Here is a 56581-nt window from a genome sequence, read left to right as displayed (position 1 = left end):
AGAGCAACGTCAAGACGACCTGGATCAGGTCATCTCGGCTCTGCGTTCATATTTGAAATGAACCCAAAGGGAGCCCGAGCATACGGCGCTCTTACCTTCGGAAGGAATCTGCGCTCTCAAGCGCTGATTTGGGAAGGAAAACCTAACGCCTCGACAGCTTTACGAATCTGCTCTGGGCTTTCGCTGCTTTCAACTCTCACCTTACCGGCTGACCGATCCACGGAAACCGTAGCTTCGTTGTCCAGTGACTGAATCGCTTTGGTGATTTTGCTGACGCAACTGCCGCAACCAATGCCTGATACATCTAAGACGAACATGGTTATTCCTCTCGTGCTGAGCGGTCTCTTTTCACCGCACCGACAGCATCAACGTTGACACAATGGCAAGGTCAACAGTTATCTGTTTTGGGTTGTGAGCGTCATTGACGCTCAGTCAATTCGGGTATTCCTCAGTCTCAACGCATTGAAAACTACAGATGCAGAACTGACGCTCATGGCTATGGCAGCGATCATTGGCGACAGGAGGTGTCCCGTCAGTGGATAGAGCAAGCCTGCGGCAAGGGGAATACCCATCGAGTTGTAAAGAAAGGCGAAACCCAAGTTTTGCCGCATGTTTTTTACTGTTGCGACCGAAAGAGCCCGTGCTCGTAGAATCCCCATCAGGTCGCCTTTTACCAGCGTGAGTTGCGCGCTATTCATCGCAACGTCAGTCCCTGTCCCCATGGCAATGCCCACATCTGCTCGCGCCAGGGCCGGAGCATCGTTGATACCGTCACCAGCCATGGCGACCTTCCGGCCGTATTGCTGGAGGTCTGCGACCAGACGCTCCTTGTCCTGAGGTTTCACTTCACCGTGGACTTCTTCAATCCCCATCTCCCTGGCGACGGCCCGAGCGGTGGTGAGCCCGTCGCCAGTAGCCATGATGATTTTGATGTCATCAGCCTTGAGCTTGGTGACTGCTTCTTTGGAGGTCGGCTTAATTGGATCTGATACTGCCAATAACCCTGCCAATACCCCGTCGACTGCGAGGTAGATGATGCTGATGCCGTCAAGTCGCAACAACTCTGCACGCTCTTGTAGGGGTTTGGTCCTCACGCCTGCGGCTTCCATCAACGCGGTGTTCCCCAGCTGGATCTTCTTGCCATCAACGATGCCACTGACCCCGATACCTGAACCAGACTCAAAGGATTCTGGCTTGGTGAGCTTAATGCTCTCGGTTCGGGCGTGATCGACGATTGCATGAGCCAAGGGATGTTCGCTGCCCTGATCAAGGCTGGCAGCCAGTTGAAGAACATCGTGGGGATTGAAACTGGGTGTGGCCTCCACACTGTGAAACACTGGCCGTCCCTCTGTCAGGGTGCCTGTCTTATCGACAATCAGCGTATCGATCTTGCAAAGGTTTTCGATGGCACTGGCATCCCTGAACAGCACACCCATGCTGGCTGCTTTACCTGTCGAAACCATGATCGACATGGGCGTAGCAAGACCCAACGCACAGGGGCAAGCGATGATCAGCACGGCGACAGCGTTGATCAGACCAAAAACCCAACTGGGCTCAGGGCCAAAAAGCCCCCAACCGACAAATGTCAGTATCGCAATCGCGATAACACCCATGACAAAGTAGCCAGCAATAGAGTCGGCCATTCGTTGCATTGGTGCTTTGGAGCGCTGAGCCCGAGCGACCATCTGTACGATTTGTGACAGCATGGTCTCGGCGCCGACCTTCTGCGCCTCCATTACCAAGCTGCCATGTGTATTCAGCGTGGCGCCGATCAGGCTATCTCCAGTTCTCTTCATTACCGGCACTGGCTCGCCAGTGAGCATGGACTCATCCACCGCACTTTCACCCTCCAGTACTGAGCCATCAACTGGTACCTTTTCACCAGGCCTGACCCGCAGATGGTCTCCAAGGTGGACATGGGTGAGAGGAATGTCTTCTTCCTGTCCATCGGCATTGATCCGGCGTGCGGTCTTGGGCGATAGACCGAGAAGGGACTTAATGGCGGCGGAGGTTTGCGATCGGGCTTTGAGCTCAAGAATCTGCCCAAGCAAGGTGAGCGAGATGATGACCGCGGCGGCTTCGAAGTAGACGCCGATGCGTCCATCTTGCATGAAGGTGGCGGGAAAGCTTTGGGGTAAGAGCGTTGCCATGACGCTGTAAAGGTAGGCTGCGGCGGTACCCAAACCAATCAGGGTCCACATGTTTGGACTGCGATTTTTAATAGAGGCTATGCCCCTTACGAAAAAGGGCCAACCTGCCCATAAGGTCACCGGTGTCGCCAGAGCGAGCTCGATCCAGTTTTGGATCGAGCCATGGAGGAGTTGTAACGAATGTCCCGTCATGGCGAGCACGGTCACTATCACGGTTAATGGCAGAGACCACCAAAAGCGGCGGGCGAAATCCCGAAGTTCAGGATTTTCTTCTTCATCGAGCGCGGGCATGACCGGCTCTAATGTCATGCCACATTTAGGGCAGTTGCCGGGCCCGGGCTGGCGTATTTCCGGGTGCATCGGACAGGTAAATTCAGTGCCAGCTTGTACCACAGGCTCTGGAGCGGTGACGTGGGGTTTTGCGCTCGGATGAGTACCGTTGTAGCGCTCAGGATCTGCTCGAAACTTCTCTTGGCATTTCAGGCTACAAAATTGAAAAGTCTGTCCGTTATAAAGCTCGCCATACTTGCTTGGGAGCGTAACCGCCATTCCGCACACCGGGTCGCGTAGATCACCGTCATGAGGCGGGGCAGCATGGGCGTGACTGTGGTCGTGGTGGCTCGGTATGGTAGACATCGCTATTTCCCTTTTTCGTCCTTGTGGGTTGCTGCCTGATCGCCATGGCTATGTCCGCCATGCCCATGTCCAAAAAAATGCATCATTGGACAGATCAACAGAATCAGATAAGGCCAAAACGGATAAACGTGGCTGAAATGCTCCCGCAACACGTAGAAGGCACCAATCGCAATGAGCATGATCAGTACGACGCCTGTTTTGCGCCTCCAAAATGGTGCGGTGGTGTTTCCATCCGGATGCTGATGGTTATTCATGATCTAAACCCCACAGTGTGAGCGTTGCTGTGATCTCTGCGACAGAGCGTAGCCAACTCTTGCGTCGAAGCGGTGTTAGCAGCCAGCTCCGGCTTACTTCAGGTCAAACTGACCAACCATCCCTGTCTGATAATGCCCCGGCACGTTGCAGGCAAACTGAAGGCCTGTGCTGTTGTTGAAGGTCCAGATCAGCTCTTGGGTTGCGCCAGGCTCAATCAGGACGCTGTTCGGGTCGTTGTGCTCCATTCCGACCATCTTCATTCCACCCATGCTGTGGCTCATACCGCTCATCGTTTTCCCAGTACCGGTGGGGTTAAGCGTCCCGTTCTGGAACATGTTCGCCATTTCTTTTTGGTGTGCTGCATGAGCAGCGGCTTTGCCGATGTTGAACTCGTGCAGCAGCGAACCCTCATTGCGAAGGACAAATCGAATAGTTTCACCAGGTTTTACGTCGATGCTTTCAGGTTTGAAGAAAATATCGCCCATCTCGACCTCCACCGTACGGGTAACCTCAGAGGCGACTCCAGGCTGGCCGATGTCCTCTTTCCCATGCCCTGCGCTGGCCATAGCCGTAGCACCGAAGAGTAGAGTGATTGCTGCGATGACAGGGGAAACGAGCTTAGCTTTCATAGTGACCTCGAGAGTAAGAGTGGGAGCACTGGCTATGCTAAAGACACGGAGCTGCCAGTTAACTGACCTGAACACTACATTTCTGTCAGTTTTCAAAATAAACACGGCGTCCAAAGACGCCGTAGTCAACGGTACTGTTCAAAAAGCCCTTTGGAAGCCGGTTTTCACTGATGATTCTCTGAAAGCATCAATTTGTGCTCGCGCTGCATTTGGCTCAAAACGTCATCGACGATTTTGTCGTGCTTTTCCATCCAGGCCAGGTGCTGCTGGGGTGACATTGAGGTGTCTGGATGTTCTTTATGGAGTTGGCTCATGATGTCGCCGAGCATCTTCATATGCTCGGTCATGTGGACATGACGCTGTCCTTCAGGGGCTTTTTCAGCTTGAGTCAGCACGGCTTCAGCCTTGTCGCGCAGGCCTTCCATACGCTCTATCACCCGGTCTCCGCCACTTTCAGCCCATGCAGAAGCTGAGACGAGTATCGAGCTCACAAAAAACAGCATTTTCAGGCGATTCATGGGGCAACTCCTTATGGAATTGTTTTCCGGCTCCCAAACGTTTCATGCTGAAGAGTCGGTCGAGCACCAGGAAGTACTCATGCTTGAACCCTAGACAGCGCTCGCTGACATTTACCTGAAGCCAATATTACTTTTCTGTCAGTTGCTGGTTGGCTGGCGTGTTTCGTTGCAGACTGCGCTTCATCATTATCCGAGAGCCACCCTCATGAGACTTCTGGTTGCTGAAGACGAACCCAAAATAGGTATCTATTTGGAGCAAGGACTCACGGAGGCGGGGTTCAATGTGGATCGCTTTACCAATGGCAAAGTGGCACTTCAGCACGCTTTGAGCGAGGCCTATGACCTGCTGATTCTAGACGTCATGATGCCTGGGCTGGATGGCTGGGAAGTACTTCAGAAGGTTCGTGCATCCGGAAAAGATGTTCCCGTGCTCTTCCTCACGGCGCGAGACCGCGTTGAAGATCGAGTGAAAGGACTTGAACTCGGGGCAGATGATTACCTGATCAAACCCTTCGCATTTTCTGAACTGTTGGCTCGTGTCAGAACGTTGCTGCGTCGGGGTAACGGCGCTCCCTCTCAAACCTATATGAAATTGGCTGATCTGGAGGTGGACCTGCTCAAGCGTCGGGCCATTCGTGGAGGTAAGCGCATAGACCTTACGGCCAAAGAGTTTGCGCTGCTTGAGCTGTTGCTACGTCGTCGAGGGGAGGTGCTGCCAAAATCACTTATCGCCTCCCAGGTTTGGGACATGAACTTCGACAGCGATACCAATGTTATTGAGGTCGCAGTAAGGAGACTGAGAGCAAAAATCGATGATGATTTTGAGGTCAAGCTGATTCACACCTCGCGGGGTATGGGCTACATGCTCGACGCACCTGATTCGGAGTCGGAATGACGCGAATGTCCCTGACAGCTCGCATGAGCCTTATGTTCATGCTCGCGGTAACGGCCGTTCTCACCGTTGCCGGACTCAGTTTCAATAACCTCAGCCGGCATCATTTCAAGATGCTGGATCAGCAGGCGCTGAACGAAAAACTCCATTCGACTCAAAGAATTCTGACGGGGTTGAACAGCATTGATCAATTCAGTGATGTTAAGCCTGAGCTAGAGGCGCTGCTTGGCGCTCACCGTGATTTGACTGCACTAATAATCGATGGTGGCGGCAAACTACTATTTGCTGATCCCGGTCCCGTCGATGTTCCTGAGGAATTCCGCACCATCCCAAACAACAACGTCTGGGAGTGGAGAGATCAAGAGCAGATGTTCCGTGGAGTGACGGCACAAGCCATAGTGACGGGACAAGACAAGCCATTGACCGTCATGTTGATTTTTGACGTTACTCAGCATATGTCCTTTTTCGAGACGCTTGAGCGATGGTTTTGGATAGGGCTGGTGATCAGCGCGCTGGTCAGTGCAGCGTTGGGCTGGATGGTCGCGAGCAGTGGCCTGCGGCCTATTCGCCAAGTCACCCAGGTCGCGGCCTCAATGTCAGCTAAATCACTCAAAGAGCGTATTCCATTAGCACCAGTTCCCAAAGAGCTTCAGCAAATGGTGCTGTCATTCAACGCAATGTTATCTAGGTTGGACGATGCATTTATTCGCTTATCGAATTTCTCTGCGGACATTGCTCACGAGTTACGGACCCCCGTCAGCAACTTGATGACCCACACGGAAGTGGTGCTTTCTAGAAAAAGAAATATCGAGGACTACGAAGACAATCTGTACTCAAATCTTGATGATTTGAAGCGTATGGGGCGAATGATCGATGACATGCTTTTTCTAGCGAAGTCTGACAATGGTCTGATCACGCACGAGAACAAACCGATAGACCTGGTGGAAGTCGTAGAGAAATTGCTCGAATACTATCGCCTGTTGGCTGATGAGCGAGGCATTGAGCTCACGGTTTCAGGAAGGGGCAGTGTTCGAGGCGATATTCTTATGCTCCACAGAGCCATTTCTAACCTGCTCTCAAATGCGCTGCGCTACACCTATGAAGGGAAGTCCATCAGTGTCGATATTCAGCAGAAGGAGATGTCGGTATTGGTCGTTGTGGAGAACCTTGGAGAGCCAATTGCTCCCGAACATCTTGAAAAGCTGTTCGATCGCTTTTACCGGGTGGACCCAGCTCGGCGAGAAGGGAGTCCCAGCAACGCGGGGCTAGGTCTGTCAATTACCCGATCAATAATTGAAGCGCATGATGGCAAGATATGGTGTACGTCATGTGACGGGAGAACGGCCTTTCATCTAGAGTTTCCTAGTGTTGACTTGAAGGTCAGCTGAACAACGGCGCATTTGCGATCAACGGTGATCTCTCAGCCTACGCCCAGCGTCCACTTTCGTTATTTTTGAATGAGTGAAAACCCTAGTATCGCGGGCACGCGGTCTCGTCTTTAAGTCTCGCTACGCCCGCCAATTCGAGGCCAAACACCGCGTCAAGCTGACTGAAATGTAATCGAACAGTTTGCGTTCGTGTGGCATCGTGTTCTTGCACTGTGACGTTGGGGCCTAGTGAGTTTCTCGTGTTCAACCTACCCTAGAACACGGAGGCTACTAGCTAATCATCAGTGGTTTTAACAAGAATCGAAAAGTAAAAACTAGATATTCCCAAACAAACCTCGAATCAACAGCTCTTGCTGTGAGGAGTCTTGCATGTCATTCCTTAAAACTACGACCGTAGCTGTTGCACTTACCGCTGGTTTGCTTCTGAGTGCAGTTGCTCAAGCACATCCAAAGCTCCTTTCTTCCACTCCGGCAGAAGGCTCGAATGCGGCGGCCCCTTCGAAAATTGAACTGCACTTTTCTGAGAATCTCACCACTCAGTTTTCCGGTGCAAAACTGATCATGACCGATATGCCTGGCATGCCGAACTCCCCAATGGGTGTTAAGGCCGCCGTCGCTGGTGGCGGTGATCCGAAAACGATGGTGATTACACCGGCAGCACCTTTGACCACCGGTACCTACAAAGTCGAATGGCGTGCTGTCTCCTCGGACACTCACCCGATCACCGGCAACTTCTCATTTAAAGTGAAATGATTTATGAGCGACTCAATAAATATTGTGGTTCGCTTTGCTCTTTATTTCGACCTGATGTTGTTATTCGGATTGGCAATTTTCGGCTTGTACAGCCTCAGGGGAAAGGAAAGAGTATCGGGCACGGTCTTGAATTTTGAGTCGCTTCTTTACGGTACTTCTGTCGCAGGTGTAGCTCTATCCCTTGTCGCCATGTTGTTGCTTGCGAAAGCAATGAGCGGTGTGTCGGAGCTTATGGAGCTACATCATCATATTTTTGAAATGGTCCTCATGGGGACCGACGTCGGGTTGACCTGGATGGTCCGAATAGCTGCCTTGGTGATGGCAATTATTGGCGTCGCGTTGAATAAGCGATTTCCAACACCCAGTCTCTGGATCGTCACCGTATGCGGAGCGATTGCGTTGGCGACGTTGGCTTGGACAGGGCACGGCGCCATGGATGAAGGCAGCCGACGCTACTGGCATTTCATCACCGATATATTCCATCTTTTAGCCGCAGGTGGCTGGTTGGGTGCTCTATTGGCATTCGCTCTACTGCTGCGGTTGAAATCGCTAAAGGGCGAACAAGAAGCTCGAATTCTTGCACGGGTGCTGACTGGTTTTGAATCGGCCGGCGCTGTAATCGTAGTGATCATAAGCATCACAGGCGTAGTGAATTACCTGTTTGTCATCGGTCCAAATCTCGATGAAGTGATGCTCAGTACGTACGGTGTACTGCTGTTTTTGAAGGTCCTGCTCTTTGCCGGGATGATCGTGTTAGCCACGCTGAACCGCTTTCACCTAAGTCCGGTGTTGGAGCGGTCAGTTCGAAATGGAGAATACTCTGCCGCGGTCAATGCCTTGCGCCGCAGCATGACACTCGAGTTTTTAATGGCAGTCATCATAATTTGTCTTGTCGCATGGTTAGGCACTTTAAGTCCGGAAATGGAAATGAGCGCGGAATAGAGGTTGGCGACAGCCGACTAAGGAGTCTAGAAGGTGAATTGTAAGGGCCATTTCCACCGGCTACACTCCAGCCCATGAAACGCTACCTGCCTGATTAGCCTGGCGCTCCCCCCTCAGCGGGATGGCGGGTGTTCAGGCGCCGACTGAGCCCTGCCCCATGAAAACCATGGGTATGGCGACCGCCCCGCACTTGATTCCTGTACCACACTGAGCCTCATTCTGCGTTAGCGGGATGGCATATCTGCGTGCATGTCTTATGACGCGCGCAGTGGATCATCACAGGAATCATGAACATGAACTCCAAGTGCTATTGCACAGGGTGGTCCCTCGTGGCCGGCCTGGCGGCAAGCGTACTGGCATTGCCGAGTCTCGCTGCCGCATTGACACTCGATGAAGCGTTGCAGCTGGCTGAAAACAATGCGCCGTCGCTGACTGCACAAGACGCGAAAATTCAAGCCGCCAGTAGTGCGGCCATCCCCGCTGGTGAACTACCCGATCCCAAGTTACTGCTAGGCGTACAGAACTACCCCGATGGGGGGCCCGGATCGCTGGAGCTAGCAGTCGAGGTTCGGACTAGGTTGGATGATGATTCCAGCCAATGGAAAGTCACCAACTCGCGTTACGACTGATTTCCTTCCCTTCGGCGAGTATCTTTCTTACTAGGCCGATGGCTGTCGCAGACCCATTTCCGTCCGATGAGCACTCGAAAGTTAAAACGGCGGGCGTGCAGTCGAGCTTTTCGCTGGCATCTTTGCCGATGCGCCGGAGGGAGCAGCCGCTCGTCGCAATACCCAACAAGAATTGCCTCTATGCACGGTTATCCAATGACGAGATCAGCTCTGCGCGCGAGCATAATGACGTGTCTTCTCTAATGACGAAATGAGAGCCGGACGATCATGAGTGAAAGCGAGCGTTGGATAGTCAAATGCCAGAATACTGAGGACGGTAGCGGCGATGTCATCGTTGATTTACCTCCAGAATTGCTTGTCAAAATGGGGGTAGGTGTTGGGGACGATCTGACGATTACGGTAGCCAATGGCACAATAGTGCTGAAGCCTACGCATGGCACAACATCAGTGCAGTCCGTGTTTGCTGGAGTCCTGCGTGATGATGCTTATCATGCCTACCGCATTCGGCTGGAGGCATCTCTTAATATCCCCTCAAACGCCTCTGATCAGGACATTCACGACATGATCGTAGCTGGCTTCTCGGCCAGGATGATGATGTCGCTTTGCGACGTTGGAACCATAAGTCCGGAAGAGCGCGACAGAATCATTCCACTCAAAACGCTCAAAACAAAATTGGTCAGCAATCAGCTCTTAACGGTGGATGAGAGCGATCGACTGTTCCGCTTTGTACACATTATCGCCGTGGCCGAGGTGATCTTCGGGGACGCAGGGAAGGCCAAGCAATGGCTTTCCAAACCCAAATCCCGTTTTTCGGGCAAAAGTCCAACTGAGATGCTCACCACAACCCACGGCGCACATCGGGTCGAAGAAATGCTGATTCAGGTAGCTGAGGGCATGTCATTTTGATCCAACCGTAGCTAAGTAGAACCATCACAAGCGGGTACCCGACTGCTACGGGCATTTTTGTCAAAATACTCATTCAGATGGCGTGCTCCGTTAAGCCGCTTACTCCTGAATTCACTGAGTCGCTGGTGTCAAAATATTTTGTTCAGCAGCAATCTCGATTTTAAAAAGGGCTCCGGCGGGTAGTGTCAAACTATGTTGTTATAAACTCATCCCGTCATTCGAATATCGCCATGGGTTGTGTCAAGTTATGTTGTCATCTGGAGAGCTCTGCTGGCCCTGTAAATGACTGATTTTATTGATGTTCGTGTGTCAAACTATGTTGTTTGGCGCCAGCTATACAAAAAGGCCGCGACAATTCTGTCGCGGCCTTTTTGTTGGTTGGTATTCAGGGTTTACTTGCGCACGTTCTGGTACAGCATCAACCTTGAGGTTTCATGCATGCCGCGGGTCAGTTGCACCAGGCGTTTGAACTCCTCCGGGTTTTTCTGAGCCACGTCGTCCAGCGGTGTCATCGAGGCCAGATCGTGAAGGGTCGGTGAACTGCCATCGTGTTGCATCTGCACCATGTAATGTTGGGTGACACCGGCGATCAGCGGGAACGTACCCTCACGCAATACCAAAGGCACGACGCGTTCACCCTCGGGCGCTGGCTGCTGAATATCACGACCCATGCCGCTGTTGCGGAACTCGAGGCCGGCCATGCCCGCCACGGTTGGCAGCAAGTCCACCAGGCCGACCGCTTCCTCGACCTTACGCGTCCCAAGCAAGCCCGGGGCGTGGATGATCATCGGCACCGCGTTGCTTTCCAGGCCCAATTGCTCGTAGGCCGGCGCCAGGAACGGGATCTGGGCGATACGGGTATTATGGTCGCCAAACAGCACGAAAATGGTGTTGTCGTACCAGCCGCCTGCTTTGGCGATTTCCATCAAGCGTCCGATGTTGAAGTCCAGCAAACGCACGGCGTTGTACTGCTCGACACTGCGCGAGCCTGCAGCCTGTACTTCTGCCAGGGTAGGGTGCTTGACCTCGAACCCGTCATTGCTCTTGGGAATCGTGAAGGGCCGGTGATTACCAGCCGTCTGGACATACGCGAAGAACGGTTTGTCCTTGGGCAGTGCTTGCAGGATCTGGTCGGTTTCCTTGAACAGATCCAGATCTGAAATCCCCCAGACATCCACCACCGGCGACTTCCAGTCCCGCTCTTCAAACAAACGCACCCCGTCGATACTTTGTCGAATCAAGGCATTCATATTGGCCCAACCGGAGTTGCCGCCGATGGTGTAGATCTTCTCGTAATCGGTGAAGGCATTGATCAGGGTGTTTTGCTTGGTGATCAGCGGATTACGCGTCGCGGTTTCCTGTCGAGTAACGTCCGGGACCCCACTAATACTGGCCCAGACGGTTTTTGCGGTCCCTGTTACCGGCACATAGAAGTGCTCGAAGAACCAGCTCTGGGTGGCCAGGCGATCAATATTGGGCGTCGGATTGATCGGGTTGCCGTAGGCCCCGACGGCGCTGGTACCCAAGGATTCCAGCATGACGAACATCACGTTCGGTGGCCGCGAACCCGCTACTTTGTAGGGTTGTGGTGCCTGATGACGGACGAAATTGAGGGTTTGCGGATCGGGCTGGTCGACCCCAAGGTAATTGGCCATCGCCGCGTAGTGTTCGCGTACCTGCGCTTCGTCATAGCGCGACTGGCCGACCTTGACTGTGTCGTAAAGGAAAATCACCGGGTTCAGGCCCAACGCGGCAACCTGGTTATTGCCCGAGAAGAATGCATCGCTCCAGCGCAACGGGACGGGGTTTTCAAGGTTCATGTTTTCGACACGACCTAAAATGCCCAGCAGCACCAACACGACCATCAACGCGCCACCCCATGTCGCGGAGAGCGGGTGAATGCGTTTGCGGGGGCGGTCCAGCGTGACGCGCTCCAGGCGCACCAGCGCCAGTACCACCAGCACGACCGTTACCAGCCAACCCAGTGAAATCCAGATAACCGGGTAGGTTTGCCAGACCATGTCGCGGGATATTTGCGCATCTTCGATGAAGCGCAGCACGGTGGCGTTGATCCTCACGCCCAAGTAGGCGTAATGACCAAAATCGATGATGTAAATCAGCAGCAGGACGCTCAGGGCTGCGACCAGGTATGTGCGTGCGATCAGGCGCAGCAGACGGCTGCCGATCAGGTTCCAGCGAGGAATCCAGGCCAGCAACGCCACCGGCAACATCACCAGGATGGCCAGGCGCAGATCGAAACGAAAGCCGATCCCCAACGTTTCCAGGACGGCTTTTTCATCGATCAGGGCTTTGGCGTCGAAACCGGAAAAGCCAAAAAAGAACACGACCCTGAGCACTGCAAACAGCACAAACGTAATCGCTGTCGCGCCCAGCCAGTAATGTAAACGTCTCGATTGCAGCCAACCCATCCATGTTCCCCTGTTAAAAAGTCGTTAAATCAAACTGATTTGGATATGTCACTCATTGCACCGCGTTTGCTTGACCGGCGGTTCGTCCAGCGCGTGGCCAGCATCAGCAGTGCGCCGCAGCAATACAGACCCAGCAGTGGATCAATCAGGTAGTCCCAATAGTTTTGCGAGGGTTTTATCCCCGCGATAAAGGCCAGTGTCGCGCTGGCCAGCATCACGACTGCCAGGCCGTTGCGTAGGTAAAACAGACCCAGCGTCAGCAGCGCGAAGACAATCAGCATGGGGCGTGGGCTGTAGCCAAGCCGATAGGGGTCCAGATCACTCAAGCCCAGGGTTGCCGGGTAGAGCACCAGGGCCATCGCGGCGAAGAGGACCAATACGCTGGTTTTACTCCGCGCAGGTGGCAGGATTTCCAGCCGACGCAAACAGCCCCACGCCATGAACACCATGGAAGTGATCGCAAGGTCATCAATGTAGCTGCGCAAATACGCAGCCAATGACAAGCCGTCCAGCGGGATGAAGCTGACTGCCAGCAACGCGGCCAACAGTGCGATTCGCGCGGTTTTTTGCAAGCCGAAAGACGGCAGCACCAGGAAGATGATCATTGCGAAGCTGACATGGGCTTGCCACAGACTGATCATTTCAGACGCTCGTTTAGCCACGCATCGTTGAACGTGACGTGCTTGATGAAGGTGTTGTTCCAGGAATAAACCAAGTGATACATACCGTCGGGACTGCGGATGAAATACGGGTATTCATATTCGAATTCACACCCTTCGCTTTTACAGACGCGGTTGTCGAGGTTATCCAGGAACTGCGCCTCCAATGGTTGGCGAAGCGCACCACTGGAACCGCGGAATTCTTTGCCGATGATTTCCTTGTAGGCCTCGGGAGAAAACGGAGCGCCCTGTGGGTCAGGTGACTTGTCCAGATCCCGCAACGAACGCCAGTCGTCCATTTTTGCGTCGGTTCCATAAAGGCTCAGCTTGAAGCGGCCCTCTTGCAGGTCGTTGAGAGCCACCAGCAACCCATGTTCGGGCGTCGCGATGGCGGCCAACGATGAGTTCGGATTCGAGGGATCGAGCGGATAAGGTTCGCTCCAGGTTTGTCCGGCATCTTCCGTGCGAGTCGCCAGAACACGGTGGTGGGTGTTGCCGGCATAACGCAGCAAGGCGATGCCGCGCTGCCCGTCGAGCGGAACCACCGTGGGTTGCAATGAATTCGTGCCGTGGCTGATGCGGAATTTGTCGATCACATCGCCGTCTGAGCTCAGGTAGAGGTACTCGGCAAACTTGCCCAGAAATTCATGGTAGACCGGCAAGCCAATGGAGCCGTCGACATGAAACACCGGTGCCGAACGGACCAGGGTGCTGATGTTCAGGAAGGGTGAAGTGATCAGTTGGCGTGGAGCGGACCAATGTTCACCAAAATCGTCTGAAACCATCACATTGACCGCACTACCGGCCCAGCCACCCATGGACACGGACACGTAGAACAACCACAGACGATTATCCGGAGCGAGTGCAACCACCGGATTACCCAGCTTGCGAATGTATTTCTTGGTGCCCTGTTGGGTCGAGCCCCGAGTGGCCAATACCTGCTCAGCACCCCACTCGCCGGTTTTCACGTCGAAACGGGCAGAGCGCACCTGCACATCGGCAGCGCCTTCGCGAGAGCCAGCGAACCAGACTGTCATCAGGCTACCGTCAGGCAACGCTGTTACCGCCGAGGAATGCACGAAGTCGACGAGCCCGGATGAGGCGAAACGACTGGTATAGATGGGCTTGGCCACTTGACCGGCCACGGCCATCACCGGACTTATCAGGGCAAAGGACGAATGCGTATTGGCAGGATTAACAAACCAGGCGGTCGCGAACAGGCAGGAAAGTGCCAGGTAAGCACCTAGGGCAGGAATACTGGATAGTTTGGTGGGCATAATGAAGGCTGAACATCTAGACCAGATCAGGCACCGTAACCTAACACCACGTAGTACAAGATCGGATTTAATGATTTGTTATTTTGTAACTAAATATTTGTAGCGCTTTTCATGTCGAAGAACTTGGATCCAATTGCTACTTTACCGCTGAACCGAGGGCGAGCCCGTTGGACCGATTCCAGGAAATGCAAGTCTTCGCGGCCGTCGCTCAAGATCAAGGCTTTTCGGCCGCTGCGCGGCGTTTGGGCATGTCGGCCGCCAGTGTCACCCGGGCGGTGGCAGCACTGGAAAAACGCATCGGGACGCTGCTGCTGACGCGCACCACCCGCAGTGTGTATTTGAGTGAGGCGGGTCAGCGTTATCTCGAAGATTGTCGGAGGATTCTCTCTGAGGTGCAGGAAGCCGAGGATTCGGCGGCAGGCAGTCACGCCCAGCCCCGTGGGCTACTGACAATGACCGCGCCAGTGCTGTTTGGTGAACTGTTCGTCACGCCGGTGATGGTGGGTTACCTGACTCAGTTCCCTGAAGTCTGCATCAATGGCTTGCTGGTCGATCGAGTGGTGAGCATGGTCGAGGAGGGCATTGATGTAGCGGTGCGCATCGGAGAGCTGCCCGATAGCAACCAACATGCGATTCGGGTTGGTGAGGTGCGGCGGGTCATCTGTGCGTCGCCGGAACTTCTGGCGACCCAGGGTCGGCCTCGACACCCGCAAGATCTGGCCCAGGCACCGATTATTGCGACGTCCGCCATCGGTCAGATGAGAACCTGGCCATTCCTCGAAGCGGGAGAGCCATTGAGCGTTCGACATGAGCCGCGTCTGGTGGTGACGTCGAATCAGGCAGCCATCACCGCGGCATGCCTGGGTCTGGGATTTACCCGAGTCCTGTCTTATCAGGTAGCGAGCAAAGTGGCGGACGGTGAGCTGGAAATCATCCTGGCAGATTTTGAACTGCCTCCATGGCCCATCCATGTGGTTTATCAGGGCGGCCGCAAAGCCTCGGCGCGGGTTCGCAGTTTTGTGGACTTTACGGTAAAGGCGCTACGCGAGCATCCGGCCTTGCAGGGCTGATGGTTTATTGCGCTGGTTGAAATAATGGATTGCGTTTGCTGGTTATTCTGTTGTTTTGGTGGCTGATGGAAGATAGCTCCTACTGGCGCTGAACATTACTTGACTGCGCCATCACCCAGCGGAGTCGACCATGCAAGCGATCAAACTCTACAACTTCCCACTTTCCGGCCACGCTCACCGTGTGGAGCTGATGCTGTCCCTGCTGCAACTGCCGACCGAGCTGATCTTTGTCGATCTGGCCAAGCGCGCGCATAAACAGCCGGACTTCCTCGCACTCAATGCTTTTGGACAGGTTCCGGTTATTGATGACCAAGGTGTGGTGTTGACCGATTCCAACGCGATTCTGGTTTATCTGGCGCACAAGTACGGTAACGGCCGCTGGTTGCCAGCCGACCCGGTCGGTGCGGCCAAGGTTCAGCGCTGGTTGTCGGTGGCTGCCGGGCCGATTGCCATTGGACCTGCCCGGGCACGGCTGATCACGGTGTTTGGCGCGTCCTACGACGCGCAAGAGGTGATCGCTTATTCCCACGAATTGCTCAAAGTGATCGATCAGGAACTGGCCGCAACGTCGTACCTGGTCGGCAGCGAGCCAACCATTGCCGACGTTTCGGCTTACAGCTACATCGCTCATGCACCCGAAGGCAACGTATCCCTTGAGGACTACGCCAACATACGGGCCTGGCTGGCGCGGATCGAAGCCTTGCCAGGGTTTGTCGGCATGCCGCGCACTGTTGCCGGTCTGCAAAAAACTGTCTGATGCTTTCGGCCCGGCACAGTCGGGCCGTTCACACTGCGCCGATGACGCAGGGGAGAAGCCGTTATGGACCGTACGCCTTGGCATGCTGGCGAGAAACAGTTGCAGGCTCACATTGGTGTTGCCGACCGAATGGAGACGCTCGGTCATAGGGTTATTCGCAATAAGATGCCGGACCAGCACCGCACGTTCTATGAGCAACTGCCGTTCATGCTGTACGGCGCGGTGGATGCCGACGGTAATCCCTGGGCCAGTATTCTTGAAGGGCAACCGGGCTTCGCTCACTCGCCCGAGCCCGGCCTGCTGCAATTCAACGGGCTGCCAGGCGCTGATGATCCTGCGCAATTGACGGAGGGCGCGGCAATCGGCCTGCTGGGGATCGAACTGCACACCCGTCGCCGCAACCGCCTCAACGGCCGGGTCGGCGAAATGTCCGCGAGCGGCTTCGGGGTGACGGTGGAGCAGTCCTTCGGCAATTGCCCGCAATACATTCAATTGCGCCAGTTTCGCTCGGTGCCGCTGGCGGACCCTGCGACTCGCATCGCGCAGCACCTCACCGGGCTGGATGATGCGGCCAAAAACATGATCGCCGGCGCCGATACCTTCTTTGTCGCCAGTTACGTGGACGTCGATGGCCAACGTTCGGTGGACGTTTCTCACCGTGGCGGCCAGGCCGGTTTCGTACAGGTGGAAGGCAATCGCCTGACCATTCCGGATTTCGCCGGCAACCTGTTTTTCAACACCTTGGGCAATCTGCTGATCAATCCCCGGGCCGGTTTGCTGTTTATCGATTTCAATTCGGGAGACCTGCTGCACCTCAGCGGTCGCACCGAAGTCATTCTCGAAGGCCCGCAGGTCGAGGCGTTTCAAGGGGCCGAGCGCTTGTGGTCATTCGAGGTGGAAAGCGTGGTGCGTAGGCCCGCTGCCCTTGGTTTGCGCTGGCGCTTCGACGGCGTGTCACCCACCAGTTTGCTGACCGGCACCTGGGAGCAAGCCAAGGCCAGACTGCAAGCCCAGGCGTTGGGCGATCGTTGGCGGCCGCTGCGGGTGGTGCGCGTCGAAGCGCAAAGCCACAACATTCGCTCGATCTATCTGGAGCCTGCCGATGGCGCCGGGTTGCCGGTGTTTCAGGCCGGGCAGCATTTGCCTCTGCGGTTCAACATTGCAGGCGAGGTGCATATCCGCACATACAGCCTGTCGAGTGCACCGTCCGATGATTTTTTCCGCATCAGCGTGAAGCGTGAAGGTGTGGTGTCCTCGCACCTGCATGAGATTCGCGTGGGTGATCTATTGGAGGCGCGCGCGCCTCAGGGGCATTTCACCGTGGCGCCGCACGAGCGTCGGCCACTGGTGCTGTTGGCCGCCGGGGTAGGCATTACGCCGCTGCTGTCGATGCTGCGGGAGGTGGTTTATCAAGGTCTGCGCACCCGCTACATTCGGCCGACCTGGTTTTTTCAGAGTTCGCGCACGTTGGCTGATCAAGCGTTTCGCCCTGAGCTGGATCGCTTGCTCGACGACGCCGGTGACGCGGTCAGGATTGTGCGCCTGCTCAGTCAGCCGGAATCCGAGGCTCGTGAGGGCGAAGACTACGACCTGACCGGGCGGATCGATACCGCGTTGCTCAAGACCATTCTTGAAGTAGAGGACTACGATCAGCTGGATTTTGTCCTCTGCGGCCCGGGAAGTTTTACCCAGGGGCTGTACGACAGCCTGCGTGCACTGGACATCCGCGATTCACGAATTCACGCCGAAACCTTTGGCCCGTCGACCTTGCGTCGGCAGCCGGACCCGGACGCTGTGGTGATTGAACAACCGCCTGCCGCGACGACTTCGGTACCGGTGGTGTTCGAGCGTTCGGCCAAGGAGGCACGCTGGAACCCCGACGGCGGCAGTTTGCTGGAGTTGGCGGAAAGCCGTGGGTTGCGCCCGGAATTCAGTTGCCGCGGTGGTTCTTGCGGTACCTGTAAGACTCGCCTGATCAGTGGCCAAGTGAATTATCCACAGCCGCCAGCGGAGGTGCCGGACGACGGACACGTGCTGATTTGCTGTGCGATTCCGGCGCAGGGGTCGCAGCCTTTGGTCCTCGACCTGTAGCATCTGCCGGACAGCCTGCGGCCGTGGCTACAAGGGATCAGATTCGTTTATGTATTTTTTAGCTCGACTGTCGGCCTTGCTGGCGGCGCTAGTGCTGCTCAGCGGTTGCGAGCGACAGGACGCGCCACCGCTCGATCAGCAACTCTATGTCTGGCAACGGCAATGGACGCCGGCTCACGAAGCGGCGCTTCAGGACAGCCGCGCCGATTTTTCGACCCTGCGGGTTCTGGCGTTACAGGCATTTCCTCAGGCGGGATGGAGCCGGGCGCGGGTTGATCCGGCGCTGCTCAAACGTGATGGTCGGCCGCTGATCGCGGTGATTCGTCTGGATGGCCAGCTCAAGTCGCTGGATCAGGACGACGTCAGCGCGCAGATCCTGCAGGTGATCGGCGATTGGCAAGGGCAAGGGCTAGTCCTTTCCGGCGTGGAAATCGACCACGATGCCGGCAACGCTCGGCTACCGGCGTATCGGAAATTTCTCACGCGTTTGCGCACAGTTCTGCCGACCTCTTTACCGCTCAGTATTACTGCGTTGCCGGCCTGGCTCGACAGCCCCGAATTGCCTGCATTGTTATCCACAGTCGACAGCAGCGTGTTGCAGGTGCACGCGGTGAGCGATCCGCGTCTTGGCTTGTTCAACGCGGATCAGGCCCGTCAATGGACCAGCGCCTGGAGCCGCATTACCTCGAAACCTTTTTATCTGGCGCTGCCGGCCTATGGTGTGGCGGTGTTGCCAGGGGATAGCGGCGCTCCGAGGGTGGAAAGTGAAGTACCCATCGAACGTGGCGGCAAACGCCGGGAATTGCTGGCCGATCCGCAGCAACTGAGCCGGCTCGCGACCGAATTGCGCAACGACCCACCGGCTCATCTGGCGGGCCTGATCTGGTTTCGCCTGCCGCTGACCAACGACCGCCGGGCCTGGAGCCTGACGACCCTGAGTGCCGTGGCTCGCGGCGATGCCTTGGCCAGTCACTTGGGATTGAAACTCTCGGTGCACGACGGCCTCTATGACATCAGCCTCAACAACCAAGGCAATCTCGACAGCGCTTGGCCCGAACGCCTGACGCTGGCGGTGCAGGGCTGTGATGGCGCTGACGCATTGGCCGGTTATGCGTTGCAACAGAGCCCGGATCTGCTTACCTTCACCCGCCTGCGCGACGGCCGATTGCCGGCCGGTGGGCAGCGCGCCATCGGTTGGGCTCGCTGCACAAAAATTGATCAAGGAGGTTCGCATGTTTACCCGTAACTGGCCTCGCCATCTGCTCTGTCTGAGCCTCAGCTTGCCGCTGGGTTCGGCGTTGGCCTGCGGGCCGGATTTCCCCATGCGCCTGCTGGACAACCGTGGCCAGTCGCTGGCGGAGCTGCCGGAAGGCAACTTCAACGTCGAGATCAACCGCCTCGGGCATGCCATCGCCGGGTTGAAAAACATCTCCGCAACCGCCTACAGCACGGATGCGCCCGATTACGCAGAACAGCGGGACAAGGCCGAACAGGCGGGTTTGACGACTGAACAGCATGCGCTGGTGAAACAGCTTCGCAGCCTGACCGATGCCCGGCAGGTCGAAGAGCAGGGCACGAACCTGCCGGCTGAGCTCAAGCTTTATCTGGCGGGTGCCGTGGCGTTTGCCGCTGGTGATCATGGGCTGGCGGCCGAGTACTTCCAGAAGGTGCTGGCGCTGCCGGCGGATCAACGTCCGTTGCGCAGTACCTGGGCCGCTTACTCGTTGGGTCGGGCGCTATTTGCCATGAATTCAGAAGCGGACGCTGGCCCTGACTGGCTGAATCAATCCCGAAAGGCCTTCGAACAGGCCCGTCAGCTCAGCATCGACGGCTTCAGCGACCCACTGGAGCTGGGCGTCGCCAGCCTCGGCGAAGAGGCTCGCGTCGCCCGCACATCCGGGGACTGGAACAGCGCCATCGAACTCTACGCCATGCAAAACCTGCATGGGTCGGCGGTGGGTTACACCTCTCTGAAGCTGTTGATGGCCGATCTGGCGGCGCTGCCGGAGGATCAACTGGCGGCGTTGCTCAAAGGTAAACCGGTGCAGCAACTGGTAACGGCGTCATTGATCAGCCGCCTGGGCTGGTCATTTGGTGATCAACCGGCGGACGAACTGAAACTGATCAAACTGTTGCAAAACAGTACCCGCGGCAGCCTCGATAACGCTGATCGTCTGGCGGCAATGAATTATCAACAGGGCGACTACGCCAGCGCCAAGGCATTCCTCGAACACGCCGGCGACGGCGGCCTGGCGTGGTGGCTGCGGGCCAAACTGGCGTTGCGCGACGGAGATAAAAACGCGGCGGCTGCGGCGTATGCCAAGGCTGCTCAGGCCTTCCCGCAGAATGAATCCTGGGGTGAGCGGCGCACGCCGGACTGGGATTACGAAACGCTCCAGCCCAAGTGCCGGGTCGAGGGTGAAAGCGCGATCCTGGCGTTGCAACGCGGGGATTACCTGCAAGCGTTTGATCAGCTTTATCGCAGTAAAGCTCTCTATTGGTTCGACGCTGCCACCGTCGCCGAGCGGGTGTTGACCCTCGATGAACTCAAGCAATACGTCGACACCCAAGTGCCGGCGCCAGCGCCGCTCAGTCAGCAGGATCGCGATAACTACGTGCCGTTGTCGGTGGCGGCGAAACTGCGCAATGTGCTCGGGCGGCGTTTGCTGCGTGAAGCGCGCTACGACGAAGCACCGCCGTACTTCGACAGCGTCGATCTGCAAAACAAAGCCAAAGCGTATGGGCAGTTGCGTCAGGAGGCTGAGTCCGCCTGGTGGCCGACTCGACGTGCTGCGGCGTTGTTCAATGCAGCCTCGACAGCACGCGAGTGGGGAATGGAGATTCTTGGCTACGAAATGGCCCCGGATTACGCCACGTTTGGTGGCAATTACAGCCTTGAAAGCAGCGAACTCAAAGTCGGGCCGCTAGTGGCCGAGGGCGAAGTCCAACGTCAGCAGGCTAGCGCTGCCCGGCCCGATCAACGCTTCCACTACCGCTATGTCGCCACGGCATTGGCCAGCCGCGCCGCCGATAACCTGCCTCATACCAGCCAGGCTTTTGCAGCGGTGCTGTGCAATGCGGCGGGCTGGGACACCAGCCTTGAAGAAGAACGCGCCTTCTATCAACGCTATGTGAAAGAAGGCCCGTACGTGGATTGGGCGGTGAATTTCGGTCATCAATGCCCGTATCCCGAGTTCCAGAAGGCCAACAAGCGCTATGTGACCCAAGTCATGGACCCTGCACGCTCGGCACTGCGGCCCTACAAGAAACCGCTGCAATACGGCGGTGTCGTCGTGATCACGGCAGCGGTGCTGTTGCTGATCAGTCGCCGCCGTCGCAAAGCGCAGTAAGGCTCAAGCCTGTTGCACAAAGGTCAGCCGCACCGCGAAGCCGATCAACAGACTGCCAAACAGCCATTGCTGCATGCGCTGAGCCGAGGGACTGCGCTGCAACCAACGGCCGAGCGCAGCACCGGCCAGTGCGTAGGCGCTGTCGAACAGTAAGCCGACGCTGACCAGCACAACGCCCAAGGTCGCGAATTGCGCGAGCACCGGCCCGGCGTGTGGATCGATGAACTGCGGCAGCAGCACCGAGCAGAACAGCAGCGCCTTGGGGTTGAGCAGGTTGGTCAGCAATCCGCGCCGGATTGCGTTACGCCAGCGGGTTTTTTCAATCGTTGCGGCGGCTCCGTTCAGGTTCGGCAGCATCGTGGTCCGCAGACATTGAATGCCGATCCACAGTAAATACGCGGCCCCGGCCAGACGTACCACGTCGAAGGTCCAGGGGGCGGCCTTGAACAATGCGGCCAGCCCCAGCGCCGCCAAGGCCACATGGCAACCTCGGGCGATGCCCAGACCCACGGCGGTGGCCAGCGCCGCGCCTTTGCCTTGGCGGGCACCGGTCTGCAACAGCAGAATCATGTCCGGGCCGGGCAACAGATACACCACTGCAAGCGCCATGAAAAACAGCCAGAGTCCCGCCACGTTGCACCCCATTCGTTGTCGATTCGGTAGGGCCAGTTTAGGGGGGGAGGGCAGGGCAGGTGGTTGCGTAGTTAGCTTCTAAAACGCTTTGGGTTGGCATAACCTGCCACTCAATTGCATGTAAACCATCAGGATCTGCCAAATCATGAAACTGGACGCCTACGACCGCAAGATTCTCGCGGCCCTGCAACGGGACGGTCGCCTGAGCAACGTGCAACTGGCTGACGAGATCGGTTTGTCCGCATCCCCCTGCCTGCGCCGGGTGCGGATGCTCGAAGAAGCCGGGGTGATTCGTGGCTACCAGGCCAACCTGGATCGCGACGAAGTCGGGCTTGGATTGACGGTGTTTGTCGGGGTCAAGGTCGAACGCCACAACGATGAACAGGCAGAGTCTTTTCGCTTGGCCGTGACGGCGTTGCCGGAGGTGATTTCGGCGTTTCTGGTGTCAGGGGAGTCGGATTTTCTGCTGCAAGTGGTGGTGCCGGACCTACGCGCCTATGACCGTTTTCTCACGGGGCGATTGCTGAAATTACCGGGCGTGAGCGATATCCGCAGCAACTTCGCGATTCACACGGTGAAGACGCCGGGGGCGTTGCCGTTGGAACATTTGCCAGCGAACTAAGATCGTTCCCACGCAGAGCGTGGGAACGATCATCAATGAGGCGCCCTACATCTGCGTCGCCATCCCTTCCACATTCATCGCCGCCTGGCGCAAGGCCTCGGAGCGGGTCGGGTGTGGATGGCAGGTCAGGGCAATGTCTTCGGCGGAGGCGCTGAACTCCATGGCCACGCAATATTCGCCAATCATTTCACTGACGCTCGGACCCACGAGATGCACGCCGAGAATTTCGTCGGTGCGCTCATCGGCCAGTACTTTGGCGAAGCCTTCGGTTTCGTGATTGATCTTCGCCCGGCTGTTGGCGGTGAAGGGAAACTTGCCGACTTTGTACGCACGACCTTCGGTCTTCAGTTGCTCCTCAGTCTTACCGACGCTGGCAAGTTCCGGTTTGGTGTAGATCACGTTGGGGATCAAGTCGTAATTGACCTCTGCGGCCTTGCCGACGATCTGCTCGATACACACCATGGCTTCGTCTTCGGCCTTATGGGCGAGCATCGGCCCTGACGTCACGTCACCGATCACCCAGACCCCGGCTGCTTCGGTGCGGTGGCCCTTGTTGGCAAGCATGCCGCGTTTGTCCGTGGCGAGGCCGACGTTCTCCAGCCCCAGGCCTTCGGTGTAAGGTCTGCGCCCGATAGCGACCAACACGTAATCGGCTTCAATCAGCTCGGCGGTGCCACCGGCGGCGGGCTCGACGCTGAGCTGAACGCCGGTCTCGGACGTGGTGGCGCTGGTGACTTTCGAACTCAATTTGAAGTTGATGCCTTGCTTGCTCAACGAACGCTGAAGGGTTTTACCCGCCTCGCCATCGACACCGGGACAAATCCGGTCGAGGTATTCGACCACCGTGACCTGAGCACCCAGTCGCCGCCACACTGAGCCGAGCTCCAGACCGATCACCCCGGCGCCAATCACCACCAGATGTTTAGGCACTTCGGTCAGCGACAATGCGCCGGTGGAGTCGAGGATGCGTTTGTTATCGATGTCCACACCGGGCAGGGGGGTGGGCTCGGAACCGGTGGCGATGATGATGTCTTTGGCGAGCAGCTCGGTTTTTTCGCCGTGCCTGTCCGTCACGGTGACTTTGCCCGGCCCGTCGATGTGGCCCCAGCCCTTGATCCAGTGGACCTTGTTTTTGCGAAACAGAAACTCGATGCCTTTGGTCAGCCCGGCAACGCTTTCATCCTTTTGCTTCATCATCTGGGCGAGGTTGAGGGTGGGTTTGACCTCGATTCCCAACGTGGCGAATTCCGCACCCATGGCCGCGTCGTAGAGTTCGGAAGCATGCAGCAGCGCTTTGGAAGGCATGCAACCGACGTTCAAGCAGGTGCCGCCGAGGGTGGCGCGTCCTTCAACGCAAACCGCTTTCAGGCCCAACTGGCCAGCTCGGATCGCTGCGTTATAGCCGCCGGGGCCTGCGCCGAGAATCACGACGTCATAGGTGCTCATGCTGGTACTCCTGGATGGAACTGGGACCGGGATGGGTAAACGTAGTTCTAGTTTAAAATTACGAACGTAATATGTGCGTTACAGACTATTTCGGTCAAGGCTTCAGCCTGGCAACAGGTTGAGCGTCCTTAAATAAAACGATTTAGAACGGAAATTTCACGATTTTCGTTATATCGTAACGAAATGTGATGTGAGCAACGATAAACACTGGGGTGGTATGCAAGTCGATCTCGATGTCGATGGGACGCAAGTAGCGGGGCTGCCGCGATTCCAGCAGGCGGTTTTTCAAGGGCGGCGATTGCGTCAGCTCGCAATCGGCCTGGGCGCTATCGCAGCGACCGGCTGGGTACTGGCGTTTTTTGTCGGGCTGTTTGCGCCGCAATCACTGTGGCCAGCACTGCTGATCAGTCAGAGCGCCGGTTTGCTGGTGCTGGTCGCTGGACTGCAATCGGCCTGGTGGATAGCACGGTGGCGCGCACAGGCGATGAACCCCGTGGTGCAAGTGGTCGTTGCTGAGGAATTGGTTGCCCCGGAAGGCTGGTACGAACGGCTGCTGGATCGGATCAGCCGGCAATGGCTGAAAATGCTCGGACATATTGGCGCACCGACGCTGTGGCTTGGCGGTTGGTCGCTGTTGATGTTGTTCAGCATCGAACAAGTCTGGAACTTTGCACTGCCGCCCACCGCTCTGGGATTGTCGGCCAGTGTCGGCGCGGCGATATCGTTGCTGCTGGCTTTTGGTCTGCTGGTGCTGGAACGTCAATTGGCCCAGGAAAATGCAGCGCAATGGCCCGAAGCAGGGCCGTTGGCGCAACTGACGCGGGTAGCGATCATTTGCCTGGTACTCAGCGCCTTGTGCCTGTTGTTCGGCAGCGAAACCTCGATCTGGCCGGTGCGCCTGGCGGTACTGATCAGCTTGCTGCCAGGCTTGGTTGCCGCCGAATTGCTGTTGCGTGCTTTGCTGTCGTTGTTCAGTCCGCAGCGTGAACAACTCGAACCCGCGTTGCTGGCGCGAAGCTTCGTCGCCGATATGTTGCGCTGGCCGCCACAACCTTTGCTGGCGTTGCAGCACGAACTGCACAACCGTTTTGGCATCGACCTGCGACAAATCTGGGCCTTCACTTATATGCGCCGTGCGTTTGTGCCGGTGCTGGTGGTGGTGTCAATTGTCGGTTGGCTACTCACCGGCATTCATGAAATACCGCTGCAGGGGCGGGGCATCTACGAGCGTTTCGGCAAACCGGTGGAAGTTTTCGGGCCTGGTTTGCATGCCGGTTTGCCGTGGCCGTTGGGCCGAGTGCTGAGCGTCGAGAACGGCGTGGTTCACGAACTGGCCACCAGTGTCGGCGAAACCTCGGCGCCGGTGGTGGCCGAGCCTGCCGAAGGCCCCGCGCCAGCGATTGCCAATCGCTTGTGGGACGCCAGCCATGTGAATGATAAATCCCAAGTCATCGCCAGCAGCCGCGCCGACAAGCAGAGCTTCCAAATCGTCAATATGGATGTGCGCTTCGTTTACCGCATCGGCCTGAGTGATCAGGCAGCGTTGGCCGCGACATACAACAGCGCTGACGTGCCGACGCTGATCCGCAGTACCGCCAGCCGAATTCTGGTCCACGACTTTGCTTCGCGAACCCTCGACGGGTTGCTTGGCGAGGACAGGGAAGGGCTCGCCGAAGAGATCGGTCGGGCTGTGCAGACTGACTTGCAGAAACTCGACAGCGGCGTGGAAATCCTCGCCACAGTGGTTGAGGCGATTCACCCACCGGCCGGTGCCGCGAACGCTTATCACGGTGTGCAGGCTGCGCAGATTGGCGCCCAGGCCTTGATCTCGCGTGAGCGTGGCGCGGCGGCGCAGGCTACCAATCAGGCGCAATTGCAGGCCAGCATCGTCCGCGATCAAGCGACGGCCAGCGCCCGCGAAATCAACGCGACTGCCCAGGCAGCCGACCTGAGATTCAGCGCCGAGCAAAAAGCCTACGCCACTGCAGGCCAAGCCTTTGTGCTGGAGCAGTACTTCAGCCAACTGTCCCAGGGCCTGGCCAATGCCAGGTTGCTGGTGCTCGACCATCGTCTGGGCGGCAGCACCAATGCGCCGACCATCGACCTTCGTACGTTCACGCTGCCGGCTGACCCCGCGCCGTCGCGTAAAACCGCTCAGCCAGGAGCTGCCAATTGAGCCAGTCGCACTCTCACGATCACGATGACCATGCGGGCCACGATCACGGCCATGGCGGGCATCACCACGGGCATCACCACCACGGTGACCCGCAAGAGGCGGGGCCGTTCCCTTGGCGACGGATGGGCTGGGCGGCCTTGCTGGTCGCTTTCGCTGTTGCGGCAGCAAGCCTGGTGCAAGTGCGTTCGGGGGAGGCCACGGTGATTACGCGCTTTGGTAATCCGTCGCGGGTATTGCTCGAGCCAGGGTTGGGTTGGCGCTGGCCAGCTCCGTTCGAGGCGGCGATCCCGGTGGATCTACGGCTGCGCACCACGTCCAGCGGTTTGCAGGATGTCGGAACGCGCGACGGATTGCGCATCATCGTTCAGGCTTATGTGGCCTGGCAGGTGCAGGGCGATCCGGACAATGTGCAACGCTTCATGCGCGCCGTACAGAATCAGCCGGACGAAGCGGCACGGCAAATTCGCACCTTTGTTGGCTCCGCTCTGGAAACCACGGCCAGCAGTTTTGATCTGGCTAACCTGGTGAACACCGACGCCGATCAGGTGCATATCGCCGATTTCGAAACGCAGCTGCGTCAGCAAATCGATCAGCAGTTGCTGACCACCTACGGGGTGCGGGTGCTGCAAGTTGGCATCGAACGATTGACCCTGCCATCGGTAACCCTCACCGCGACGGTTGATCGTATGCGCGCCGAGCGTGAAACAATCGCCACTGAACGCACGGCCATTGGTAAGCGCGAAGCGGCGCAAATTCGTTCTGCTGCGGAGCGTGATGCTCGAATCGTGCAAGCCGATGCCACGGTGAAAGCCGCCGATATCGAAGCGCAATCTCGCGTCGAAGCCGCGCAGATTTACGGCCGCGCATATGCCGGTTCGCCACAGCTTTACAACTTGCTGCGCTCCCTCGACACCTTGGGCACGATCGTCACGCCTGGCACAAAATTGATTTTGCGCACCGATGCCGCGCCGTTCCGCGTATTGGTTGACGGTCCGCCGACTCTCGAAAACAAGTCCGGGTCGCAGCCATGAGTTTGGTTCCACGTGGAACAATTGAGCTGAGCAGCCCCTGGATTCAAGCCGGGCGATTGGCCTTTCTCGCGTTGTACGCGGTGACAGTGTTGGCCGCTTTGGCTTGGGCATTTTCCAATGTGCGGCAGATCGACCCGCAGAACCGAGCGGTGGTGTTGCACTTCGGCGCGTTGGATCGCATCCAGAATGCCGGTTTGCTTTTGGCTTGGCCTCGACCGTTTGAGCAGGTGATTTTGTTGCCCGCGGCGGATCGGGTGATCGAGCGTCGCGTACAGGATTTACTGCGCACGGATGCCGCGTTGCAGGCAGATCGTGTGGCGAGTTTCGCCACGCCGATCAGCGATGCGCTCGCCGGCTCCGGTTACTTGCTGACCGGTGATGCGGGCGTGGTGCAACTGGATGTGCGGGTTTTCTACAAAGTCATCGAACCGTATGCCTTCGTCCTTCAAGGCGAACATGTGCTGCCCGCGTTGGATCGGCTGGTCACTCGCAGCGCTGTCGCGCTCACTGCCGCGCGCGATCTGGACACCATTCTGGTCGCGCGACCGGAACTGATCGGTGCCGATAATCAGGCAGCCGAAAGACGTGAACGTCTGCGCGGTGATCTGGTGCAACGCATCAATCAACGCTTGGCCGAACTGACATCAACCGGGCAGGGACTTGGAATCGAAGTGGCGCGAGTGGATGTGCAATCGAGTTTGCCCGGGCCGGCAGTCAACGCCTTCAATGCGGTGCTGACGGCCAGCCAACAAGCGGACAAAGCCGTGGCCAACGCTCGCACTGAAGCCGAGAAACTGACTCAGACCGCTAATGAACAAGCCGACCGAGCGCTGCAAGCCGCCCATGCCCAAGCGAGCGAACGGCTGGCCAAAGCCTCGGCCGACACGGCCACGGTGTTGAGTCTGGCGAAGACGCAACAGCAGGGCACCGACCCGCAAATGCTGCTGCGCATCTACCGCGAGCGGCTGCCAAAAATTCTCGGTCAGGCCGGTTCGGTGACCACGGTCAATCCGAAAGACGATTCCCGCCTGATCATTCAGGGAGCTGCACAATGACCGCCCAAACCGACGCCGCACCGAGCATGTTGTCCTCGGCTGAACAGCGCAGCGCTGCACGCCAATTGACCTTGGCGATGCTCGCACTGGGCTTGCTTGCGCTCGGCCTGATTTGGCGCTGGTTGTCGCCGGAGCAGACTGGGGTGAGCCAACTGCTGCTGGGTTTTGCTTCGTTGTTGGTGGCCGTGCCAGTGATGCGTTCGGCGTGGTACAGCCTGCGTTATCCAAGTTTGCACGGCATCACCGATCAGCTGATCGCTCTGGCCTTGCTCGGTGCCTGGGCCACCGGCGATCTGCTGACCGCTGCGTTACTGCCGATCATCATGATCTTCGGCCACGTGCTCGAAGAGCGCAGTGTCATCGGTTCACAGGAAGCGATTCATGCCCTCGGCAAACTCACCCGCAGCCACGCACGCAAGGTTCAGGCGGATGGTTCCATCGTCGAAGTCGACAACGGCACGCTTAAGGCTGGCGACCTAGTTGAGGTGCGCGCGGGTGATCGGGTGCCGGCGGATGGTCAGGTATTGTCTGGCCAGGCGAGCCTGGACACCGCGTCGATTACCGGCGAATCGGTGCCGATGGAGGCGGGCGTCGGCATGCAAGTGTTTGGCGGTGCGATCAACCTCGACGGCCTGCTGCGCATCCAGGTGACCCGTACCGGCAACGAATCGACCCTCGGTAAAGTCATCGCGCTGATGCAAAGTGCCGAGCGTTCCAAACCGCCGATCACGCGTTTGCTGGAACGCTATGCCGGCAGTTACATGGTGCTGGTGTTGCTGCTGGCCGCTGTGACCTGGTTCATCACAAACGATGCCCAGGCGATGCTCGCGGTGCTAGTGGCGGCCTGTCCTTGTGCGCTGGTGTTGTCGGCGCCCGCTACGGCGATTGCCGGTGTGGCGGTGGCGGCTCGGCATGGGATTCTGATTCGCAGCTCGGCGTTTCTTGAAGAGTTGGCGGACCTGACTTCTCTGGTGGTCGACAAGACCGGAACCCTGACCTTCGGCACCTTGCGCCTGCAATCCATCGACAGTCCTCTTGAGGATCGCAGTCACGTCTTGAAACTTGCCGCCAGTCTTGGTTCCGCCAGCAGTCATCCGGTCAGTCGCGCGCTCGCCGGGTTGGTCACTCAGGAACATTTTCTACTGCTCTCGGACATCCACGAACGCCAAGGGCTGGGAGTGGTAGCAATGACCGAGCAGGGCGAGGCGGCGCTCGGTCGTCCGGAGCTGTTCGCGCAACTGGGTATCAACACCTCCGACGTTCCCGACCACGACGGCCCGATTGCCGGGCTGGCGCTCAACGGTGAATTCCTCGCTTGGCTGTTGCTGGCCGACAGCGTCAAACCCGAGGCGCGGTTCGCCTTGAGCGAGTTGCGTGAACTGGGTCTGGGAAGGCAGTTGTTGCTCACCGGTGACCGGCAAAGCGTCGCGCACACACTGGCTCGCGATGTCGGGATCAGTGATGTTGAAGCTCAGGCCTTGCCCGAGGACAAACTCAATCGCGTGCTCAAGGAAATCGGCAGCGGCTTCCGGCCGATGGTGGTGGGCGATGGCATCAACGATTCGCTGGCACTCAAGGCCGGTGTGGTCGGCGTGGCTATGGGCGCGGGCGGGGCGGACATTGCGCTGGCCTCGGCCGACATTGTGCTGATCGGCAGTGACCTGCGACGGCTGGGCACGTGTGTGCGTTTAAGTCGCCAATGCCGGCAGACCTTGCAGGTCAATGTGATCATCGGTTTGGGCTGGACGCTGGCGATTGTGGCCTTCGCTGCATTCGGCTGGCTCGGCGCTGCCGGGGCGATGATTGCAGCGTTGCTGCACAACCTCAGTACGTTGCTGGTGCTGGGGAACGCCGGGCGTTTACTGCGGTTTCAGGAGCCATTACTCAAGCTGAAGGAGGACGATTGAGTACGGCGGGTGAATGCTCTAAACAGCATGATCGCGGGTGTTTTCAACTTTTCAGAACTGTTCGCCAAATCCGTAGTCATCTAGGTGAGGGCAATCACTTCTATGAATTCGCAACGGTTGGTTCAAGCGCTACGACTCATAGAAATCGGCTATTAAATCGATAGCCTGCTATTTTTCAAGGATGTTCTACCCTCACATCAGACGTCTGAAACAAGGGGGACTATCCATGCTCGCGCAACTTCCACCGGCCTTACAGAATCTGCAGTTACCGCTACGCCTGCGACTCTGGGACGGCCATGAATTCAATCTGGGGCCGACGCCCAGCGTCACCATTGTGGTCAAGGACCCACAAATGGTTACCCAGTTCACCCACCCAAGCCTGGACGCGCTCGGAGCGGCGTTTGTCGAAGGTAAACTTGAGCTGGAAGGCTCTATCAGCGATGTGATTCGCGTCTGCGATGAATGGAGCCAGGCGTTGCTGGGTGATCAAGACAGTCAGCCAGTGCGAACCGTCCACGACAAGGAAACCGACGCGAAAGCGATTTCCTACCACTATGACCTTTCCAACGCGTTTTATCAGTTGTGGCTCGACAGCGACATGGCGTATTCCTGCGCTTATTTCGAGACCGGCAGCGAAACACTCGAGCAAGCCCAGCAAGCCAAATTCCGTCACCTGTGCCGCAAGTTGCGGCTGCAACCCGGTGAGTATCTGCTGGATGTCGGTTGCGGTTGGGGCGGGTTGGCGCGGTATGCGGCCCGGGAATTTGGCGCGAAGGTATTCGGGATCACGCTCAGTAAGGAACAACTGGCCCTGGCCCGTGAACGGGTGACCGCCGAAGGCCTGGATGATCTGGTGGAACTGCAACTGCTCGACTACCGCGATCTGCCCCAGGACGGGCGCTTCGATAAGGTGGTCAGCGTCGGCATGTTCGAACACGTCGGACACGCCAACCTGGCGCAGTACTGCAAAACATTGTTTGGCGCGGTGAAAGAGGGCGGCCTGGTGATGAACCACGGGATCACCGCCAAGCACACCGATGGCCGTCCAGTGGGACGCGGAGCCGGCGACTTCATCGAGAAGTACGTGTTCCCTAACGGCGAACTGCCGCACCTGTCGATGATTTCTGCCGAGATCAGCGAAGCGGGGCTGGAGATCGTCGACGTCGAGAGTCTGCGCCTGCATTACGCGCGTACCCTCGATCACTGGAGCGAACGCCTCGAAGATAATCTGGAAGCCGCTTCAAGGCAGGTGCCTGAGCAGGCGTTGAGGATCTGGCGGCTGTACCTGGCCGGTTGCGCGTATGCGTTTGCCAAGGGCTGGATCAACTTGCACCAGATCCTTGCGGTGAAGGCCCACCCGGATGGCAGCCATGAACTGCCATGGACGCGGGACGATATCTACAACCCATAGTGCCCTGTCTCGCAAATACTGTTTGTGAGACAGGACACTAGAGTATCGGCGAGATAAGCCGGGCGATCCGCATGCCGACCTGTTGCAGTCGGTGGGTCTCCCGGCTTTCTTCTTTGGCGACCTCGTGGGCCTGCGCGAAGTCATCATTGAGCATTTGTTCCACCTCGGCGGCAAACGCGCTGTCGACTGTCAGCAACATCACTTCGAAATTCAGCCGGAACGAACGATTGTCCAGATTGGCGCTGCCGATGGCGCTGATTTCGCTGTCGATCAACACGACTTTCTGATGCATGAATCCGGGCTCGTAGCGGAAAACCCGCACGCCGGCCCGCACCGCTTCAAAGGCATACAGGCTGGAAGCGGCATAGACGATCCGGTGATCCGGCCGTGAAGGCAGCAGCAATCGCACATCCACACCGCGCAGCACCGCCAGGCGCAACGCCGCGAAGACGGCTTCATCGGGGATGAAATAGGGGCTGGTGATCCACACTCGTTCTGTCGCCGCATGGATGGCTTCGACGAAGAACAACGAACAGGTCTCGTAGGAATCTGCCGGGCCGCTGGCCAGCAATTGGCACAGCACGCCGTCGTCCGGGTAAACGTCCGGCAAGATCAGTGGTGGCAGTGAACGTGCAGCCCAGAACCAGTCTTCGGCAAAAGATTCCTGCATGCACGCCACCACGGGCCCACGTACTTGCACATGAGTGTCGCGCCACGGTGCCAGGGGCGGTTTCTCGCCCATGTATTCATCGCCTACGTTGTGCCCGCCGACGAATCCCAGCACCCCGTCGACTACTACGATCTTGCGGTGGTTGCGGAAATTGACCTGGAAGCGATTGAGCCAGCCGCTACGAGTCGCGAAGGCTTTGACCTCTACGCCGGCATCGCGCAATGGCTGGACATAACTGTGGGGCAGGGAGTGGCTGCCGATCCGGTCGTAGAGCAAGTAAACAGCAACACCTTCAGCGGCCTTCTTCAGCAACAGGTTTTGCAGGCGCTGGCCGAGTCGGTCGTCGTGGACGATGAAGAATTGAATCAGCACCGCTTCCTTCGCGGTGCTGATGGCCTCGAAAATCGCCTCGAAGGTGGCGTAGCCATTTATCAGCAAGCGCACTTCGTTGTTCGCCAGGCAGGGCATGCGCCCCAGTTTTGGCATGGCCCTCAAGGACGCATAAGCGTTGGAGGCGCGTGCCGTCAGCGCCTCTTCTACCCAAGGTCGCCAGTTCAACTCGGAGATGGCCTTGCGCATTTCTTCGTTGGCCTGGCGCCGGGCATTGATGTAACCATCGAAGGTGCTGCGGCCGAAGACCAGGTACGGGATGAGTGTCAGGTAGGGAATGAACAGCAACGACAGGGCCCAGGCGATCGAGCCTTGGGCGGTCCGAACGGTCAATACGGCATGGATGGCGGCGATCAGGCCCAGGGAGTGCAGCAGCGCGATCAGATAACCGAAAACATGCGGTCCAAAATAATCCATGGGGCAGCCTTGCTCCTGAAGATTCAATGCTTAACAGACCATGTTCCGTGCAGAATGTCGCTATTTAATTGGCCCATGAACCGAAGCCCGTGGCTGACGTCTAACGGCCACTACTGATCAGGAGTTACTCGATGAACGTTCGTCTGCTGGGTTTGGCCGTTGCTTTTGGTTTAGCACTTCCTGTGGCCGCTCAGGCGCAGATGTTGCAGCCCGGTTTGTGGGAAATGACCACAAGTAACATGAAGGTCGATGACCAGAATCTTCCGGATTTGCAGCTGATCCTTGGCCAGTTGCAGGGCCAGATGACCCCGGCACAGCGTGCGCAGCTGGAGAAGCAGGGCATCACCATGGGCGGCAAGGGGATTCGGGCTTGCTTGACGCCGGAACAGGTGAAGACCAACGACATTCCGCTGACCGATCCGCAGTCGGGCTGCAAGCAGGAAATCACCGACCGCACCGGTAATCAGTGGAAATTCCGCTTCAGCTGCCCGAAAGCGCAGGGCACCGGTGTCGCCACTTTCCTCAGTGATCGTGAATTCACCACCAAGGTGAATGGCACCTTCAATGCCACCGGCATCCAGCAGAAGGGTAGTCTCGATACCCGCGCCGTGTGGTTGGGGCAGGATTGCGGGACCGTTAAGCCAAGAGCTTAAAAGCTTCGCGGGGCAAGTCGGATCGCCGCACCGCTCGCTCCTACATGGCTGTGCGGGGGCGGGCTTGATTCAACCATTCACACACTGCCTCAACCGCCATCCTTCCGAAATCCTCCCCGGTACGGCTACGTACACTCACAAACCCGCCTGCCTGTTCCTTCTCCCCAATGACCACCAGATACGGCACTGTCTGACTGTGCTCGCGAATCTTGTGGCGAACCTTCTCGCTACGCAGATCCGCCCTGGCGCGCACGCCGCTTCGGCGCAATGTCTCAGTGACCGATTGTGCATAACCGGCCTGACGTTCATCCATGCTCACGACGATCACGTGTGGCGGCGCTCGCCAGTTTTCCAGCTCCTGTTGGCAGGACCAGCACGTACCGTAAATCCGTTGCGGAAACGTACCGCTGATGTGATCGAGGGCGAACGCTTGCAACACCCGGGTGGCGGGAACGTGTGGGCCAACCGTCAGGTATTCGAAGTCACCCAGGCGATACAGCGAAAATCCTTCAGATGGCGTCGCTCGGGATGATATTTCCCGGCGACGGATCGAATGGTTGGTCGCTGACAGTGCGCGCATGCGCGCTTCAATCAGCGGCAAATCGGCCGAGGTCAGCAACCGTTCGAAAGCAAACTCATAAAAGAAACCGTCGCCCAATGCCGATCCGGTTTGCAGTTGCACATTCGGATGGAGCTGTTTGACGGCCATGGCCAACATCAGCGCGCAGGAGCGGCGAAGGATCTCCAGACCGTCGGGCTCCTGTGGCGTGACGATGCTGATTCGGGCATCAGCCTCGATCATGAATTCACAGTCCACCAACACACCGTTCACCCGACCGGCTACCGCTGCTTTCGCCAGTCCGGCGCCGATACTCGCGGCAAGCTCATACACGGACAACGGCTGGTCGTATTCACGCAATGAACCGTCAGACAAAGTGATCTGGATCATGGTCGGTGTTCTCGAAAGTTTCGATCACGTGTGCTAGCGCATAAACCGTAGTGGTAAACCCAGGCAGTTGTCATTAAGACGTTTGTCGTGACCGCAAGCAGGGCATTGCGATGGCGGTTGCGAACCGTCACGCAGCCCATGTTCAGAACTCGTTCTGCAGGGCTTTGTAGCCGCGTACCAAATCGACGTTGGTACGCGCCACGTCTTCAGAAAACTCCGAAGCGCTGATGCTCACCGGCGGGAACTGCGACAGGTCGGTAGTGGGCCCGATGCGAGTGGTGGAGGGCACATAGAAGTCTTTGGGCAAGTCGCGACCGTCGACGACCGAGTTGTGTCGTACCACGCAACCGTCACCGACGGAGCAGTTGAACAGCACACTATTGAAACCAATGAACACCCGGTCGCCGACCGTGCACGGACCATGAACGATCGAGCGGTGGGCAATGGAGGTGAACTCGCCGATGGTCACCGCCGCGCCTGACTTGGAGTGGATCACCACCCCGTCCTGGATGTTCGAATTGGCGCCGATAGCGATCGGTTCCATCTCGCCCGACTCATCCACTTCATCAGCGCGAATCACCGCATAGGGACCGACGAACACGTTTTCGCCGATCAGCACTTTGCCACAGATGATTGCAGTTTTGTCCACGTACGCAGACTCCGCAATCACGGGCAGATCACCCGAAGGATTTTTGCGGATCATGGTTTGCTCAACGCATCGTACAGCGTGTTGAGGTTGTATTCGAACAGCCCGGTGAAGGTGCTCGCCGGACCGGTTGCCGCGAGGGCATCGGAGTACAACGTGCCACCGATCTGCGCGCCGCTTTCGTCGGCGATCTGCTTGAGCAGACGGGCGTCCTTGATGTTTTCCATGAACACCGCTTTGACCTTGGCCTGACGAATCTGGGTGATGAGCGCAGCGACTTCGGTAGCTGACGGTTCGCGCTCAGTGGACAGACCTTGAGGGGCCATGAAGTCGATGCCATAGGCTTGTCCGAGATAACCGAACGCGTCATGGGACGTCACGATTGTGCGATTGCCTGGTGGCAGCGAACCGAGCTTGGCCATGGCGTCGGCGAGCAGGGCGTAGATCTGTTTGAGGTAGGCCTGGCTGTTGCGTTCGTAGTCGGCCTTGTTCGTCGGGTCGGCGGCGATCAGTGCCTTGGTGATGTTGCTGATGTACAGCTCGGAGTTCGCCAGATTGTGCCAGGCGTGCGGATCGGGAACGGTCTCGCCGTCTTCATCCAGCGAGCGCGGGATGACGCCATGGCTCGCGCTGATAACCGCCGCTTTGGTCTCGGTGCTGGTCACCAGACGGTCCAGCCATGGCTCGAAACCCAAACCGTTTTTGATGATGAGTCTGGCTTTCAGCAATGCCTTGGCATCGTCTGGCGTCGGCTCGTAAGTGTGAGCATCGGCATCGGGGCCGACCATGTCGGTGATATGAATATGATCGCCGCCGACTTGATGGGTCATGTCGGCGAGGATGCTGAAGCTGGTGACTACCTGAAGTTTCTCTGCGGCGGACAGCGACATCGACAGCATCAAACTGAACAGCACGAGTAAAGCGCGCATCGGGTAACACCTCATTGGGATGTGAGCAAAGGCGGGCGGCGCAGCAAACCGTGCACCGGTCCAAACACCACGGACAGAAGATACAAACCGCCCGCCACCAGCACGATCGCCGGGCCGCTGGGTAGCGAGCAGTAGAACGACAGCAGCAAGCCGAGCCACACCGAAAGGCAGCCGAGCACGGCGGCGATGGCGATCAGCACGGGCAAGCGACGACTCCAGAAGCGAGAGGCGGCGGCAGGCAACATCATCAAGCCGACCACCATCAATGCACCGATCGCCTGGAAGCCGATCACCAGATTCAGCACCACCAGGGTCAGGAATACGCCATGGGCAAGAGGGCCGAGTCGGCTGACGGTTTGCAGAAAGAGCGGGTCTAGGGTGTCGAGCAGCAGCGGCCTGTAGATCAGGGCCATGGCAGCCAGACTGAATCCAGAGACCCACAACATGCCGGTCAACGTGGGCCCATCGACTGCCAGTGCCGAACCGAACAGCAGGTGCAACAAGTCCAGACGTTTGCCGGCGATGCCAAGGATCAGCACGCCAGTGGCCAGGGAGATCGGGTAGATCGCGGCAAGGCTGGCGTCTTCTCGCAGGCCGGTTCGACGGGTGATCCAGGCGGCGAGTCCGGCCATGCCGAGACCGGCACCGAGGCCGCCGATGGTCAGCGCCGGCAAACTCAACCCGGCAAACCAGAAGCCCAGTGCAGCGCCAGGCAGAATGCCGTGAGCCACCGCGTCGCCGATCAGGCTCATGCGCCGCAGGATCAGAAACACGCCTAACGGTGCCGTGCTGCAAGCCAGAACGAGGCCGCCGATTAGCGCCCGGCGCATAAACACGAACTCGTGGAACGGTTGCCAGAGATGAGCGGCAGCGATCATCAAGCCACCTGCGTTTGTGGTTGTTGATGGATCAGATCAATGCTCGATCCCAGGATGCAGCCGCTGCTTTTGATCAGCAGCGTTTGTGAAATATGTTGGCGAACGGCGGCCAGGTCATGGCACACGACGACCAGGGTTCGGCCTTCGGCGTGCCAGGCGTGGATGTGTTTCCAGAGCAGCGCCTGACCGAGTTCGTCGAGGGCAGCGTGGGGTTCGTCGAGCAACAACAGCGGCGCTTCGGTGAGGCTCAAACGGGCGAGCAGGGCGCGCTGCAATTCGCCGCCGGACAGGGCCATCAAGGGGCGCTGTTCCAAACCGCTCAGACACCAGTCTTCCAAGACCGATTTGAGCCGTTGACCGCGGATCTCTGGCGTTTGCTTGCTGCCCCAGAAACCGGCAGCCACCAGCTCCTGGAGGCTGATAGGGAACTGCCGGTCCAGGTGTTGTTGCTGGGGGAGAAATGAGAGCGAACCCTTGCGTGGAACATCCAGCACGACTTTTCCCGTCAGTGGCTTTAGCAGACCCCCGATGACTTTCAACAGGCTGCTTTTACCCGAGCCATTGGCGCCGATGATGGCAGTCAAACTGCCCTTGGGAAATTCGAAATCCACGGCGGGCGTCAGCGGTTGGCCCGGCGCACCCCAACGCAACGCTTGGCAACGGATCATGCAACCTCCCAATTCCATCGGCTTTCGGCGACGGCATCGTGGGCGTGGAGGCTTTCGGCATGGACGACTCGCAGGTGGAAGGCGTTGACGCCGGGGGAGCGTTTCAAGGCCAGATTCAAACGTCGCGCGGCGTCTTCGCAGAACATGAGGTTTTGACCATTGGCCAGGGCGAATGCTTGTTCGTCGGCGCGTTTTACTGCGGTTTGAACGGCAGTGCCGAGCGCTGCTTCGGCGTCGTCGATGATCGCGATAAATGGCAGGTCATCCAGACCGTCGTCTAAACGCAGATGCAAATTCGCATTACTGCGTTGACTATGCGGCGTCGCGACGATGCCTTTTGTGGAGCCGAGCCAAGCCAACACATCGGCATGTTGCAGTGCCCGGTTGGCGAAATCATCGATGAATTGCTGCTGAATCAGTTGCCGGGAAAGGGCTGCTGAACACGGGCAGGTTGAGGAATAAGGAACGTCGATTTTTAGTTCCACGTGGAACATCGAGTTTTTTAAACGTGCTTCGATGCTCACCGGATACTTTTTCCAACCGGCTAATGGGCTGATCAGCGCCGGTCTTTTGAGCAGCAAATCGGTATGAATTTTCAAGTGAGCGCTGTTCGACAGGCCTTCATGGGAATCAAGAAAACTCTGCAACACTCGCCGCATCAAGGCAGGTGTGAGGTTTTTCTGTTCGAGCATTTCCAGCGCCAAGTACAGCCGCGACATATGAATGCCGCGCGCTTCTTCATCGTCGAGGCTCACGCCGGCGTCGGCCGTTGCACTCAGTCGTTGGCCATCGAATAAAACCGGAAGAGCAATGCCGCACATGCCCACCCACTCAAGTGGCAGGGCTTGGCGTGAGGCCTGCGCGGCGATATCCGGCAGAGTCAGCGCATTCATGAGCAAGTCCATCGTGGGGATCGATTTCAAATGTTATGTTATTACATCAAATTCGACCATGCCTTTTTCATGAACGGGCTTTCATCATGTACAGACGTCACTTGCTCAGCCTGATACTGGCCAGCGCGGCTTTCGCTTTACCCTTTGGCGTTTGCGCCACACAAATTCGCATCGCGCGCCTCTGGCGTTCGGATAACAAGCTGCGATTGGTGTTCGACCTCAGCGGCCCGGTGCAGCTCAACAGCTTTCTGTTGCCGCCACAGGGCGGGCAGGGGCATCGACGGGTGCTCGACTTGAAGGTTGCTACGCCAGTACATATTGCGGCGGCACCTGAGGCGACAATCGATAAGGCTCACCCCAAGCGCGACATCATCGTGGTGGTCGACCCCGGTCATGGAGGCAAAGATCCAGGCGCGGTCGGCGCCAAAGGCGAGCGTGAGAAAGGCGTGGTGCTGTCCATCGCTCAGCTGTTGGCTAAACGACTGAAACGCGAGAAGGGCTTCGACGTAAAGCTGGTGCGCAACGCGACTTCTTCGTGCCGCTACGCAAACGCGTGGAGATTGCCCGCAAGCACAACGCTGACATGTTCATCTCGGTGCATGCCGATGCTGCGCCGCGGCTCACCGCGTCAGGGGCGTCGGTTTACTGCCTGTCGGAGGGCGGCGCGACTTCGGCCACAGAGCGCTTCATGGCGCAACGGGAGAACGGCGCAGATCTGTTGGGCGCTACCAGCCTGCTGAACCTCAAGGACAAGGACCCGATGCTCGCCGGGGTGATTCTCGACATGTCGATGAATGCGACGATTGCGGCGAGTTTGCAGTTGGGCAGCACAGTGCTCGGGAGTCTGGCGGGCATCACGACGTTGCATCAAAAGCGTGTGGAACAGGCGGGATTCGCGGTGCTGAAATCGCCGGACGTGCCATCAATCCTGGTGGAAACCGGGTTCATTTCTAACGCTCGCGACAGTCAGCGACTGGTCACAGCACGTCATCAGCCGGCCGTGGCTGATGGTTTGTTCGAAGGATTACAGCGCTATTTCCAGAAAAATCCTCCGGTAAACAGCTACATCGCCTGGCAGCAAGAGCAGAAAAAGAATCAGGCTTAACAGCCAGCGATTCGGCTGCAGATGAACTTGCCGCTGCTGCCACCAGAGCTGGAAAACCGATTGATGGTGGTCCAGCCGACGCGGCGGTTGTAGCCAACCCAGGCTTCGCCATCGGAAGCGAGCCCGGTGAAGAACGTGAGTTGGCCGTAGCGACTGTTGGTCTGCACCCAGTGGCGTTTTGTAGCCGCTTCGAAACCCCGCAGATAGATCGTGCTTGCGACAGTGTTGACGCTATAGGCGTTGCCGTCGGCGTCCACACAGGCAAGCAGATTGGCGCTGCGCGTGCATTTGGCCAGGCTCGGCGTTTGCGCCATAGCGTCGGCGGCCGCCAGTAATGCAAGGCTCATCAACGCCACTTTCAGAACAATACGCATAGGATTTCTCACGGACCGAACGGGCTTGAGCATCGTGCCATTTGTCGTTGTGGGCAAGAGGGAGTGGCTTGTTTGCATTGTTATACTATAACATCTAAATAAGCCCGACACTGCGACCGGGCATCCCTTATGAGGAATACCTGATGCCCAATCGGCTCCCTGTCACCGTCCTGTCGGGCTTTCTCGGCGCAGGCAAAAGTACGCTGCTCAACTACGTGCTGCGCAACCGCGACAATCTGCGCGTCGCCGTGATCGTCAATGACATGAGTGAAATCAACATCGACGGCAGCGAAGTCCAGCGCGATGTCACTCTGAATCGTGCGCAAGAAAAACTCGTGGAGATGAGCAATGGCTGCATCTGCTGCACCCTGCGCGAAGACTTGCTGGAAGAGGTGAGCAAACTCGCCAAGGATGGTCGCTTTGATTATTTGCTGATCGAATCCACCGGCATTTCCGAGCCGATGCCCGTAGCAGAAACCTTCACCTTCCGCGATGAAGAAGGGCAGAGCCTGGCCGACATCGCCCGGCTCGACACCATGGTCACCGTGGTCGATGGCATGAACTTCCTGCTCGACTATCAGGCCGCCGAAAGTCTCGCTTCCCGTGGTGAAACATTGGGCGAGGAGGACGAACGCTCGATCACTGACCTGTTGATCGAGCAGATCGAATTCGCCGACGTGATTCTGATCAGCAAGATCGACTTGATCAGCCGCAGCGAACGCCAGGAGCTGATCGCGATCCTTGAACGGCTTAACTCTCAGGCAGAAATCATCCCGATGGTCATGGGCGAAATTCCCCTGAACAAAATCCTTAACACCGGTCGTTTCGATTTCGAAAGGGCCTCTCAAGCGCCAGGCTGGTTACAGGAGTTGCGTGGCGAACACGTGCCCGAAACCGAAGAGTACGGCATCGCTTCGACAGCCTACCGAGCCCGCCGACCATTTCATCCGCAGCGCTTTTTCAGTTTCATCGACCGCCCGTGGGTGAACGGCAAATTGCTGCGTTCCAAAGGATTTTTCTGGCTGGCGAGCAAGCACATGGACGCCGGTAGCTGGTCCCAGGCCGGCGGTTTGATGCGCCACGGTTTCGCCGGACGCTGGTGGCGTTTCGTGCCGAAACCTCAGTGGCCGCAGGACGAAGAAAGCACGGCAGGGATCATGGAAAACTGGACCGCAACCACTGGCGATTGCCGCCAGGAACTGGTGTTCATCGGCCAGAACATCGACTTCGCGCAACTCACCAGCGAACTCGACAATTGCCTGCTGTCCGACGATGAAATGGCGTTGGGTGTCGAGGGCTGGCGACTGCTGCCAGATCCATTCGGCCCATGGTTTGAAGAGGTAGCTGCCTGATGTTGGCGCCTCGTCTGAAACTGCGGCCGATCATTCATCAGGTTCAAGGTGAGATGCCGCAGACGCTGGCGCGAATACTGGATGACGGTGTAAACCTCGCTGTTTGGCAACGCCAACTCCCGGCGCATATCGCTAATTTCGGGCGTTTGCTGCTGTCCCTGAACGAGCCGTTGGCCGAGTCGCTGGTCCTCGAACTGCCCAGCGATGACAGCGAACCCAATCTCCACGGATTGGCCTCGGGGTTCAGTGATCTGGAAGGTTACGAAGGTTTCATCGTCGACGTTTCCTGGCTGATCAGCGCCTTCGCCTGTTTACTGGGCGCCAAGCGTATCGGCCTGCGCCTGCGAGTCCTGGATAAGGCTATGTGCCCGCGTTTCCACGTCGATCATGTGCCGGTACGGTTGATCACTACTTATGCCGGGATTGGCAGCCAATGGCTGAAGGAAGGGGCGATGGATCGCCGGCAATTGGGCAAACCCGAAGCCGAGCCCAAGGACGACTCGTTGATTCAGCAAGTCGTCAGCGGCGACGTGGCGCTGCTCAAGGGTGAAAAATGGCACGGCAACGAAGGCTTCGGCCTGATCCACCGTTCGCCGCAACCGGCTCCAGGTGAGCGCCGCTTGATCGTGACACTCGACTGGCTGAACTAACGGCTCAAGGTTTGAGCCAGGTTCCCTGGCTCTTGGTTTCGCAAAACGGCTTCAGATACGCCGCATCCGTGGCTACGCCGTAATAGTGAATATCCTGCTTGTAAGGCATATTGGCGACTTGGGCGTCGCTGCACACGCCGAACGCGCCGGAGGGGCATTGGTCGACGTACTGCACCTCGACCTTTTGGCCCGGAAGGTTTGGTTGACAGAAGCCGTCGGCGAAGAGCTTTTCCGGGATGTTGCGGTTCTGCTGGCAGACTTTCACGTCGAGTCGCTCAGCCGTGCTATGTACCACACATGCCTGTGCCAGCGCCTCGCCGGAGCAGAGCGCCAGCAGCAACGGCAATCCCATCAACCGCATTCTTTACCTCCTCAGAAAAATTCGATCATGTTGCAGAACATTCCCACACACGTCATTGCTGGCCCTTTGGGGGCCGGCAAAACCAGCCTGATCAAGAACCTGATGATGCAGCGGCCGGGGGGTGAGCGCTGGGCGGTGCTGATCAACGAATTCGGCCAGATCGGCCTCGATGCTGCGCTGCTGACGCTGGACTCTGATGGTATCGCACTGGGTGAAGTGGCCGGGGGCTGTTTGTGTTGCGTCAATGGCGCGCCGTTTCAGATCGGCCTCGGGCGTTTGCTGCGCAAGGCACGGCCGGACCGGTTGTTCATCGAACCTTCCGGGCTGGGTCATCCGGCGCAGTTGCTCAGGCAGTTGAGTGAGGCTCCGTGGGCTGGCGTGTTGGCGGTGCAGCCCAGCGTGTTGGTACTGGATGCCCAAGCCCTTGCTGTCGGCAAAGCACTGCCTGAGTCGCAACAGGAAGCGTTGAGCAGTGCTGGTTTGTTGTTGCTGAACAAATCCGAAAATCTCGATGAGGATGATCGCCAGCGAATTACCGCGCAGTTGCCTTCTCGTCCTGTGTACTGGACGGAGCAAGCCGTCTTGCCATTGAGCAAGTTACCGGGACTTGAAGCCCGGCCTATGGCGGGTGTGGATAACTTCATCGTGCCCAAAGGACTGGCACAGATGCCGGCCATCTGGACCGATCCAGCGCTCCCGATTTGCTTGAGCCAGGAACAGGAGGGCGGTTGGAGCGTTGGCTGGCGTTGGCATCCGAGCCAGACATTCGATGCCACACTTTTCGCTCAGTGGCTTGGAAGCCTTGCCTGGCGGCGGGCGAAGTTGGTTATCCACAGCGCGGACGGTTGGGTTTCGGCGAATGCGCTGGATAACTCGGCGCTGAATTGGCAAGCCAGCGAATGGCGGCGCGATTCGCGTATCGAGCTGATTTTCAGTGGGCCGCAGAATGTTGAAGCACTGCAAAAAAATCTAACCGACTGTCGATCAAATTCTAATTAAAACGCTTGGGTTCACGGACGCCACTTGGTGTGTTCCTGGCGCCACTGGCTCAGTTCGATCACCTCGGCGCGGGGCTTCGCCACATCGACCACCGCAGGGGTGTCATCAAACGGCATCGGGTAGGGCGCCAGTTCGATTTGCGCACTGTGGGCGCCGAACTGGGTGATGGTGCCGTTGTGGCGGGTTTCGCCCGTCACAGTGAATTCGAAGTTATACACCCGGGCCAGGCGCCGCCGACCGTTGGCATCCTTGATGAACGCGATTTTTTTCAATGCCACGTTGCCGTCCAGTAACTCGATCTCGAGTTTGCTGCAATGCTGCTTGACCCGCTCCAGCGCGCGCTCGCGCAAGCCGTGGTTGTGCCATAGCCACGCGCCACCGGTGGCGAGCAGCATCAGCACGAAGATATTTCCGAGAGTCAGCATCAACAGATTGCTCCAACAAGATAGTGTCAGCTTAACTGCGTCGCCGGTCTGTCGTACAGGCTGCGTTTAGTCGCATACTACGCGGCTCGAATTTCAATCGTTTTACGGAAAACTCACCGCATGAAACGTACGCCGCATCTGCTCGCCATCCAGTCCCACGTGGTGTTCGGCCACGCTGGCAACAGCGCCGCGGTTTTCCCGATGCAGCGGGTCGGGGTGAACGTCTGGCCGCTCAATACCGTGCAGTTCTCCAACCACACCCAGTACGGCCAGTGGGCCGGCGAAGTGCTGGCACCGCACCAGATTCCAGAATTGGTCGAAGGCATCGCTGCGATTGGCGAACTCGGCAACTGCGATGCGGTGTTGTCTGGCTACCTCGGCAGTGCGGCCCAGGGCCGGGCGATTCTGACGGGCGTGGCGCGGATCAAGTCAATGAATCCCAAGGCGCTGTACCTGTGTGACCCGGTGATGGGCCATCCAGAGAAAGGCTGTAGCGTGCCGGCGGAAGTCAGCGATTTTCTGTTGCAGGAGGCGGCTGCTGTGGCGGACTTCATGTGCCCGAACCAGCTGGAGCTGGACAGCTTTTCGGGGCGCAAGCCGCAATCGCTGTTCGACTGCCTGGCCATGGCACGAGCGCTGCTGGCGCGCGGGCCGAAGGCGGTGCTGGTCAAGCATCTGGACTATCCTGGCAAGCCGTTGGACGTTTTCGAGATGCTGCTGGTGACGGCCGAAGACAGCTGGCATTTGCGCCGGCCGCTGCTGGCGTTTCCGCGTCAACCTGTGGGTGTCGGCGACCTGACATCCGGGCTGTTTCTGGCTCGCGTACTGTTGGGCGACAGCCTGGTAGCGGCTTTCGAATTCGCCGCGTCGGCGGTGCATGAAGTGCTGCTGGAAACCCAGGCTTGCTCCAGCTATGAGCTGGAACTGGTCAGGGCGCAGGACCGGATTGCCCATCCGCGGGTGCGGTTCGAGGCGACAGCGATCAGTCTCTGAACGGCGTAGACCCCATCGCGAGCAAGCTCGCTCCCACACAGATCTTCAGTGGACACAGAAATTGTATCCGTCGTAGATCACTTGTGGGAGCGAGCTTGCTTGCGATGACTCACTTAAGAACCCCATCAAACTGACTAAACAGTTCAGGCGTCGCCCTTGATTTCCTGATAGCGCTTTTCCAGTTCCTGACGAATCTGCCGACGCTGCTGGGCCTGCATGAAGCGACGCTTGTCTTCGCTGTTCTGCGGTTGCAATGGCGGTACAGCGGCCGGTTTGCGCTGGTCATCCACCGCGACCATGGTGAAGAAGCAGCTGTTGGTGTGGCGCACCGAGCGCTCGCGGATGTTTTCGGTCACCACCTTGATGCCCACCTCCATGGAGGTGTTGCCGGTGTAGTTGACCGAGGCCAGGAAAGTCACCAGTTCGCCGACATGGATCGGCTCACGGAAAATTACCTGATCCACTGACAAGGTCACGACGTAGCGACCGGCATAACGGCTGGCGCAGGCGTAGGCCACTTCGTCGAGGTACTTGAGTAGGGTACCGCCGTGAACATTGCCAGAGAAGTTGGCCATGTCGGGGGTCATCAATACCGTCATCGACAGTTGGGCGTTTCCGGGTTCCATAGCGTTCTCACGGTTCAAGGCAGAATTTCGGAAGGGCGGCACCTCTGCGGGGCCTGGTCGGTTTTTTCAAACCACAGTTATCGGGACGCCGGGCGAGTCGCCGCCGTCACGCCGGATCGATCTGTTTCCATATATTGCACCGCCTTTCTGCCGGAAGTCGCGGTGTTACCCTTCAAAAGCCTATCCCGAGGGCAATTCCTACACGTAAACCGGATTTTTACTCTGTTCAATCAGATCTTTCTCGCGTCTGGCGATTGAGCAATCGTTACCCAAGGAGCCCACACCATGCATGCCATCAGTTTTATTCAGGATTTGGCAGTGATCATGTTGGTCGCAGGTGTGGTGACTGTGTTGTTTCATCGCTTCAAACAGCCGGTGGTCCTTGGCTATATCGTCGCCGGCTTCATCATGGGCCCGCACACGCCGCCGTTCAGCCTGATTCACGACGAAGAAACCATCAAGACCCTGGCCGAGCTCGGGGTGATTTTCCTGATGTTCAGCCTGGGCCTGGAGTTCAGCCTGCGCAAACTGTTCAAGGTGGGCGCCACTGCCTTCATCGCAGCGTTCCTGGAAATCGTGCTGATGATCTGGATCGGCTACGAAATCGGTCGCTGGTTCGACTGGAACACCATGGATTCGTTGTTCCTTGGCGCGATCCTGGCAATTTCCTCAACCACCATCATCGTCAAGGCGCTCAACGACCTGAAGATGAAAAACGAGCGCTTTGCCCAGTTGATATTCGGCGTGCTGATCGTCGAAGACATCCTTGGCATCGGCATCATCGCCTTGCTGTCGAGCATCGCGGTCAGCGGTACGGTGAGTTCCGGCGAAGTGTTTTCCACGGTCGGCAAGCTGTCGCTGTTCATGATCGTCGCGCTGGTCATTGGGATTCTGTTGGTGCCGCGTCTGCTGGCCTACGTGGCCAGGTTCGAAAGCAATGAAATGTTGCTGATCACCGTTCTCGGCCTGTGTTTCGGTTTCTGTCTGCTGGTGGTCAAACTCGAATACAGCATGGTGCTCGGGGCGTTCCTGATCGGCGCAATCATGGCCGAGTCCCGGCAACTGTTGAAAATCGAGCGGCTGATCGAACCGGTTCGCGACCTGTTCAGCGCAATTTTCTTCGTCGCCATTGGCTTGATGCTCGACCCGATGATTTTGCTGCAATACGCGTGGCCGATCGCGGTAATCACCGTGGCCGTCGTGCTTGGAAAGATGTTGTCCTGTGGTCTCGGCGCCTTTATCGCCGGCAATGACGGACGAACCTCACTGCGGGTCGGGATGGGTCTTTCGCAGATCGGTGAGTTTTCCTTCATCATCGCCTCGCTGGGCATGACCCTGCAGGTCACCAGTAACTTCCTCTATCCGGTGGCTGTGGCGGTCTCGGTGCTCACTACGCTGATGACGCCGTATCTGATCCGCGCGGCCGACCCGCTGTCGATCAAGCTGGCTGCTGTCATGCCGCAACGCCTTAGTCGGGTATTGGGAATGTACGGCGAATGGCTGCGCAGCATCCAGCCTCAGGGCGAGGGCGCTCTGCTGGCGTCGATGATTCGACGGATTCTGTTGCAGGTAGGGGTCAATCTGGCGCTGGTGATTGCGATCTTCTTCGCGGGCGCGTACTTCGCCGAGCGTATATCCACTTATCTGCAAGACTGGATCAGCGACCCGAGCTGGCAGAAAGCGTTGATTTGGGGCGGGGCGTTGCTGTTGTCGCTGCCGTTCCTGATCGCCGCCTATCGCAAGCTCAAGGCGCTGTCGATGCTGTTGGCGGAGATGGGCGTGAAGCCGGAAATGGCCGGCCGCCACACGCAACGTGTGCGCCGGGTGATCGCCGAAGTGATCCCGATCCTCTCGCTGCTGGTGATTTTTCTGCTGCTGGCAGCCTTGTCGGCCAGTATTCTGCCGACCAACAAGTTGCTGATGCTGATCGTCGTGGTCGCGGCCGCTGTAGCGGCGCTGCTCTGGCGCTGGTTCATCCGCGTGCACACGCGGATGCAGGTGGCGTTGCTCGAAACACTGGACAACCACAAGGATTCGTCCGGGCATTGACCACGCGAGGCGTCAGGCGGATCAGCTCTCCAGCCAGACGTCCCGCGCCCAGTGCCACACCGATTCCCAGGTTTCTTCGGCGACCAGCTCTTCTTCGGCCAGCCACAGCACCACGGTGCCGTCTTCTTCGACCAGGTAGTAGTTGTCACCGTCCTGGCAGATCGGAATCATGCTGCGATCAACGCCTGCATCCCAGGCATTGGCGGCAACGTCTGGCAGGTAAGTGTGGGATTGTGGGTCGGTGACGGTCACCGGCTCCAGGCTGCCGTAGACGACGTCGCTGACGGTCAGCAAAAATTCTCTGAAGACAAACGGAATGTCGATGAACAGTTGTTCTTCGATTTCCACCAGTTGATCTTCGTCGGGCAACTCCAAGGGGACCGGTACCGGTTCGTTGGCTTCACGCAGTTGTTCGATGATTTCTTCCACGTCCGGGATCCTCTTGCTGTATGGCGCGGTTTAGTTGGGGCGGTTTATACAGTAGCTCGCTATAGATGCAACCGCGAAATAGAAAACCCCAGCCGAGGCTGGGGTTTTTATTACAACATGCTTAACGCGGGAGGGATCAGCCGTTTTGGCGGATACCAGCGACCAGCCAAGGCTGGTTCTCGCCCTGCGGACGTTCCATGTTCCAGCTTTCGCTGAACACTTCGCCCTGGTCGAAACGCGAGGTCTTCGACACGCCGGTGAAGGTCAGGGTGGCGATGGTCTTGTCGGCACGATCATCCACGCCGTCCAGTTGAACATTGAGGTTATCAATGTAGGTGGACTGGAAACCTTCGCCCAGATCGGCACGTTCGCGCTTGAGGAACTCCAGCAGTTGTGGGGTCACGAACTCGGAGATCTTGTCCATTTCATTGGCGTCCCAGTGTTGCTGCAGGGACTGGAAGTGGTTGCGGGCCGCTTCAATGAAATTGTTTTCATTGAACCAGGCTGGCGCATTGATCACCGGACGAGCGGCAACAGGAGCCGCCGAGCCGCCGAAGATCGAACCCATCGCTGTAGGCTTCTGCTCGAACGTTTCACGCTGCATCGGTGCGCCGGCTGGAGCCAGTTGCTCTTGCTGCTTGCGACGACGGGCGGCGATGAAACGGAAGACCAGAAAGGCGATGACCGCCATGATCAGGATGTCGAAGATCTGCATACCCTGGAAGCCGCCGCCCATGAACATGGAGGCCAGCAGGCCACCGGCAGCGATACCGGCCAGAGGGCCGAGCCAGCGCGAAGCACCGCCGGCCTTGGCGGCAGCGCCAGCGGCACCGGCCGCGCCGGCAGTGGCAGCAGCGCCACCTGCGGCAGAAGAAGGAGCCATTTGGCTGGTCTGGTGAGTCGGCGCAGCGCCGGAGCTCTTGCCGCCACCAAAGCGCTTGGCGTTGGCGTCGAGGCTCATCGTCAGGCCGATGCACAACGCCATGGCGATGCTAAGAAAACGTTTCATAAAGGGAATTCCCATTTGTGGAAGGCACGCGCGCCATGTTGCACAGCTGAAGTGTTACTGGCTAGCGGCAGAGTGTTTCGGGCTTTTGCCTGACAGGTTGTGTTCAGCTTCAGTCAGCGCAATAAGGCCTGTTAACTTTGGTCCGTAGGACGAGTGGATTAGTTCTGTAGGAAGGGTGAACCCTGTGGGAGCGAGCCTGCTCGCGAAGAACGAAAACGCGGTGTTTCTGACAAACCGCGTTGCTGCCTTCGCGAGCAGGCTCGCTCCCACATTGAATCACGGGCAGGCTTTAAATCGCTTCGAGCTTTGCGTAACCCAGCATCAGCCATTTGCTGCCTTCGCTGAAGTTCACCTGCACCCGAGCCTGAGCCCCGGCGCCTTCGAAGTTCAGGATCACACCGTCGCCAAACACCGAATGCCGTACGGTCTGGCCGAGGCTGAATCCGGTGTCCGGGATCTCGCTGCCGCCAAACAGGCTGCTGGAACTCTGCTGCTGGCCACCGCCGAACGGACGGCTGACACTGTTGGACAGCCGCACTTCCTGGATCAGGCCTTTCGGCACTTCACGTACGAAACGCGACACCTTGTTGTAAGTCTCGCTGCCGTACAGGCGTCGGGTTTCAGCATAGGTCATCACCAAGTTCTGCATGGCCCGGGTGATGCCGACGTAGGCCAAGCGACGCTCTTCCTCCAGACGGCCGGGTTCTTCCAGGCTCATCTTGTGCGGGAACAGGCCTTCTTCCATGCCCACCAGGAACACGTAAGGGAATTCCAGACCCTTGGCGCTGTGCAAGGTCATCAACTGAATGCTGTCTTCGTGCTCGTCGGCCTGAGTATCTCCGGCCTCCAGTGACGCGTGACCGAGGAACGCCGCCAATGGCGTCAGGTCTTCGTCTTCTTCAGCATTTTCGAAGTTGCGCGCGGCGCTGACCAGCTCCTCAAGGTTTTCGACCCGGGCCTGGCCTTTCTCGCCTTTTTCCGCTTCGTGGTAGGCGATCAACCCCGACTGCTCGATGACGGTTTGGGTCATCAGGTGCAGCGGCATCTCCATGCACTTGGCGGCGAGGTTCTCGATCAATTCGATGAACGCGCCAAGGGCGCCAGCCGCACGACCGGTCAAGCCTTTATTGGCGACCAGCAGGCGCATGGCTTCCCACATCGACACATCACTGTGGCGCGCGTGGTCGCGAATCGCTTCGACGGTTTTTTCGCCGATACCGCGGGCCGGAACGTTGATCACTCGCTCCAGCGCTGCATCGTTGCCACGACCTTCCAGCAAACGCAGGTAGGCCATGGCGTTCTTGATTTCTGCCCGTTCGAAGAAGCGCTGACCGCCGTAGATACGGTACGGAATGCGCTCGCGCAGCAGGGCTTCTTCCAAAACGCGGGATTGGGCGTTGGAGCGGTACAAAATCGCGATATCACTGCGAGCCAAGCCGGTTTTGAGCGCGCTTTCGATGGTTTCCACCACGTAGCGTGCCTCGTCGTGTTCGTTGAACGCGGCGTACAGATTGATCGCTTCGCCTTCGCCGCCATCGGTCCACAGCTCTTTACCCATGCGCCCGGTGTTGTTGGCAATCAGAGCGTTGGCTGCCTTGAGGATCCCGGCGGTGGAGCGGTAGTTCTGCTCAAGACGAATGGTTTCAGCATCCGGAAAATCGTCGGAGTACTGATAAATGTTTTCGATTTTCGCGCCGCGCCAGCCGTAGATCGACTGGTCGTCGTCGCCGACCACCATCAGGCTGTCGCCGCCCTTGGCCAGCAGTCGCAACCAGGCGTACTGCACGGCGTTGGTGTCCTGGAACTCGTCCACCAGAATGTGCCGGAAGCGCTTCTGATAATGCGCCAGCAAGCCTGGATGATCGCGCCACAGGTCGAGGGCACGCAGCAGCAGTTCGGAGAAGTCGATGACGCCTGCGCGCAGGCACGCGGCCTCGTAGGCTTCATAAATGCTGCGCATGGTGGCCAGGAACAGATCGCCGCTGGCTTGAATGTGTTGTGGACGCAGACCTTCGTCTTTCTGCCCGTTGATGAACCACTGGGCTTGTCGAGCCGGCCAGCGTTGCTCGTCCAGGCCCAGCTCGCGGATCACCCGCTTGACCAGCCGCTGCTGGTCGTCGCTATCGAGAATCTGGAAGGTCTGGCTCAGGCCGGCTTCCTGCCAGTGCGCCCGCAGCAAGCGGTGCGCCAGGCCGTGGAAGGTGCCAACCCACATGCCGGCCGGGTTAATACCCATCAACTGCTCGATGCGATGGCGCATCTCGGCAGCGGCCTTGTTGGTGAAGGTCACCGACAGGATTGAGTGAGGCGAGGCGTTTTCGACCTGGATCAACCAGGCGATACGGTGCACCAGCACTCGGGTTTTACCGGAACCAGCACCGGCCAGGACCAACTGACGACCCACGGAGGCAGCTACGGCCTGGCGTTGAGCATCGTTGAGGGAGTTCAGCAGAAGGGAGAGATCATCGCGCATCGGGGCATTCTAGGGGGCGGCGTCACACCGGGCAAACCCCGCATTGCTTTAGCCGATGAAAGATAGGTGCAGGACGACCGGTCAGTCACCGGCTGCAAGCGTTGGCGGGGCTCGCTTGGCAGCTTTTACGCAGGCGTGAGCAGTCGAGACTTTTGTCTATTTTATGACCTGGGGCAGTTTGGTCCGGGCCTTTGCTTGTGTATGCTCCGTCGACGTTTCGGGCTCATGCTCATCTTATAAGAACAAGAACATTGCCTATGACCCTCAGCTCCGACCTGTCGGGCCCCACTGTGGAGCCCCGGGTTATCCGTAAACAGTACGCCATGGAAATGGCGGTCGAACGCACGCGTCTGCTGTACCAGGGCTCGCTGCTGCCCACTCTGTTCATGCTCATCAATGGTCTGGTCTGCGCCGGTTTGCTCTGGAGCCCGCAGCGCTACTTCCTGGTCAGCGTCTGGCTGGTGTGGTTGTTATCGCTGGTGGCGTTACGAGTGATTCAGGTAGCGGCCTTCGATTCGGCGATACCCAACCGTCAGGCCCATCCGATCTGGCGTCGCATGTTTTTGCTGGGTTCGGCCTTGACCGGCCTGACCCTGGCCGGCGCCGGCATTGCGCTAGTACCCGCCGATAACTTTATGCAACAAGCCTGGGTGTTCGGCCTGATCGGTGCGGCAGCCCTCTCGGCCAGCGTTGCGTACGCGGTCAGCCTGCCAGCGTTCCTGTCCTTTACCTTGCCCTGTCTGTTGCCGGCCATTGGCTATCTGTTCTGGGGCGGCGATGAACAAGGCCAGGGTTGGGGCTGGTTTGGCCTGATATTGCTGGGCGCGTTGAGCGTGGTCGCCTGGCAGGTCAACCGGCTGATCGATAGCGGGCTGTTGCGCCGTTTCCAGAATCAGGCGCTCATCGAGCACTTGCAGCAGGCTCAAAGTTGCAGCGACCAGCTCAATCAAAAGCTGGCCAAGGAAATCGACCAGCGCCGTCATGCTGAAGACGAGTTGCGTCAAATTCAGATCGATCTGGAAAGTCGCGTCGCCCAGCGCAGCCTGGAACTGGATGCTGCCATTCAAGCCCTGAGCAAGAGTGAAACGCGCCTCGCCCTGGCGTTGAAGGCCAGTGAGTTGGGCTTGTGGGACTGGAACCTGCAAACCGACGAAGTTCATCACACCCAGCTTCAGGAGCTGTTTGGCCTGGAACCGGAACTCGTGACAGCAATGCTTCGCCACCTCAAGCCGCGGCTGCACCCCGATGACTTGCCGTCGCTCAAGCGTGCGCTGGTCGAGCATTTGAAGGGGCGCAGCGACGACTACCAGATTGAGTACCGCGTGCGCCACGGCGATGGTCATTGGGTCTGGATCGAGGACCGAGGTCGGGCGGTTGAGCGCGGCGAAAATGGCCGGGTGATCCGCATGGTCGGCACCCGTCGCGACATCAGCGTCAGCAAGGCTTTGGAAGAGCAGCGGCAACTGGCCGCAACGGTGTTCGAAGCCGCCAGTGAGGGCATCGTGATTTTCGATCCGAATTACGCGCTGATTGCGGTCAATCAGGCCTTCAGCCGAGTCACTGGCTATGACATTGATGACATGATCGGGCGCAACGTGGTCGAGTTGCCGTGCAGCCGCGATGCCCGCCGACACTACGCGGCGATTCGTCAGGCACTGGAGCAGCACGGCAGTTGGCAGGGCGAGCTGGTAGAAACCCGCAAGAATGGCGAGTTGTATCCGCAATGGTTGCAATTGAACGCTGTGCGCGATACTCGGGGAAATGTAAGTCATATTGTGGGCTTCTTCGCCGATCTGTCGGCTCGGCGTGAATCCGAAGAGCGTATGCGCTACCTCACCCATTACGACGAACTCACAGGACTGGCCAACCGTTCGTTGTTCCACGAACGACTGCGCGAGGCTCATCAGCGGGTGCGCCAGGGCGGTCGGCGCAGCCTGGCGTTGCTGCACATCAATCTGGACCGATTCAAGCTGCTCAACGACAGCCTCGGCCACGAAATCGCCGATCAACTGTTGCAGAAAATGGCTCGGCGCCTGGTCAACGCGCTGCCGGAAGCGGACACCATCGCCCGGTTGTCCGGCGATGAATTTGCGGTGCTGTTCGATGCATACGGCAACCTGTCGAGCCTGGCGCGGGTGGCGACCCGATTGTCGACCAAACTGCGTTTGCCGATCACCGTCCAGGGGCATGAACTGGTGATGAGCGCATCCATGGGCATCAGTCTCTTGCCGGACACCGCGCGGGAGATTTCCGCGCTGGTCAGCCAGTCGAACATGGCCATGCAGCATGCCAAACATTTGGGCGGCAACAACTTCCAGTTTTACACCGACAGCCTGCAAGCCAGCACGCTCGAGCGTTTACAGCTCGAGAACCAGTTGCGCAAAGCCATCGAAGAAAAGCAGCTGAAAGTGTTTTATCAACCGAAACTCTGCCTCGCCACCGGCCGGCTGAATGCCGCCGAGGCGTTGGTGCGCTGGGATCACCCGACCCTGGGCCGAGTGCCGCCGGGGGACTTCATTGGATTGGCCGAGGAAACCGGGCTGATCAGCGCTATCGGCGAGTTCGTGCTGCGTCAGGCCTGCTGGCAAGCCTGTGAATGGCAGCGTCAGGGATTGGAGCCGATTCGGGTGTCGGTCAACCTGTCGGTGCATCAACTGCGGCAGGGAAAACTGGTTAGCCTGGTGCGTCAGGTGCTGGAGGAGACCGGTCTGGCGCCGCACCACCTCGAGCTGGAACTCACCGAAAGTCAGTTGCTGGACAGCGTCGAGCACATCATCGCGACCTTCCAGCAATTGCGTGATTTGGGTGTGAAGTTGGCGATTGATGACTTCGGCACCGGGTATTCGTCCCTGAGCTACCTCAAGCGCATCCCTGTGGATTACGTGAAGATCGATCAGGCGTTTATCCGCGGTCTGGGGGAGGGTAGCGAGGACGCGGCGATCACCCGGGCAATCATTGCCATGGCGCACGGCTTGTCGCTCAAAGTGGTAGCCGAGGGTGTGGAGCGGGCAGAACAGTTGGAGTTTTTGAAAGCCGAGCACTGCGATGAAGTGCAGGGCTATTTGATTAGCCGCCCGGTCGAAGCCGATGGCCTGGCGGCGCTGTTGCGTGCGGACGCGAAACCCTTATAGGGGCTACATGGAGCGCATGTGGCGTGAAATGGGGACATCGAGTTACGCATTGAGCAGGCAAAAAGCCGATTCATGTAGTATAACTACAAGCTTGCTACATCCCCGGCACCTGCCAATAACAAAGAGTCCAGCCCTTTGAATCTGCTGCAACACATCGCCCAGTCACGCCACCTCTTACGCAAGTCGGAGCTCAAGGTCGCCGACCACGTGCTGCTTGATCCTGCGGCGGTGATGCACAGCTCCATGGCCGACCTGGCCCACAACGTGGGCATTAGCGAACCGACCATCGTGCGGTTCTGTCGCGCCATCGGTTGCTCCGGTTTCCAGGATTTGAAGCTGAAACTGGCACAGAGCCTGGCTGCCGGCGCGAGCTTCGGACAGTTCGCGATTCATGAAGACGACTCGGTCGCTGACTACAGCCTGAAAATCTTCGACACCACCCTGCACACGCTGATGGAGGTTCGCGAGAAGCTCGATCCGGTGGAGTTGCAGCGTGCCGTGTCGCTGATGTCGCAGGCCCAGCGGGTCGAGTTCTATGGCTTTGGCGCGTCGGGTGCAGTGGCGGCCGATGCCCAGCATAAGTTCTTCCGTTTGCTGCTGACGGCAGCGGCGTATTCCGACCCGCACATGCAGGCGATGTCGGCGGTGACGTTGAAACCGACCGACGTGGCGATCTGTATTTCCCAGTCCGGGCGTTCCAAAGATTTGTTGATCACCGCCAATCTGGTGCGCGAAAGTGGCGCCTCGCTGATCACCTTGTGCCCGAGCCAGACACCGTTGGCCGAGTTGTCGACCGTCAACCTGGCGATCGATGTGCACGAAGACACTGAGATCTATACGCCGCTGACCTCGCGCATTGCCCACCTGGTGGTGATCGACGTGTTGGCGATGGGCGTGGCCATGGCCCGCGGGCCGAGCCTGGTCAATCACCTCAAGAGCGTCAAGCGCAGCCTGCGCAGTTTGCGGCTGTCACCTAAATCGGTAAAAGCGCTGGACGACTGACGTCGTCGTAAGGTCGTTCCGACCTTAATCGCTAGCAGGCTCGCTCCCACAGGACCGAGTTGTCCTGACGGACGCGCTCCCCCTGTGGGAGCGAGCTTGCTCGCGATGGCGTTCTCAAAAACGCCAAAGATTCACATCCCTGTAACCCACCCGCCGCCAAACCGTCATCCCTCGCGCCTATCTTGAAACTCCCGTAATCGCCTTGGGAGACTCGAAATGGCCCAGCCCTACGAAGAACGCAACAGCGCCGTCAGAACCCGTCGTCAGCAGGAAGACCAGCGACGCATGGAGTTTCGCCGTGCTATCGAAGATCGCTGCGAACGTCGCCAACTGCTGGCCGAGATCGGTGATTTCCCTGAGCTGGAGCTCAACTACTGGCAGGCGGCACCGGCAACTTCCCGTCGAAGCGCTCAACCAGCGCGCTGATCTGCACCCGTTCGCTGCGAATAAACGCAAGGAATGCGTGAGCCACCGGTGACAGGCGTTTGGCCTTGGCCTGCACCAGGCACCAGCTGCGGTACAGCGGCAGCTCGTCGACCGGCAACTCGATCAATCCGCCGGTCGCCAATTCAAGGTTCAGGGCGTGACGCGTCAACAGCGCCACGCCCAGACCCGCCACCACACATTCACGCTGGGCTTCGGCTGATGAGACTTCCTGGGTCTGGTTGAAGTGCACGCGTTTCTCTTTGAAGTACTCTTCGCAAGCCATCCGCGTCCCGGAGCCGAGCTCGCGCATCAGCAGGGTGTAGGGCTCAAGATCCTGCAAGCGCAGCGGGCCCATGTGGCACAGCGGATGATCCGGTGGCGCCACGGCAACGATCGGGTTGTTGAGGAACGGCAAGAATTCCAGCCCCATGTCCTGCGGCACCATCGACATAATCACCAGATCGTCACGGTT

51 protein-coding genes and 3 pseudogenes (2 of these 54 only partly in view) are annotated in these 56581 nt (G+C 58.2%); 28 read left to right on the top strand and 26 right to left on the bottom strand.

Annotated elements, in window-relative coordinates; genetic code table 11:
* Window positions 1–61, top strand: the final stretch of a protein-coding gene (locus FQ185_RS30890) for a metal-sensing transcriptional repressor (protein WP_306108881.1). Its footprint begins 179 nt before the window's first position; 61 of the gene's 240 nt are visible here — the last part of the coding sequence; its start codon lies beyond the left edge, outside the window; the stop codon is at window positions 59–61.
* Between the two features lie 55 nt (window positions 62–116).
* On the opposite strand, the gene FQ185_RS23900 is transcribed toward FQ185_RS30890, so the two are convergent.
* The 5 genes from FQ185_RS23900 to FQ185_RS23880 all read right to left on the bottom strand — a co-directional run bounded on the left by FQ185_RS23900 (window position 117) and on the right by FQ185_RS23880 (window position 4188).
* On the bottom strand, window positions 117–317 hold the full coding sequence (locus FQ185_RS23900) for a heavy-metal-associated domain-containing protein (protein WP_149419581.1): 201 nt from the start codon (window positions 315–317) through the stop codon (window positions 117–119).
* Between the two features lie 111 nt (window positions 318–428).
* Window positions 429–2786: a heavy metal translocating P-type ATPase gene (locus tag FQ185_RS23895; RefSeq protein ID WP_149419580.1), complete on the bottom strand. Its 2358-nt coding sequence runs from the start codon at window positions 2784–2786 to the stop codon at window positions 429–431.
* Between the two features lie 2 nt (window positions 2787–2788).
* Window positions 2789–3040 carry a DUF2933 domain-containing protein gene (locus FQ185_RS23890; RefSeq protein WP_149419579.1) on the bottom strand — a complete coding sequence of 84 codons (252 nt, stop codon included), beginning with the start codon at window positions 3038–3040 and terminating at the stop codon, window positions 2789–2791.
* Window positions 3041–3133: 93 nt separating this feature from the next.
* The gene (locus tag FQ185_RS23885) at window positions 3134–3670 is read right to left on the bottom strand and encodes a plastocyanin/azurin family copper-binding protein (protein WP_149419578.1); all 537 of its coding nucleotides are present in this window, start codon (window positions 3668–3670) and stop codon (window positions 3134–3136) included.
* Between the two features lie 164 nt (window positions 3671–3834).
* The gene (locus tag FQ185_RS23880; protein ID WP_149419577.1) at window positions 3835–4188 is read right to left on the bottom strand and encodes a co-regulatory protein PtrA N-terminal domain-containing protein; all 354 of its coding nucleotides are present in this window, start codon (window positions 4186–4188) and stop codon (window positions 3835–3837) included.
* 205 nt (window positions 4189–4393) lie between these two features.
* Here FQ185_RS23880 and FQ185_RS23875 point away from each other — a divergent pair, with 205 nt between their 5' ends.
* The 6 genes and pseudogenes from FQ185_RS23875 (at window position 4394) to FQ185_RS23845 (ending at window position 9698) form a co-directional block, all read left to right on the top strand.
* Window positions 4394–5083: a heavy metal response regulator transcription factor gene (locus FQ185_RS23875; protein ID WP_020795035.1), complete on the top strand. Its 690-nt coding sequence runs from the start codon at window positions 4394–4396 to the stop codon at window positions 5081–5083.
* Window positions 5080–6468, top strand: coding sequence for a heavy metal sensor histidine kinase (locus FQ185_RS23870; protein WP_149419576.1), 1389 nt, complete (start codon window positions 5080–5082; stop codon window positions 6466–6468). The genes FQ185_RS23875 and FQ185_RS23870 overlap by 4 nt, the downstream gene beginning before the upstream one ends.
* 369 nt (window positions 6469–6837) lie before the next feature.
* Window positions 6838–7221, top strand: a complete 384-nt coding sequence (gene copC / locus FQ185_RS23865; RefSeq protein WP_019821291.1) for a copper homeostasis periplasmic binding protein CopC — start codon at window positions 6838–6840, stop codon at window positions 7219–7221.
* Between the two features lie 3 nt (window positions 7222–7224).
* The gene (copD, locus tag FQ185_RS23860) at window positions 7225–8163 is read left to right on the top strand and encodes a copper homeostasis membrane protein CopD (RefSeq protein WP_149419575.1); all 939 of its coding nucleotides are present in this window, start codon (window positions 7225–7227) and stop codon (window positions 8161–8163) included.
* A 293-nt stretch (window positions 8164–8456) separates the two neighbouring features.
* A pseudogene (locus FQ185_RS23855) lies at window positions 8457–8718 on the top strand (hypothetical protein); the annotation flags it as partial.
* Between the two features lie 341 nt (window positions 8719–9059).
* Complete coding sequence (locus FQ185_RS23845; RefSeq protein WP_256730476.1) at window positions 9060–9698, top strand: antitoxin Xre/MbcA/ParS toxin-binding domain-containing protein; 639 nt, start codon at window positions 9060–9062, stop codon at window positions 9696–9698.
* Window positions 9699–10090: 392 nt separating this feature from the next.
* Here FQ185_RS23845 and FQ185_RS23840 read toward each other — a convergent pair whose 3' ends face one another.
* Genes FQ185_RS23840 through FQ185_RS23830 form a run of 3 tightly spaced genes read right to left on the bottom strand, consistent with a single transcriptional unit; the run spans window position 10091 to window position 14063 of the window.
* Window positions 10091–12127, bottom strand: a complete 2037-nt coding sequence (locus tag FQ185_RS23840) for an LTA synthase family protein (protein WP_149419574.1) — start codon at window positions 12125–12127, stop codon at window positions 10091–10093.
* 29 nt (window positions 12128–12156) lie between these two features.
* Window positions 12157–12768, bottom strand: coding sequence for a hypothetical protein (locus tag FQ185_RS23835; RefSeq protein WP_149419573.1), 612 nt, complete (start codon window positions 12766–12768; stop codon window positions 12157–12159).
* Window positions 12765–14063, bottom strand: a complete 1299-nt coding sequence (locus tag FQ185_RS23830) for an exo-alpha-sialidase (RefSeq protein ID WP_149419572.1) — start codon at window positions 14061–14063, stop codon at window positions 12765–12767. The genes FQ185_RS23835 and FQ185_RS23830 overlap by 4 nt, the downstream gene beginning before the upstream one ends.
* Before the next feature lie 167 nt (window positions 14064–14230).
* Here FQ185_RS23830 and FQ185_RS23825 point away from each other — a divergent pair, with 167 nt between their 5' ends.
* From FQ185_RS23825 to FQ185_RS23805, 5 genes are all read left to right on the top strand, one after another.
* On the top strand, window positions 14231–15133 hold the full coding sequence (locus FQ185_RS23825; RefSeq protein WP_149419571.1) for a LysR family transcriptional regulator: 903 nt from the start codon (window positions 14231–14233) through the stop codon (window positions 15131–15133).
* Window positions 15134–15263: 130 nt separating this feature from the next.
* The gene (locus FQ185_RS23820) at window positions 15264–15890 is read left to right on the top strand and encodes a glutathione S-transferase family protein (protein ID WP_149419570.1); all 627 of its coding nucleotides are present in this window, start codon (window positions 15264–15266) and stop codon (window positions 15888–15890) included.
* A 63-nt stretch (window positions 15891–15953) separates the two neighbouring features.
* Entirely contained in the window at window positions 15954–17981 is a 2028-nt protein-coding gene (locus FQ185_RS23815; RefSeq protein ID WP_149419569.1) for a pyridoxamine 5'-phosphate oxidase family protein, read from the top strand.
* Window positions 17982–18030: 49 nt separating this feature from the next.
* The gene (locus tag FQ185_RS23810; protein WP_149419568.1) at window positions 18031–19227 is read left to right on the top strand and encodes a DUF3142 domain-containing protein; all 1197 of its coding nucleotides are present in this window, start codon (window positions 18031–18033) and stop codon (window positions 19225–19227) included.
* Window positions 19214–21331, top strand: a complete 2118-nt coding sequence (locus FQ185_RS23805) for a hypothetical protein (RefSeq protein ID WP_149419567.1) — start codon at window positions 19214–19216, stop codon at window positions 21329–21331. Before FQ185_RS23810 ends, FQ185_RS23805 begins: the two co-directional genes overlap by 14 nt.
* Before the next feature lie 3 nt (window positions 21332–21334).
* Here the strand turns inward: FQ185_RS23805 and FQ185_RS23800 are convergent, their stop codons facing one another.
* Window positions 21335–21964 (bottom strand): LysE family translocator, encoded by a 630-nt coding sequence (locus FQ185_RS23800; RefSeq protein WP_149419566.1) that lies wholly within the window; start codon window positions 21962–21964, stop codon window positions 21335–21337.
* Window positions 21965–22109: 145 nt separating this feature from the next.
* Here FQ185_RS23800 and FQ185_RS23795 point away from each other — a divergent pair, with 145 nt between their 5' ends.
* Window positions 22110–22586, top strand: coding sequence for an Lrp/AsnC family transcriptional regulator (locus FQ185_RS23795; RefSeq protein WP_033059662.1), 477 nt, complete (start codon window positions 22110–22112; stop codon window positions 22584–22586).
* A gap of 45 nt (window positions 22587–22631) precedes the next feature.
* On the opposite strand, the gene lpdA is transcribed toward FQ185_RS23795, so the two are convergent.
* Entirely contained in the window at window positions 22632–24032 is a 1401-nt protein-coding gene (lpdA, locus tag FQ185_RS23790) for a dihydrolipoyl dehydrogenase (RefSeq protein ID WP_149419565.1), read from the bottom strand.
* Window positions 24033–24249: 217 nt separating this feature from the next.
* Here lpdA and hflK (FQ185_RS23785) point away from each other — a divergent pair, with 217 nt between their 5' ends.
* The 5 genes from hflK (FQ185_RS23785) (at window position 24250) to cfaB (ending at window position 31612) form a co-directional block, all read left to right on the top strand.
* Window positions 24250–26208: a protease modulator HflK gene (gene hflK, locus FQ185_RS23785; RefSeq protein WP_149419602.1), complete on the top strand. Its 1959-nt coding sequence runs from the start codon at window positions 24250–24252 to the stop codon at window positions 26206–26208.
* Entirely contained in the window at window positions 26205–27239 is a 1035-nt protein-coding gene (gene hflC / locus FQ185_RS23780) for a protease modulator HflC (protein WP_149419564.1), read from the top strand. Before hflK (FQ185_RS23785) ends, hflC begins: the two co-directional genes overlap by 4 nt.
* Window positions 27236–28294, top strand: coding sequence for a protease modulator HflK (gene hflK / locus FQ185_RS23775; RefSeq protein ID WP_149419563.1), 1059 nt, complete (start codon window positions 27236–27238; stop codon window positions 28292–28294). Before hflC ends, hflK (FQ185_RS23775) begins: the two co-directional genes overlap by 4 nt.
* Window positions 28291–30201, top strand: coding sequence for a cation-translocating P-type ATPase (locus FQ185_RS23770; protein WP_149419562.1), 1911 nt, complete (start codon window positions 28291–28293; stop codon window positions 30199–30201). The genes hflK (FQ185_RS23775) and FQ185_RS23770 overlap by 4 nt, the downstream gene beginning before the upstream one ends.
* Window positions 30202–30427: 226 nt before the next feature.
* Entirely contained in the window at window positions 30428–31612 is a 1185-nt protein-coding gene (cfaB, locus tag FQ185_RS23765; RefSeq protein WP_149419561.1) for a C17 cyclopropane fatty acid synthase CfaB, read from the top strand.
* A gap of 37 nt (window positions 31613–31649) precedes the next feature.
* Here cfaB and cls read toward each other — a convergent pair whose 3' ends face one another.
* Together cls and FQ185_RS31185 are read right to left on the bottom strand one after the other, a co-directional pair.
* Window positions 31650–33089 (bottom strand): cardiolipin synthase, encoded by a 1440-nt coding sequence (cls, locus tag FQ185_RS23760; protein WP_149419560.1) that lies wholly within the window; start codon window positions 33087–33089, stop codon window positions 31650–31652.
* 23 nt (window positions 33090–33112) lie between these two features.
* Window positions 33113–33193, bottom strand: a pseudogene (locus tag FQ185_RS31185) (CRISPR-associated DxTHG motif protein); the annotation flags it as partial.
* Window positions 33194–33220: 27 nt separating this feature from the next.
* On the opposite strand from FQ185_RS31185, the gene FQ185_RS23750 reads away from it, so the two are divergent.
* Complete coding sequence (locus FQ185_RS23750; RefSeq protein ID WP_149419559.1) at window positions 33221–33742, top strand: DUF3617 domain-containing protein; 522 nt, start codon at window positions 33221–33223, stop codon at window positions 33740–33742.
* Window positions 33743–33782: 40 nt separating this feature from the next.
* On the opposite strand, the gene FQ185_RS23745 is transcribed toward FQ185_RS23750, so the two are convergent.
* From FQ185_RS23745 to folE2, 6 genes are all read right to left on the bottom strand, one after another.
* Entirely contained in the window at window positions 33783–34691 is a 909-nt protein-coding gene (locus FQ185_RS23745; protein ID WP_149419558.1) for a His/Gly/Thr/Pro-type tRNA ligase C-terminal domain-containing protein, read from the bottom strand.
* Window positions 34692–34833: 142 nt separating this feature from the next.
* On the bottom strand, window positions 34834–35394 hold the full coding sequence (locus FQ185_RS23740) for a DapH/DapD/GlmU-related protein (RefSeq protein ID WP_149419557.1): 561 nt from the start codon (window positions 35392–35394) through the stop codon (window positions 34834–34836).
* Complete coding sequence (locus FQ185_RS23735) at window positions 35391–36266, bottom strand: metal ABC transporter substrate-binding protein (protein WP_149419556.1); 876 nt, start codon at window positions 36264–36266, stop codon at window positions 35391–35393. Before FQ185_RS23735 ends, FQ185_RS23740 begins: the two co-directional genes overlap by 4 nt.
* An 11-nt stretch (window positions 36267–36277) precedes the next feature.
* Window positions 36278–37144 carry a metal ABC transporter permease gene (locus FQ185_RS23730; protein WP_149419555.1) on the bottom strand — a complete coding sequence of 289 codons (867 nt, stop codon included), beginning with the start codon at window positions 37142–37144 and terminating at the stop codon, window positions 36278–36280.
* The gene (locus tag FQ185_RS23725) at window positions 37144–37812 is read right to left on the bottom strand and encodes a metal ABC transporter ATP-binding protein (protein ID WP_149419554.1); all 669 of its coding nucleotides are present in this window, start codon (window positions 37810–37812) and stop codon (window positions 37144–37146) included. The genes FQ185_RS23730 and FQ185_RS23725 overlap by 1 nt, the downstream gene beginning before the upstream one ends.
* The gene (gene folE2 / locus FQ185_RS23720) at window positions 37809–38705 is read right to left on the bottom strand and encodes a GTP cyclohydrolase FolE2 (protein WP_149419553.1); all 897 of its coding nucleotides are present in this window, start codon (window positions 38703–38705) and stop codon (window positions 37809–37811) included. Before folE2 ends, FQ185_RS23725 begins: the two co-directional genes overlap by 4 nt.
* An 86-nt stretch (window positions 38706–38791) precedes the next feature.
* On the opposite strand from folE2, the pseudogene FQ185_RS23715 reads away from it, so the two are divergent.
* Window positions 38792–39810 (top strand): annotated as a pseudogene (locus FQ185_RS23715) (N-acetylmuramoyl-L-alanine amidase).
* Here the strand turns inward: FQ185_RS23715 and FQ185_RS23710 are convergent.
* Complete coding sequence (locus FQ185_RS23710; RefSeq protein ID WP_149419552.1) at window positions 39807–40184, bottom strand: glutamine synthetase; 378 nt, start codon at window positions 40182–40184, stop codon at window positions 39807–39809. The pseudogene FQ185_RS23715 and the gene FQ185_RS23710 sit on opposite strands and share 4 nt — an antisense overlap.
* A gap of 143 nt (window positions 40185–40327) precedes the next feature.
* Between FQ185_RS23710 and zigA the strand changes: the two genes are divergently transcribed.
* On the top strand, window positions 40328–41536 hold the full coding sequence (gene zigA, locus FQ185_RS23705; protein WP_149419551.1) for a zinc metallochaperone GTPase ZigA: 1209 nt from the start codon (window positions 40328–40330) through the stop codon (window positions 41534–41536).
* Complete coding sequence (locus FQ185_RS23700; RefSeq protein WP_149419550.1) at window positions 41536–42186, top strand: DUF1826 domain-containing protein; 651 nt, start codon at window positions 41536–41538, stop codon at window positions 42184–42186. Before zigA ends, FQ185_RS23700 begins: the two co-directional genes overlap by 1 nt.
* Window positions 42187–42190: 4 nt before the next feature.
* Here the strand turns inward: FQ185_RS23700 and FQ185_RS23695 are convergent, their stop codons facing one another.
* Window positions 42191–42547: an NADH:ubiquinone oxidoreductase gene (locus FQ185_RS23695; protein ID WP_149419549.1), complete on the bottom strand. Its 357-nt coding sequence runs from the start codon at window positions 42545–42547 to the stop codon at window positions 42191–42193.
* Between the two features lie 27 nt (window positions 42548–42574).
* Between FQ185_RS23695 and FQ185_RS23690 the strand changes: the two genes are divergently transcribed.
* A complete protein-coding gene (locus FQ185_RS23690) occupies window positions 42575–43546 on the top strand; it encodes a GTP-binding protein (RefSeq protein WP_149419548.1) in 972 nt (323 codons plus the stop codon).
* Between the two features lie 11 nt (window positions 43547–43557).
* On the opposite strand, the gene FQ185_RS23685 is transcribed toward FQ185_RS23690, so the two are convergent.
* Window positions 43558–43971: a DUF3301 domain-containing protein gene (locus tag FQ185_RS23685; RefSeq protein WP_149419547.1), complete on the bottom strand. Its 414-nt coding sequence runs from the start codon at window positions 43969–43971 to the stop codon at window positions 43558–43560.
* Between the two features lie 120 nt (window positions 43972–44091).
* Between FQ185_RS23685 and pdxY the strand changes: the two genes are divergently transcribed.
* Window positions 44092–44964, top strand: coding sequence for a pyridoxal kinase PdxY (gene pdxY, locus FQ185_RS23680; RefSeq protein WP_149419546.1), 873 nt, complete (start codon window positions 44092–44094; stop codon window positions 44962–44964).
* Window positions 44965–45107: 143 nt separating this feature from the next.
* On the opposite strand, the gene FQ185_RS23675 is transcribed toward pdxY, so the two are convergent.
* Entirely contained in the window at window positions 45108–45590 is a 483-nt protein-coding gene (locus tag FQ185_RS23675; protein WP_016772447.1) for an acyl-CoA thioesterase, read from the bottom strand.
* Window positions 45591–45875: 285 nt separating this feature from the next.
* Between FQ185_RS23675 and FQ185_RS23670 the strand changes: the two genes are divergently transcribed.
* Window positions 45876–47639 (top strand): cation:proton antiporter, encoded by a 1764-nt coding sequence (locus FQ185_RS23670; protein ID WP_149419545.1) that lies wholly within the window; start codon window positions 45876–45878, stop codon window positions 47637–47639.
* Window positions 47640–47660: 21 nt separating this feature from the next.
* Here the strand turns inward: FQ185_RS23670 and FQ185_RS23665 are convergent, their stop codons facing one another.
* The 3 genes from FQ185_RS23665 to uvrD form a co-directional block, all read right to left on the bottom strand.
* Entirely contained in the window at window positions 47661–48068 is a 408-nt protein-coding gene (locus tag FQ185_RS23665; protein WP_149419544.1) for an SMI1/KNR4 family protein, read from the bottom strand.
* 136 nt (window positions 48069–48204) lie between these two features.
* Entirely contained in the window at window positions 48205–49077 is an 873-nt protein-coding gene (locus tag FQ185_RS23660; RefSeq protein ID WP_149419543.1) for a Tim44 domain-containing protein, read from the bottom strand.
* 289 nt (window positions 49078–49366) lie between these two features.
* Window positions 49367–51550: a DNA helicase II gene (gene uvrD, locus FQ185_RS23655; RefSeq protein ID WP_008027451.1), complete on the bottom strand. Its 2184-nt coding sequence runs from the start codon at window positions 51548–51550 to the stop codon at window positions 49367–49369.
* A 257-nt stretch (window positions 51551–51807) separates the two neighbouring features.
* Here uvrD and FQ185_RS23650 point away from each other — a divergent pair, with 257 nt between their 5' ends.
* From FQ185_RS23650 to FQ185_RS23640, 3 genes are all read left to right on the top strand, one after another.
* Window positions 51808–54681: an EAL domain-containing protein gene (locus tag FQ185_RS23650; RefSeq protein WP_149419542.1), complete on the top strand. Its 2874-nt coding sequence runs from the start codon at window positions 51808–51810 to the stop codon at window positions 54679–54681.
* A gap of 135 nt (window positions 54682–54816) precedes the next feature.
* Window positions 54817–55683, top strand: coding sequence for a transcriptional regulator HexR (hexR, locus tag FQ185_RS23645; protein ID WP_008156648.1), 867 nt, complete (start codon window positions 54817–54819; stop codon window positions 55681–55683).
* Between the two features lie 216 nt (window positions 55684–55899).
* Window positions 55900–56109 carry a PA3496 family putative envelope integrity protein gene (locus FQ185_RS23640; protein WP_082459174.1) on the top strand — a complete coding sequence of 70 codons (210 nt, stop codon included), beginning with the start codon at window positions 55900–55902 and terminating at the stop codon, window positions 56107–56109.
* On the opposite strand, the gene FQ185_RS23635 is transcribed toward FQ185_RS23640, so the two are convergent.
* On the bottom strand, window positions 56051–56581 hold the 3' portion of the coding sequence (locus FQ185_RS23635; protein ID WP_149419541.1) for a LysR family transcriptional regulator. Its footprint extends 432 nt past the window's final position; 531 of the gene's 963 nt are visible here — the last part of the coding sequence; its start codon lies beyond the right edge, outside the window — the gene reads right to left on this strand; its stop codon occupies window positions 56051–56053. The genes FQ185_RS23640 and FQ185_RS23635 overlap by 59 nt on opposite strands.

Origin of the sequence: Pseudomonas sp. ANT_H12B, from assembly GCF_008369325.1 — a bacterium.
Taxonomy (GTDB): Bacteria; Pseudomonadota; Gammaproteobacteria; order Pseudomonadales; family Pseudomonadaceae; genus Aquipseudomonas.
This window is presented reverse-complemented; position numbering and strand designations above follow the sequence as displayed.

Excerpts from the sequence above, each read along its gene's own strand:
- FQ185_RS23900 (WP_149419581.1), bottom strand. The coding sequence starts at position 317 with ATGTTCGTCTTAGATGTATCAGGCATTGGTTGCGGCAGTTGCGTCAGC.
- FQ185_RS23895 (WP_149419580.1), bottom strand. The coding sequence starts at position 2,786 with ATGTCTACCATACCGAGCCACCACGACCACAGTCACGCCCATGCTGCC.
- FQ185_RS23890 (WP_149419579.1), bottom strand. The coding sequence starts at position 3,040 with ATGAATAACCATCAGCATCCGGATGGAAACACCACCGCACCATTTTGG.
- FQ185_RS23885 (WP_149419578.1), bottom strand. The coding sequence starts at position 3,670 with ATGAAAGCTAAGCTCGTTTCCCCTGTCATCGCAGCAATCACTCTACTC.
- FQ185_RS23880 (WP_149419577.1), bottom strand. The coding sequence starts at position 4,188 with ATGAATCGCCTGAAAATGCTGTTTTTTGTGAGCTCGATACTCGTCTCA.
- FQ185_RS23875 (WP_020795035.1), top strand. The coding sequence starts at position 4,394 with ATGAGACTTCTGGTTGCTGAAGACGAACCCAAAATAGGTATCTATTTG.
- FQ185_RS23870 (WP_149419576.1), top strand. The coding sequence starts at position 5,080 with ATGACGCGAATGTCCCTGACAGCTCGCATGAGCCTTATGTTCATGCTC.
- copC (WP_019821291.1), top strand. The coding sequence starts at position 6,838 with ATGTCATTCCTTAAAACTACGACCGTAGCTGTTGCACTTACCGCTGGT.
- copD (WP_149419575.1), top strand. The coding sequence starts at position 7,225 with ATGAGCGACTCAATAAATATTGTGGTTCGCTTTGCTCTTTATTTCGAC.
- FQ185_RS23845 (WP_256730476.1), top strand. The coding sequence starts at position 9,060 with ATGAGTGAAAGCGAGCGTTGGATAGTCAAATGCCAGAATACTGAGGAC.
- FQ185_RS23840 (WP_149419574.1), bottom strand. The coding sequence starts at position 12,127 with ATGGGTTGGCTGCAATCGAGACGTTTACATTACTGGCTGGGCGCGACA.
- FQ185_RS23835 (WP_149419573.1), bottom strand. The coding sequence starts at position 12,768 with ATGATCAGTCTGTGGCAAGCCCATGTCAGCTTCGCAATGATCATCTTC.
- FQ185_RS23830 (WP_149419572.1), bottom strand. The coding sequence starts at position 14,063 with ATGCCCACCAAACTATCCAGTATTCCTGCCCTAGGTGCTTACCTGGCA.
- FQ185_RS23820 (WP_149419570.1), top strand. The coding sequence starts at position 15,264 with ATGCAAGCGATCAAACTCTACAACTTCCCACTTTCCGGCCACGCTCAC.
- FQ185_RS23815 (WP_149419569.1), top strand. The coding sequence starts at position 15,954 with ATGGACCGTACGCCTTGGCATGCTGGCGAGAAACAGTTGCAGGCTCAC.
- FQ185_RS23810 (WP_149419568.1), top strand. The coding sequence starts at position 18,031 with ATGTATTTTTTAGCTCGACTGTCGGCCTTGCTGGCGGCGCTAGTGCTG.
- FQ185_RS23805 (WP_149419567.1), top strand. The coding sequence starts at position 19,214 with ATGTTTACCCGTAACTGGCCTCGCCATCTGCTCTGTCTGAGCCTCAGC.
- FQ185_RS23795 (WP_033059662.1), top strand. The coding sequence starts at position 22,110 with ATGAAACTGGACGCCTACGACCGCAAGATTCTCGCGGCCCTGCAACGG.
- lpdA (WP_149419565.1), bottom strand. The coding sequence starts at position 24,032 with ATGAGCACCTATGACGTCGTGATTCTCGGCGCAGGCCCCGGCGGCTAT.
- hflK (WP_149419602.1), top strand. The coding sequence starts at position 24,250 with ATGCAAGTCGATCTCGATGTCGATGGGACGCAAGTAGCGGGGCTGCCG.
- hflK (WP_149419563.1), top strand. The coding sequence starts at position 27,236 with ATGAGTTTGGTTCCACGTGGAACAATTGAGCTGAGCAGCCCCTGGATT.
- FQ185_RS23770 (WP_149419562.1), top strand. The coding sequence starts at position 28,291 with ATGACCGCCCAAACCGACGCCGCACCGAGCATGTTGTCCTCGGCTGAA.
- cfaB (WP_149419561.1), top strand. The coding sequence starts at position 30,428 with ATGCTCGCGCAACTTCCACCGGCCTTACAGAATCTGCAGTTACCGCTA.
- cls (WP_149419560.1), bottom strand. The coding sequence starts at position 33,089 with ATGGATTATTTTGGACCGCATGTTTTCGGTTATCTGATCGCGCTGCTG.
- FQ185_RS23750 (WP_149419559.1), top strand. The coding sequence starts at position 33,221 with ATGAACGTTCGTCTGCTGGGTTTGGCCGTTGCTTTTGGTTTAGCACTT.
- FQ185_RS23745 (WP_149419558.1), bottom strand. The coding sequence starts at position 34,691 with ATGATCCAGATCACTTTGTCTGACGGTTCATTGCGTGAATACGACCAG.
- FQ185_RS23740 (WP_149419557.1), bottom strand. The coding sequence starts at position 35,394 with ATGATCCGCAAAAATCCTTCGGGTGATCTGCCCGTGATTGCGGAGTCT.
- FQ185_RS23735 (WP_149419556.1), bottom strand. The coding sequence starts at position 36,266 with ATGCGCGCTTTACTCGTGCTGTTCAGTTTGATGCTGTCGATGTCGCTG.
- FQ185_RS23730 (WP_149419555.1), bottom strand. The coding sequence starts at position 37,144 with ATGATCGCTGCCGCTCATCTCTGGCAACCGTTCCACGAGTTCGTGTTT.
- FQ185_RS23725 (WP_149419554.1), bottom strand. The coding sequence starts at position 37,812 with ATGATCCGTTGCCAAGCGTTGCGTTGGGGTGCGCCGGGCCAACCGCTG.
- folE2 (WP_149419553.1), bottom strand. The coding sequence starts at position 38,705 with ATGAATGCGCTGACTCTGCCGGATATCGCCGCGCAGGCCTCACGCCAA.
- FQ185_RS23710 (WP_149419552.1), bottom strand. The coding sequence starts at position 40,184 with ATGCGTATTGTTCTGAAAGTGGCGTTGATGAGCCTTGCATTACTGGCG.
- zigA (WP_149419551.1), top strand. The coding sequence starts at position 40,328 with ATGCCCAATCGGCTCCCTGTCACCGTCCTGTCGGGCTTTCTCGGCGCA.
- FQ185_RS23700 (WP_149419550.1), top strand. The coding sequence starts at position 41,536 with ATGTTGGCGCCTCGTCTGAAACTGCGGCCGATCATTCATCAGGTTCAA.
- FQ185_RS23695 (WP_149419549.1), bottom strand. The coding sequence starts at position 42,547 with ATGCGGTTGATGGGATTGCCGTTGCTGCTGGCGCTCTGCTCCGGCGAG.
- FQ185_RS23690 (WP_149419548.1), top strand. The coding sequence starts at position 42,575 with ATGTTGCAGAACATTCCCACACACGTCATTGCTGGCCCTTTGGGGGCC.
- FQ185_RS23685 (WP_149419547.1), bottom strand. The coding sequence starts at position 43,971 with ATGCTGACTCTCGGAAATATCTTCGTGCTGATGCTGCTCGCCACCGGT.
- pdxY (WP_149419546.1), top strand. The coding sequence starts at position 44,092 with ATGAAACGTACGCCGCATCTGCTCGCCATCCAGTCCCACGTGGTGTTC.
- FQ185_RS23675 (WP_016772447.1), bottom strand. The coding sequence starts at position 45,590 with ATGGAACCCGGAAACGCCCAACTGTCGATGACGGTATTGATGACCCCC.
- FQ185_RS23670 (WP_149419545.1), top strand. The coding sequence starts at position 45,876 with ATGCATGCCATCAGTTTTATTCAGGATTTGGCAGTGATCATGTTGGTC.
- FQ185_RS23660 (WP_149419543.1), bottom strand. The coding sequence starts at position 49,077 with ATGAAACGTTTTCTTAGCATCGCCATGGCGTTGTGCATCGGCCTGACG.
- uvrD (WP_008027451.1), bottom strand. The coding sequence starts at position 51,550 with ATGCGCGATGATCTCTCCCTTCTGCTGAACTCCCTCAACGATGCTCAA.
- FQ185_RS23650 (WP_149419542.1), top strand. The coding sequence starts at position 51,808 with ATGACCCTCAGCTCCGACCTGTCGGGCCCCACTGTGGAGCCCCGGGTT.
- FQ185_RS23640 (WP_082459174.1), top strand. The coding sequence starts at position 55,900 with ATGGCCCAGCCCTACGAAGAACGCAACAGCGCCGTCAGAACCCGTCGT.